General features: G+C 69.1%; 47 protein-coding genes (2 of these 47 cut by a window edge). 24 read left to right on the top strand and 23 right to left on the bottom strand.

Annotated features, from left to right (window positions below; all coding sequences use genetic code 11):
* Positions 1-1,015: the 3' portion of an MFS transporter gene (locus tag ACQPWU_RS51180; RefSeq protein WP_433433898.1), read on the top strand. The gene continues 443 nt to the left of window position 1, outside the view; 1,015 of the gene's 1,458 nt are visible here — the last part of the coding sequence; its start codon lies beyond the left edge, outside the window; its stop codon occupies positions 1,013-1,015.
* 134 nt (positions 1,016-1,149) lie between these two features.
* Here the strand turns inward: ACQPWU_RS51180 and ACQPWU_RS51175 are convergent, their stop codons facing one another.
* Complete coding sequence (locus tag ACQPWU_RS51175) at positions 1,150-2,091, bottom strand: NADP-dependent oxidoreductase (RefSeq protein ID WP_433445511.1); 942 nt, start codon at positions 2,089-2,091, stop codon at positions 1,150-1,152.
* A gap of 78 nt (positions 2,092-2,169) precedes the next feature.
* Between ACQPWU_RS51175 and ACQPWU_RS51170 the strand changes: the two genes are divergently transcribed.
* Positions 2,170-3,132: a GlxA family transcriptional regulator gene (locus ACQPWU_RS51170; protein ID WP_433433896.1), complete on the top strand. Its 963-nt coding sequence runs from the start codon at positions 2,170-2,172 to the stop codon at positions 3,130-3,132.
* A gap of 207 nt (positions 3,133-3,339) precedes the next feature.
* On the opposite strand, the gene ACQPWU_RS51165 is transcribed toward ACQPWU_RS51170, so the two are convergent.
* The gene (locus ACQPWU_RS51165; protein WP_433445510.1) at positions 3,340-3,936 is read right to left on the bottom strand and encodes a TetR family transcriptional regulator; all 597 of its coding nucleotides are present in this window, start codon (positions 3,934-3,936) and stop codon (positions 3,340-3,342) included.
* Between the two features lie 243 nt (positions 3,937-4,179).
* On the opposite strand from ACQPWU_RS51165, the gene ACQPWU_RS51160 reads away from it, so the two are divergent.
* From ACQPWU_RS51160 to ACQPWU_RS51135, 6 genes are read left to right on the top strand one after another with little or no spacing between them, the layout of a single operon-like run.
* Positions 4,180-5,775: an AMP-binding protein gene (locus ACQPWU_RS51160; protein ID WP_433433894.1), complete on the top strand. Its 1,596-nt coding sequence runs from the start codon at positions 4,180-4,182 to the stop codon at positions 5,773-5,775.
* A complete protein-coding gene (locus ACQPWU_RS51155; RefSeq protein WP_433433893.1) occupies positions 5,776-6,753 on the top strand; it encodes an acyl-CoA dehydrogenase family protein in 978 nt (325 codons plus the stop codon).
* Positions 6,753-7,907 (top strand): acyl-CoA dehydrogenase family protein, encoded by a 1,155-nt coding sequence (locus ACQPWU_RS51150; RefSeq protein ID WP_433433891.1) that lies wholly within the window; start codon positions 6,753-6,755, stop codon positions 7,905-7,907. Before ACQPWU_RS51155 ends, ACQPWU_RS51150 begins: the two co-directional genes overlap by 1 nt.
* An 8-nt stretch (positions 7,908-7,915) precedes the next feature.
* Positions 7,916-8,833, top strand: a complete 918-nt coding sequence (locus tag ACQPWU_RS51145) for a bifunctional MaoC family dehydratase N-terminal/OB-fold nucleic acid binding domain-containing protein (RefSeq protein ID WP_433433889.1) — start codon at positions 7,916-7,918, stop codon at positions 8,831-8,833.
* Complete coding sequence (locus ACQPWU_RS51140; RefSeq protein WP_433433887.1) at positions 8,833-9,222, top strand: MaoC family dehydratase; 390 nt, start codon at positions 8,833-8,835, stop codon at positions 9,220-9,222. The genes ACQPWU_RS51145 and ACQPWU_RS51140 overlap by 1 nt, the downstream gene beginning before the upstream one ends.
* Positions 9,219-10,382, top strand: coding sequence for a lipid-transfer protein (locus ACQPWU_RS51135; protein WP_433433885.1), 1,164 nt, complete (start codon positions 9,219-9,221; stop codon positions 10,380-10,382). The genes ACQPWU_RS51140 and ACQPWU_RS51135 overlap by 4 nt, the downstream gene beginning before the upstream one ends.
* Positions 10,383-10,528: 146 nt before the next feature.
* On the opposite strand, the gene ACQPWU_RS51130 is transcribed toward ACQPWU_RS51135, so the two are convergent.
* On the bottom strand, positions 10,529-11,911 hold the full coding sequence (locus tag ACQPWU_RS51130; RefSeq protein WP_433433883.1) for a hypothetical protein: 1,383 nt from the start codon (positions 11,909-11,911) through the stop codon (positions 10,529-10,531).
* On the opposite strand from ACQPWU_RS51130, the gene ACQPWU_RS51125 reads away from it, so the two are divergent.
* A complete protein-coding gene (locus tag ACQPWU_RS51125; protein WP_433433881.1) occupies positions 11,898-12,089 on the top strand; it encodes a hypothetical protein in 192 nt (63 codons plus the stop codon). The two genes, ACQPWU_RS51130 and ACQPWU_RS51125, sit on opposite strands and share 14 nt — an antisense overlap.
* A 112-nt stretch (positions 12,090-12,201) precedes the next feature.
* Here ACQPWU_RS51125 and ACQPWU_RS51120 read toward each other — a convergent pair whose 3' ends face one another.
* From ACQPWU_RS51120 to ACQPWU_RS51105, 4 genes are all read right to left on the bottom strand, one after another.
* On the bottom strand, positions 12,202-12,420 hold the full coding sequence (locus ACQPWU_RS51120) for a hypothetical protein (protein ID WP_433433880.1): 219 nt from the start codon (positions 12,418-12,420) through the stop codon (positions 12,202-12,204).
* A 13-nt stretch (positions 12,421-12,433) separates the two neighbouring features.
* Positions 12,434-13,021: a Uma2 family endonuclease gene (locus ACQPWU_RS51115; RefSeq protein ID WP_433433878.1), complete on the bottom strand. Its 588-nt coding sequence runs from the start codon at positions 13,019-13,021 to the stop codon at positions 12,434-12,436.
* A gap of 870 nt (positions 13,022-13,891) precedes the next feature.
* Positions 13,892-17,029 carry a CARDB domain-containing protein gene (locus tag ACQPWU_RS51110; protein WP_433433876.1) on the bottom strand — a complete coding sequence of 1,046 codons (3,138 nt, stop codon included), beginning with the start codon at positions 17,027-17,029 and terminating at the stop codon, positions 13,892-13,894.
* Positions 17,030-17,266: 237 nt separating this feature from the next.
* Positions 17,267-18,850, bottom strand: a complete 1,584-nt coding sequence (locus ACQPWU_RS51105) for a hypothetical protein (RefSeq protein ID WP_433433874.1) — start codon at positions 18,848-18,850, stop codon at positions 17,267-17,269.
* Positions 18,851-19,149: 299 nt separating this feature from the next.
* Here ACQPWU_RS51105 and ACQPWU_RS51100 point away from each other — a divergent pair, with 299 nt between their 5' ends.
* The 5 genes from ACQPWU_RS51100 (at position 19,150) to ACQPWU_RS51080 (ending at position 23,102) form a co-directional block, all read left to right on the top strand.
* Positions 19,150-20,190, top strand: a complete 1,041-nt coding sequence (locus ACQPWU_RS51100; RefSeq protein WP_433433872.1) for an ABC transporter ATP-binding protein — start codon at positions 19,150-19,152, stop codon at positions 20,188-20,190.
* Entirely contained in the window at positions 20,183-20,863 is a 681-nt protein-coding gene (locus ACQPWU_RS51095) for an ABC transporter permease (RefSeq protein WP_433433870.1), read from the top strand. Before ACQPWU_RS51100 ends, ACQPWU_RS51095 begins: the two co-directional genes overlap by 8 nt.
* Entirely contained in the window at positions 20,860-21,552 is a 693-nt protein-coding gene (locus tag ACQPWU_RS51090; protein WP_433433868.1) for an ABC transporter permease, read from the top strand. The genes ACQPWU_RS51095 and ACQPWU_RS51090 overlap by 4 nt, the downstream gene beginning before the upstream one ends.
* Positions 21,553-21,590: 38 nt before the next feature.
* A complete protein-coding gene (locus ACQPWU_RS51085) occupies positions 21,591-22,523 on the top strand; it encodes an ABC transporter substrate-binding protein (RefSeq protein ID WP_433433866.1) in 933 nt (310 codons plus the stop codon).
* A 96-nt stretch (positions 22,524-22,619) separates the two neighbouring features.
* Positions 22,620-23,102, top strand: coding sequence for a flavin reductase family protein (locus ACQPWU_RS51080; protein WP_433433865.1), 483 nt, complete (start codon positions 22,620-22,622; stop codon positions 23,100-23,102).
* Positions 23,103-23,127: 25 nt separating this feature from the next.
* On the opposite strand, the gene sppA is transcribed toward ACQPWU_RS51080, so the two are convergent.
* Positions 23,128-24,825, bottom strand: coding sequence for a signal peptide peptidase SppA (gene sppA, locus ACQPWU_RS51075; protein ID WP_433433863.1), 1,698 nt, complete (start codon positions 24,823-24,825; stop codon positions 23,128-23,130).
* A gap of 174 nt (positions 24,826-24,999) precedes the next feature.
* Between sppA and ACQPWU_RS51070 the strand changes: the two genes are divergently transcribed.
* Positions 25,000-26,367 (top strand): AAA family ATPase, encoded by a 1,368-nt coding sequence (locus tag ACQPWU_RS51070; protein WP_433433861.1) that lies wholly within the window; start codon positions 25,000-25,002, stop codon positions 26,365-26,367.
* A 46-nt stretch (positions 26,368-26,413) separates the two neighbouring features.
* On the opposite strand, the gene ACQPWU_RS51065 is transcribed toward ACQPWU_RS51070, so the two are convergent.
* Together ACQPWU_RS51065 and ACQPWU_RS51060 are read right to left on the bottom strand one after the other, a co-directional pair.
* Positions 26,414-27,610 carry an FAD-dependent monooxygenase gene (locus ACQPWU_RS51065; protein ID WP_433433859.1) on the bottom strand — a complete coding sequence of 399 codons (1,197 nt, stop codon included), beginning with the start codon at positions 27,608-27,610 and terminating at the stop codon, positions 26,414-26,416.
* Positions 27,611-27,702: 92 nt separating this feature from the next.
* Complete coding sequence (locus ACQPWU_RS51060; RefSeq protein ID WP_433433857.1) at positions 27,703-28,629, bottom strand: GlxA family transcriptional regulator; 927 nt, start codon at positions 28,627-28,629, stop codon at positions 27,703-27,705.
* 71 nt (positions 28,630-28,700) lie between these two features.
* Here ACQPWU_RS51060 and ACQPWU_RS51055 point away from each other — a divergent pair, with 71 nt between their 5' ends.
* The gene (locus tag ACQPWU_RS51055; protein ID WP_433433855.1) at positions 28,701-29,591 is read left to right on the top strand and encodes an NAD-dependent epimerase; all 891 of its coding nucleotides are present in this window, start codon (positions 28,701-28,703) and stop codon (positions 29,589-29,591) included.
* 48 nt (positions 29,592-29,639) lie between these two features.
* Here the strand turns inward: ACQPWU_RS51055 and ACQPWU_RS51050 are convergent, their stop codons facing one another.
* The 4 genes from ACQPWU_RS51050 to glgB all read right to left on the bottom strand — a co-directional run bounded on the left by ACQPWU_RS51050 (position 29,640) and on the right by glgB (position 36,765).
* Positions 29,640-30,995: a S8 family peptidase gene (locus ACQPWU_RS51050; protein ID WP_433433853.1), complete on the bottom strand. Its 1,356-nt coding sequence runs from the start codon at positions 30,993-30,995 to the stop codon at positions 29,640-29,642.
* Between the two features lie 70 nt (positions 30,996-31,065).
* Positions 31,066-32,505 (bottom strand): S8 family peptidase, encoded by a 1,440-nt coding sequence (locus tag ACQPWU_RS51045; protein ID WP_433433851.1) that lies wholly within the window; start codon positions 32,503-32,505, stop codon positions 31,066-31,068.
* Positions 32,506-32,635: 130 nt separating this feature from the next.
* Positions 32,636-34,504 (bottom strand): S8 family peptidase, encoded by a 1,869-nt coding sequence (locus tag ACQPWU_RS51040; RefSeq protein ID WP_433433849.1) that lies wholly within the window; start codon positions 34,502-34,504, stop codon positions 32,636-32,638.
* A 98-nt stretch (positions 34,505-34,602) separates the two neighbouring features.
* Positions 34,603-36,765, bottom strand: a complete 2,163-nt coding sequence (gene glgB, locus ACQPWU_RS51035) for a 1,4-alpha-glucan branching protein GlgB (protein WP_433433847.1) — start codon at positions 36,763-36,765, stop codon at positions 34,603-34,605.
* A gap of 184 nt (positions 36,766-36,949) precedes the next feature.
* Between glgB and ACQPWU_RS51030 the strand changes: the two genes are divergently transcribed.
* Positions 36,950-37,660: a DUF4328 domain-containing protein gene (locus tag ACQPWU_RS51030; protein ID WP_433433845.1), complete on the top strand. Its 711-nt coding sequence runs from the start codon at positions 36,950-36,952 to the stop codon at positions 37,658-37,660.
* Here ACQPWU_RS51030 and ACQPWU_RS51025 read toward each other — a convergent pair.
* Positions 37,657-37,833, bottom strand: coding sequence for a hypothetical protein (locus ACQPWU_RS51025; RefSeq protein ID WP_433433843.1), 177 nt, complete (start codon positions 37,831-37,833; stop codon positions 37,657-37,659). The genes ACQPWU_RS51030 and ACQPWU_RS51025 overlap by 4 nt on opposite strands.
* A gap of 11 nt (positions 37,834-37,844) precedes the next feature.
* Positions 37,845-38,696 (bottom strand): NAD(P)-dependent oxidoreductase, encoded by an 852-nt coding sequence (locus ACQPWU_RS51020; protein WP_433433841.1) that lies wholly within the window; start codon positions 38,694-38,696, stop codon positions 37,845-37,847.
* Between the two features lie 145 nt (positions 38,697-38,841).
* Between ACQPWU_RS51020 and ACQPWU_RS51015 the strand changes: the two genes are divergently transcribed.
* On the top strand, positions 38,842-39,219 hold the full coding sequence (locus ACQPWU_RS51015; RefSeq protein ID WP_360698543.1) for a winged helix-turn-helix transcriptional regulator: 378 nt from the start codon (positions 38,842-38,844) through the stop codon (positions 39,217-39,219).
* A gap of 85 nt (positions 39,220-39,304) precedes the next feature.
* Here ACQPWU_RS51015 and ACQPWU_RS51010 read toward each other — a convergent pair whose 3' ends face one another.
* The 3 genes from ACQPWU_RS51010 to ACQPWU_RS51000 all read right to left on the bottom strand — a co-directional run bounded on the left by ACQPWU_RS51010 (position 39,305) and on the right by ACQPWU_RS51000 (position 44,472).
* Positions 39,305-40,630 carry a maltokinase N-terminal cap-like domain-containing protein gene (locus ACQPWU_RS51010; RefSeq protein WP_433433839.1) on the bottom strand — a complete coding sequence of 442 codons (1,326 nt, stop codon included), beginning with the start codon at positions 40,628-40,630 and terminating at the stop codon, positions 39,305-39,307.
* 3 nt (positions 40,631-40,633) lie between these two features.
* Positions 40,634-42,337: a maltose alpha-D-glucosyltransferase gene (gene treS, locus ACQPWU_RS51005; RefSeq protein WP_433433837.1), complete on the bottom strand. Its 1,704-nt coding sequence runs from the start codon at positions 42,335-42,337 to the stop codon at positions 40,634-40,636.
* Between the two features lie 71 nt (positions 42,338-42,408).
* The gene (locus tag ACQPWU_RS51000) at positions 42,409-44,472 is read right to left on the bottom strand and encodes an alpha-1,4-glucan--maltose-1-phosphate maltosyltransferase (protein WP_433433835.1); all 2,064 of its coding nucleotides are present in this window, start codon (positions 44,470-44,472) and stop codon (positions 42,409-42,411) included.
* A gap of 290 nt (positions 44,473-44,762) precedes the next feature.
* Between ACQPWU_RS51000 and glgP the strand changes: the two genes are divergently transcribed.
* Positions 44,763-47,345 (top strand): alpha-glucan family phosphorylase, encoded by a 2,583-nt coding sequence (glgP, locus tag ACQPWU_RS50995; RefSeq protein WP_433433834.1) that lies wholly within the window; start codon positions 44,763-44,765, stop codon positions 47,343-47,345.
* A gap of 54 nt (positions 47,346-47,399) precedes the next feature.
* Complete coding sequence (locus ACQPWU_RS50990; protein ID WP_433433833.1) at positions 47,400-48,296, top strand: MurR/RpiR family transcriptional regulator; 897 nt, start codon at positions 47,400-47,402, stop codon at positions 48,294-48,296.
* Here ACQPWU_RS50990 and ACQPWU_RS50985 read toward each other — a convergent pair.
* Positions 48,259-50,175 (bottom strand): N-acetylmuramoyl-L-alanine amidase, encoded by a 1,917-nt coding sequence (locus ACQPWU_RS50985; RefSeq protein ID WP_433433831.1) that lies wholly within the window; start codon positions 50,173-50,175, stop codon positions 48,259-48,261. The two genes, ACQPWU_RS50990 and ACQPWU_RS50985, sit on opposite strands and share 38 nt — an antisense overlap.
* Positions 50,176-50,412: 237 nt before the next feature.
* On the opposite strand from ACQPWU_RS50985, the gene ACQPWU_RS50980 reads away from it, so the two are divergent.
* Positions 50,413-51,195: a class I SAM-dependent methyltransferase gene (locus ACQPWU_RS50980; protein WP_433433829.1), complete on the top strand. Its 783-nt coding sequence runs from the start codon at positions 50,413-50,415 to the stop codon at positions 51,193-51,195.
* On the opposite strand, the gene ACQPWU_RS50975 is transcribed toward ACQPWU_RS50980, so the two are convergent.
* Both ACQPWU_RS50975 and ACQPWU_RS50970 read right to left on the bottom strand, forming a co-directional pair.
* Positions 51,192-52,163, bottom strand: coding sequence for a zinc-binding dehydrogenase (locus tag ACQPWU_RS50975; RefSeq protein ID WP_433433827.1), 972 nt, complete (start codon positions 52,161-52,163; stop codon positions 51,192-51,194). The two genes, ACQPWU_RS50980 and ACQPWU_RS50975, sit on opposite strands and share 4 nt — an antisense overlap.
* Before the next feature lie 75 nt (positions 52,164-52,238).
* Entirely contained in the window at positions 52,239-53,375 is a 1,137-nt protein-coding gene (locus ACQPWU_RS50970) for an amidohydrolase family protein (protein ID WP_433433825.1), read from the bottom strand.
* A 240-nt stretch (positions 53,376-53,615) separates the two neighbouring features.
* Here ACQPWU_RS50970 and ACQPWU_RS50965 point away from each other — a divergent pair, with 240 nt between their 5' ends.
* A complete protein-coding gene (locus ACQPWU_RS50965) occupies positions 53,616-54,482 on the top strand; it encodes an oxidoreductase (protein WP_433433823.1) in 867 nt (288 codons plus the stop codon).
* 167 nt (positions 54,483-54,649) lie between these two features.
* Positions 54,650-55,087, top strand: a complete 438-nt coding sequence (locus ACQPWU_RS50960) for a PaaI family thioesterase (protein ID WP_433433821.1) — start codon at positions 54,650-54,652, stop codon at positions 55,085-55,087.
* Here the strand turns inward: ACQPWU_RS50960 and ACQPWU_RS50955 are convergent.
* Positions 55,077-57,089 (bottom strand): CehA/McbA family metallohydrolase, encoded by a 2,013-nt coding sequence (locus tag ACQPWU_RS50955; RefSeq protein WP_433433820.1) that lies wholly within the window; start codon positions 57,087-57,089, stop codon positions 55,077-55,079. The two genes, ACQPWU_RS50960 and ACQPWU_RS50955, sit on opposite strands and share 11 nt — an antisense overlap.
* 33 nt (positions 57,090-57,122) lie before the next feature.
* Here ACQPWU_RS50955 and ACQPWU_RS50950 point away from each other — a divergent pair, with 33 nt between their 5' ends.
* A protein-coding gene (locus tag ACQPWU_RS50950) for a rhodanese-like domain-containing protein (protein ID WP_433433818.1) crosses the window boundary here: on the top strand, positions 57,123-57,671 show its 5' portion. 177 nt of this gene lie beyond the right edge of the window; 549 of the gene's 726 nt are visible here — the first part of the coding sequence; it begins with the start codon at positions 57,123-57,125; its stop codon lies off the right edge, out of view.

Below are 57,671 nucleotides of genomic sequence, written 5' to 3'. Positions count from 1 at the left end.
GATCGGGCTGCTGGCCGGCGGCGTGCTGACGCAGGGCATCAACTGGCACTGGATCTTCTTCATCAACATCCCCATCGGGCTGGCCACCGGGGTGGCGTCCGTGCGGCTGCTGCCCAGGGACCGGGGTACCGGCCTCGGCCGGGGCGCCGACCTGCTGGGCGCCGTACTGATCACCGCGGCCCTGATGCTGGGGGTCTACACGATCGTCAAGCCCGCCGCCGAGCTGGGCTGGGGCTCGGCGCAGACGCTGTCGCTCGGGGGTGCTTCCGTTCTGCTGCTCCTGCTGTTCGTGCTGCGCCAGGCCAAGGCCCGCGACCCGCTGGTCCCGCTGCGGATCTTCCGCTCGGCGAACGTCTCCGGTGCGAACGCCATCCAGGCACTGACCGTGGCCGGCATGTTCGGGATGTTCTTCCTGGGGACGCTGTATCTGCAGCAGGTGCTCGGGTACGACTCGCTCACCACGGGTCTGGCGTTCCTGCCGCACAGTGTCCTGATGGGGGCGCTGTCGCTGCGTTACTCCGAGCGGCTGGTCACCCGGTTCGGCGCCAGAGCCACCCTGCTGGGCGGGCTGGTGCTGATCGCCGCCGGGCTGGCGCTGTTCGCCCGGGTCCCGGTGGGCGGGAGCTACCTGGTGGACGTGCTGCCTGCGACGCTGTTGCTCGCTGTGGGGATCAGCGGCGCGTTCCCGGCGCTGGCCGCGCTGGCCATGTCGGGCGCCACGCGGGAGGACGCCGGGCTGGCCTCGGGCCTGGTGAACACGACCACGCAGGTGGGCGCGGCGATGGGGCTGGCGGTGCTGGCCACGCTGTCGGCCACGCGAACCGGCCAACTCGCCGCCGAGGGCCGTCCCGAGGCGGAGGCGCTGACCGGGGGCTACCAGCTCGCGTTCCTGATCGGGACCGCCCTCGTCGCGGTGTCCATCGCCATCGCGCTCACGGTGCTCAAGCCGGAACGCCCTGAGCCGGCTGAGGACTCGGAGGCCCACGACGAGCTCCCCCTCTCCGTGGGCCACTGACCCACCACCCCACGAACCGCCCGCCTCGGACCGCGGTTCTTGGGGTGGGACCTACATCGAGCTGGTCCTCACCTCCCACCTGCGAGTCCGCGCGGCCAGGGGGTGGTGGGCCGTGACGGCTCTGGTGCGGCGGGTCAGTGCGGGACGGTGAGGACGATCTTGCCGGTGGTACGGTTCGTCTCGCCGAGCTCGTGGGCCTTGGCCGCCTCCGCCAGCGGAAGGGTCGCGGCGATCTCCACCCGCATCCTGCCCGCCTCGACCAGGGCTGAGATCGCGCGCATCGCGGCCTGGTCCGGCTCCACCAGCATGGCCTCCGAGCGGATGCCCAGCTCGGCGGCCTTCGCTTGGGCGTCCGGGTCGAGCACACTGAGCACGAGCGAGATGATCGTGCCGCCCTCGCGCATGGTACGCAGAGAGCGCGCGCCGTAGTCCCCGCCGATCGTGTCCAGCATCACGTCCACGTCCCGCACGACCTCGGCGAAGTCCTCGTTCCGGTAGTCGACCAGTTCGTCGGCACCCAGACCGCGCAGGAACTCGTGCTTGGCCGCGCTGGCCGTCCCTATCACATACGCCCCGCGCGCCTTGGCGATCTGCACTGCGAGGTGTCCGACCCCGCCCGCGGCGGCGTGAACCAGCACGCGCTGGCCGCCCTTCAGACCGGCGACGTCCACGAGCGCCTGCCAGGCGGTCAGTGCGGCGAGCGGGATCCCGGCCGCGTGGACGTGGTCGATGTTGGCGGGCTTGCGTACGAAGTGCCGGGACGGCGCGGTCACGTACTCGGCGAAGGCGCCGTGCTTGTCCGGGTACTTCAGCATGCCGAACACCTCGTCGCCCGGCTTGTAGAGCGCCTGCCCGACACCGGACTCCTCGACCACGCCCGAGACGTCCCACCCGAGGACGAACGGTGGCCCATCCTTCAGGAAGCCGCCTCTCTCGCGGGTCTTCCAGTCGGTCGGGTTCAGCCCGGCCGCCTCCACCCGCACCAGCACCTCGGTCGGGCCGGGCACCGGCTTGTCCACCTCGACCATCTTCAGCACTTCCGGGCCGCCCAGGGTGTCCTGGCTGATCGCTTTCATCTTCATGGAACCCAGCCTGCTAAGAGAGGCACCAAACTCGCGAGTGGCCCAAAGGCCATGATGTGTAAAGATCGGGCCATGCATCGCGTTGCCGTCCTTGCCGTTGACGGGGTCATCCCGTTCGAGTTGAGCGTTCCGTCCCGGATCTTCTGCGTTGCACATGGGGCCGGCGGCGAGCCGCTCTATGAGGTGGTCACCTGCACGCTCGACGGCAGGCCCGTCGCCACCGCCGCCGACTACTCCGTCGCGGTAGATCACGACGCGAGTGTGCTGGAGAGCGCCGACACGGTGGTGGTGCCCGCCGCGGAGTGGTTCTCCGAGATCACGGGCAAGGACTCGTTGCCGGCAGGACTGGCCGGGGCGCTGGCCCGGATCCGTCCCGGCGCCCGGGTCGTGTCCATCTGCGTCGGCACGTTCGTGCTGGCGGCCGCGGGCCTGCTCGACGGCCGCCCGGCGACCACGCACTGGCGGGACGCCAAGCGGTTCGCGGCCCTGTTCCCAGAGGTGCGGGTGGACGCGGACGTGCTCTTCGTGGACGACGGCGACGTGCTGACCTCGGCGGGCGCGTCTGCCGGGGTTGATCTCTTCCTCCACCTCGTCCGCCGAGACCACGGCAGCCGGGTCGCCAACCAGGTCGCCAGGGCGTGCGTGGTGCCGCCGTGGCGGGACGGCGGCCAGGCACAGTACATCGAGCACCCGGTGCCCGAGCCGTCCAGCGTCGGCACCGCCCCCACCAGGGCCTGGGCCATGGAACGGCTGGGCGCCCCGCTCCGGCTGGACGACCTGGCGGCTCACGCGGGGATGAGCAGGCGCACGTTCACCCGGCATTTCCGGCAGGAGGTGGGGATGAGCCCGGGCCAGTGGCTGACGCAGCAGCGCGTCGCCCTGGCCAGGCATCTGCTGGAGACCAGCGACCTCCCGGTGGACCGCATCGCGGACCGCGCAGGCTTCGGAACGCCGGTCTCCCTCAGGCAACACCTGCAGGCGGCGGTGGGGGTCTCACCGCACGCGTACCGCCGCACGTTCCACATGACGAACTAGGCGACCGGCTCACCGGGCACCACCCAGGCGGCCCACTGTGCGCTCCGTAACGGCGGCACGCCACTGAAGGGTCACAGGCCGTTTCCTGGAGGGCCGTCAGCCGAAGTGCGGCGGGTGGCTTGCCCGTGCGGAGCCGTAACGTATGGGTTTCTTGCCGGGTCGGGGGCCGTTTCCTGGAGGGCCGTCAGCCGAAGCGCGGTGATGCTCTTAGAAGTCGGCGAAGAGTCTGGCGGCGGCGGTTTCGATGCGGCGCTGGATCTGATCGTAGGTGCGGCGGCCGCGGAGCATTTCGAGGAGCTCCTGCACCCACACGCTGGCCAGCGACCCCGCCAGGTCGAGCTGCTCCTCGCTCGCGGCTTCGAGGCTCAGGCCGTCGGCCGAGACGCGCAGCAGCAGCCCCGTCATGCGCTCGCCGAACGGCGTCTGCACCTCCGCCATGATCAGCGAGCGGATGAGCGCGTCGGCCAGCTCCGGCTCGCGCATCAGCCCGCGCGTCGCTCTCATCAGTACGTCCACCGCGCGGCTCGCCGGGGTGGTGGCTCCGGGCGGCCTGCGCTCGATGCTGCTTTCCAGGAGGTCGATCTCCTCGCCCACCACCGCCACCACCAGGTCCATCTTGGACGGGAAGTAGCGGTAGAGCGTGCCGAGCGCCACGCCCGCGCGCTCGGCCACCGTGCGCATCTGCATGGCCTCGACCCCGCCGCGTGAGGCGAGGGCGGCCGCCGCCTGGACGATGCGCTTGCGGCGTTGGTGCTGGCTGCGCGTACGGACGCTGTGCCCGCCCGTCGTGGGGTGGCTCTCCATGGTCCCCTCGGTGTCGCTGGAGGGCGCGGCGATTGACGCGTGCGTGGTACGCATAAGAACACGTTATCTGATTTCTTGATATCGCGGCTTGTTACTCGCGGGTCACAAAGTGGCCGTATAGCCCCATGTCTACGGCGTTACAGGCATATGTCCCGACTTATCGACACAGCGGGACACTGGACAGATATTAGAATCTGTTCTAGTTTGCGATTCGGTTGACCGAGCGCTTGGTGGAGGCCCTGGATGACCGCGGACACGCTGGCGGCCCTGCTCCTCGCACGGGCCGGGGACGATCGACCTGGGCTGATGTTCGAGGACCTGGTGTGGTCGTGGCGCGAGCACGTGGCCGCCTGCCGTGCCTCCGGCGCCTGGTTGTCCGGGCGCGGTGCCCGGTTGCATGTCGGGGTGCTCAGCGAGAACGTCCCGGAGCTGGTGTTCCTGGTGGGTGGGGCGGCGCTGTCCGGGCACGTGGTCGTCGCGCTGAACCCGACCCGCTCGGTCGACGAGCTGGTCCGCGACGCCCGTGCCACCGATGTGGACCTGCTCCTGGCCGACAGCCCATACGTGACGACGGCCGGGCAGGTGTCCGCGGCGCTGGGAGTGGACGCGATGCCTCTGTCCGCCGTCGGGCTCGAGCCTCCTGCCACACCGCAGGACGCGCCCGGGGAACTCGTGATGCTGATCTTCACCTCCGGCACCTCGGGCCGCCCCCGCGCCGTGCGGATCACACAGCGCAAGCTCGCCCTGCCCGGCATGAGCCTGGCGGCGATGCTCGCGCCTTCCGACGTCGTGTACTGCTCGATGCCGCTGTTCCACTCTGGCGCGCTGATGGCCGCCTACGCCCCGGCCGTGGCGTCCGGGGCGGCGCTGGTGCTGCGGCGGCGGTTCTCGGCGTCCGGCCTGCTACCGGACATCAGGCGGTACGGCTGCACGTACCTGCACTATGTGGGCAAAGCGCTCTCCTATGTCCTGGCCACCCCGGAACGCGCGGACGACGCCGGCAACCCGCTGCGGATCGCGTTCGGGAACGAGGGGAGCGCGGTGGCGACCAGGAGGTTCGGGGAGCGGTTCGGGTGCCGGGTGATCGACGCCTTCGGGTCCACGGAGACGGCCATCTCGCTCAGCCCCGACCCGTCCGGCCCGCCCGGATGCCTCGGGAGGCTGCCGGAGGGCGTTCAGATCCTCAACCCCGTGACCGCGCGCCCCTGCCCGCCGGGCCGCATCGAGAACGGCCGCCTGCTCAACGCGGAGGAGGCCGTCGGCGAACTGGTCAACGTCACCGGGCTGGGGCTGTTCGAGGGCTACTACAACGACCCGGAGGCGGACGCCGAGCGCATCAAGGACGGCGCGTTCTGGTCGGGCGACCTGGCGTATGCGGACGGGGACGGCTACGTGTTCTTCGCCGGGCGCGGCACCGAACGCCTGCGCGTGGACGGCGAGAACTTGGCAGTGGCGCCCATCGAGGCGGCGCTGAGGGAGTTCGCCGGGGTGATCGAGGCGGCCGTCTACCCGGTGCCCGATCCGGCGGCCGGCGACCAGGTCATGGCGGCGCTCGTGCTGGAGGGCGGCTTCGACCCGGACGCGTTCGCGGCGTTCCTCGCTTCGCGCCGCGATCTGGGCGCCAAGTCCTTACCCCGATATATCCGCCTTTCTGATGATCTTCCCCAGACCTCCTCGCACAAGGTCCTCAAACGGGTCCTCGCCCGCGAGGCCTGGCGCACCGCCGACCCGGTCTGGTGGCGCACGGGTTCCGGGCTCCGCCCGCTGACCGACGCGGACGTCAAGGGCATCGAGGAAGAGTTCGTACGGCACGGCAGGCAACATCTCTTGGAGGCGTGAATGGACTTCAACCTGGACGAAACCCAGCAGGACCTGCGGAAGCTGGCGGCCGAGGTGCTGGCCAAAGAGGACGGCGAGCGGTTATGGCAGGCCGGGCTCATGAGCGTGTGCGTGCCGGAGGAGGCGGGCGGAGCCGGGCTCGGGCCGGTTGAGATGGCCGTGGTGCTGCGGGAGGTGGGTGCGCGTGCGGCCCCGGTGCCAGCGCTGCCCACGCTGGTGAGCACGCTGACCCTGGCCCACTACGGCACCCTTGACCAGCAGCGCCGCTTGAGCAGCCAGGCCGGGGCCACCATGGCGCTCCGCGAGCCCGGGAGGGCGCCGGCCGACCCGCCCCTGACGACCGCCGGGCCCGTTGGCGGCGGCTGGGCTCTGACGGGCCGCAAGGTCTCGGTGCCCTACCCCGAGGCCCCGGTGCTGATCGCCGCCGACGAGGGCTTGTTCCTGGTCGAGTCGCCCCCGACCACCCCCGAGTACACGTCCACCGGCGAGCCCGCCGCCACGGTCGTGCTGGACGGCACCCCGGCCGAGCGGGTCGCGGGTCCAGAGGCGGTCACCGGAGCCAGGCGGCTGTTCATGGCGGCCGTGGCCGCGCAGGCCAGTGGTGTGCTGGCCGGCGCCCTGGAGCTGACCACCGGCTACATCAGGACGAGGAAGCAGTTCGGCCGGGCACTTGCCGAGTTCCAGGCCGTGACCATGCAGATCGCCGACGTCTACATCGCGGCGCGAGCCCTCGACGTGGCCATGTGGTCGGCGGTCTGGCGCCTTGGGGAGGGCCTGCCGGCCGACCAGGACCTGGCGCTGGCCGCGTACCACGTCGGTGAGGCGGTCAAGGCCCTCTACACCTGCCAGCACCTGCACGGCGGCCTGGGACTGGACGTCACGTATCCGCTGCACCGCTACTTCGCCCAGGCCAAGCACCTGTCCCACCTGCTCGGCGGCGCCGACGCCCAGCTCGACCTGATCGGAGCGCTCGTCTGATGCTGATCGACCTGACCCCCGCCCAGCGCGCCCTCCGAGACGAGCTCCGCGAGTACTTCCAGGAGTGCCTCACCGCCGATGACCGCAGGAAGATCGCCGAGGACCCGTTCGGCGAGGCGTACATGGAGCACTGCCGCCGCCTCGGACGCGACGGCAAGCTGGGCCTCGGCTGGCCCAAGGAGTACGGGGGAGGCGGCTACGGCCCGCTCGAGCAGCAGATCTTCGCCAACGAGATAGCCCGGGCGGGCGTCCCGTACCCGATCATCACGGTGCAGACCGTGGGGCCGACGCTCATGCAGTACGGCACGCAGGAGCAGAAGGACCTCTTCCTGCCGCGCATCCTCGCGGGCGAGTGCCACTTCGCCATCGGCTACAGCGAGCCCGAGGCCGGCACCGACCTGGCCTCCCTGCGCACCACGGCGGTGCTCGACGGCGACCACTACGTCGTCAACGGCCAGAAGGTCTTCACCAGCGGCGCGCACTACGCCCAGTACATCTGGCTGGCCGCCCGCACGGACCCCGAGGCCAAGAAGCACAAGGGCATCACCATGATGATCGCCTCCACGGACGACCCCGGCTTCTCGTGGACGCCGATCGTCACCATGGACGGCCGCCACCACACGAACGCCACCTACTACAGCGACGTACGCGTCCCCGTGAACATGGTGGTCGGCGAGGTGGACCGGGGCTGGGACCTGATCGTCAACCAGCTCAACCACGAACGCGTCACCCTCGGCCCGGCCGGGAACCTCGGCCAGACCTATGACCGTTTCCTCGCCTGGGCCCGCCGCACGGGACAGGAGGCGAACCCGGACGTACGGCGGGCGCTGGCCAGGGTGTGGGCGGCCTTCCGCACCAACGAACTGCTGAACTGGCAGGTCGCCGCGAACATGGACCTCGGCTGGCTGGGCGCCCCCGACGCCTCGGCCACCAAGATCTACGGCTCCGAACGCATGCAGGAGGTCGGCAGGCTCGTCGGCGACATCCTGTCCAGGTACGGAGACCCGTCCGACCCGGAGACGGCCGAGCTGCTCGAACGCATCGACCACGGGGTGAAGGGGGCGGTGGTGCTGACGTTCGGCGGCGGGGTGAACGAGGTGCAGCGCGAGCTGATCGCCATGCTCGGCCTGAGCCTGCCGAGGCCGCCGCGATGACTCTTCCCATGAACGATGAGGAGCTGCACGAGCTGGCGGCAAAGCAGGCGGCGCTGGGGGAGGTACGCGGCACCCCGGCGCGCGACCCCGTGAACGCCCCCATGATCAGGCACTGGCTGGACGCCATGGGGGACGAGAACCCTGCGTATCTGGAGAAAGGGGTCGCTCCGCCCGCGATGGCGCAGGTGTGGACGATGCCGGGCGTGCGGCGGTCGGCCAAGGACCGTTCGCCGGTGGACGACATGATGGCCACGCTCGACGCGAGCGGTTACACGGGCGTGGTGGCGACGAACTGCGAGCAGACCTATCACCGGCACGCGCGGATCGGCGAGCGGCTGACCCCGGCCACCCGGTTCACGGACCTGGCCGGGCCAAAGAAGACGGCTCTGGGCGTGGGGTTCTTCGCCACCTGGAAGGTCACCTGGTACAGCGAGGACGACGAGCCGGTCGCCGAGATGCTCTTCCGGGTCCTGAAATTTCGCCCACGCGCCAGGGAAAGCCGCCCTCCGGATAAGGAACAGGCGGCCGCGTACCCGCTCCAACCCGCGATCAACCAGGACACCGCGTTCTTCTGGGAAGGCGTGAAGCAGGGCGAGCTCCGCATCCAGACCTGCGCCGACTGCGGCGAGCTCCGCCACCCGCCCGGCCCTCTGTGCCCACACTGCCGCTCGGCCAACCTCGCCTATGCGGTCGCGAGCGGCCGGGGAACTCTCTACAGCTACGTCGTCCACCATCACCCCCCGGTGCCGGGCAGGCAGACGCCGTTCGTGGTGGGCGTGGTGGAGCTGCCGGAAGGCGTACGGATCATCGGAAACGTCGTGGACTGCCCGATCGAGGAGGTGTCGGTCGGTATGCCGTTGCGTGTGACGTACCGGCGGATGGACGACCAGCTCGTCCTGCCGATGTGGATGCCAGGGGAGGCGTGATGGAGATCGGAGCGACGCTGCCGGAGCTGGCCATCGACCTCACCCCCACCGTGGTCGTCTCCACGGCCCTGGCCACCATGGACTTCACGCCGGTCCACCACGACGTCGAGGTAGCCCGCGCCCAGGGCTCGAAGGACATCTTCCTCAACATCCTGACCACCATGGGCCTGGTCGAGCGGTACGTCACCGACTGGGCGGGCCCGGAGGCCGTCATCGAGCGCATCGCGGTCAAGCTGGGCGTACCGGCGTACGCGGGGGACCGCCTGTCCTTCAACGGGACGGTCGTGTCACGCGAGGACGGCCGGCTCACGGTCGAGGTACGAGGCAAGGTGAGCCTGGGTGACCACGCCACAGGAACCGTCACCCTGGTCGAGGAGGGAAATTGTTGAGCGGCCGTACTGCCATAGCCGGCATCGGCGCCACGGAGTTCAGCAAGCAGTCGGGCCGTTCCGAGCTGCGGCTCGCCGCGGAGGCCGTGCTGTCGGCCCTGGACGACGCGGGCCTGTCCCCTGGCGACGTGGACGGCATGGTGACCTACACCCAGGACTCCAACCAGGAGATCGCCGTGGCGAGGGAGACGGGGATCGGGGACCTGACGTTCTTCTCGCGGGTCGAGTACGGCGGCGGCGCGGCCTGCGGCACCGTGGCACACGCGGCCATGGCCGTGGCCACGGGAATGGCCCGTACGGTCGTGTGCTACCGCGCCTTCAACGAACGCTCGGGCCGCCGCTTCGGCCAGCCCAACAGCCGCCTGACCGGCGAGCCCACCTCGCAGGGCCTGGAGATGAGCTGGCACGTGCCGTTCGGCCTGATGACGCCGGCGGCGTGGGTGGCGATGTTCGCGCGCCGCTACATGCATACGTACCACGCCACCTCGGAGGATTTCGGCCGGGTGGCGGTGGCCATGCGCCGGCACGCGGCCACCAACCGGGCCGCCTGGTTCTACCAGCGCCCCATCACGCTGGAGGAGCACCAGGCGTCCAGATGGATCGTGGAGCCGCTGCACCTGCTCGACTGCTGCCAGGAGAGCGACGGCGCGGTGGCCCTGGTCGTCACGTCGGCAGAACGAGCCCGCGACCTCCGCAGATCACCCGCCCTGATCACGGCGGCCGCCCAGGGCTCGGGCACGGGCCAGATGATGATGACCAGCTACTACCGAGACGACATGACAGGCCTCCCCGAAATGTCACTGGTGGGCCGCCAACTCTGGAACATGTCAGGCTTATCTCCCAAAGACATCCAAACGGCCATCCTGTACGACCACTTCACCCCGTTCGTCCTGGCCCAACTCGAGGAGCTGGGCTTCTGCGGCCGAGGAGAGGCCCCGGAGTTCCTCAGGGACGGGAGCATAGAGCTGGACGGCAGGCTGCCGGTCAACCCGCATGGGGGCCAGTTGGGGGAGGCCTACATTCACGGCATGAACGGCATAGCGGAGGCGGTACGCCAGATCAGGGGAACGGCGGCCAACCAGCTCACAGACGTTAGGAACGTACTGGTCACGGCGGGAACAGGCGTACCGACAAGCGGCCTGATCCTCTCAGCCGAGTAACCAACGGGTAGGTGGGCCAGGGCTCGCCCAACCGTTGCCCGTCTGGGTGGTTGGCCCGCTGGAGCCCACCCGAAACCCTGCTCGCTGCTCCCTGCTCCGGCCGCTGAATTCGTCGGGGTTGTTCCCGGCCGAGCCAAAGTGGAGAGTCAGCCGATGGCGATTGTTCCGGGGAAGCCGTAGTAGACCTCCCAGATGTCGGTGAAGAACTCGTGGCAGGGGTCGAACGCGCCACCGTAGGAATCGGTGCCACCGCCGCCGGTGCCGCTGTGGATGCCCTTGGCGAGCACCTTGCCCTCCGAGTTCACCGTGTAGACGGGGCCGCCGGAGTCGCCGCCTCGAGTGCACTTGCCCTGCTTGGAGCCACGGGTCATGTTGCGAGCCACCGTCCCGTCGCTGTAACGATGGTTGAACCGCACCGTGTCGACCCTCCAACCACACAGTTCGCCCGTCGTGGCGCCGCCGGTACAGTACTTGTCGCCGTAAGCGGGGCTGCGGTAGTACATGCCGGCCACGGCGCGACTGGCGGCGGAGGTGCTGGAACCGACATAGATGCGCGGGGCGCTCGACTTGCCGGGGTCGATCTTGATCATGGAGGCGTCGCCGTGATAGGCGCTCTGCCCGTCGATGTGCCCGGTGCCGGAGTTGTTCGCCCAGGTGTCCTTCACCACGTGGCCCATGTCCTCCCTCGGAGTGAACATGGTCCAGCCGAGCCCCGTGCAGTGCCCGGCCGTGAGCATGGCGTGGTATCCGCTGTAGCGCCAGGAGAACCCGTCGCTGCAGCTGCCGACGGTGGGGCTGTAATTGCCGATCAAAGAACCGCCGTAGAAGCCGCCCGAACTGCTGTCACTCGGCCGGGAGTCCAGAGCCGATGTGGAGGAGTCGGTCAGAAGCCTGATGACGACGGCATCCGGGCCGTAACGGGTGGCCAGAGCGGTGCGGAACTCGTCGGAGGCCTCGCTGGCCTCCACAACGACGCGGTCCTTCTCGGCCTGAATGTAGCTGCCTGTGATCTTGTCGGCGCCGGGCAGGACAACGGGAGTGAGGGCGATGACCTCGTCCTTGATGGTGTCGAGCTGGCTCAGGCTGTACTTGACCAGCCCTACCTTGGGGGCGATGGGCACGCCGCCGACAATGACGGACTGCGGCTTGATCGCTTCGGCGAGCTTCTGCGCCACGGTGAGATCCGGCTGGCCGGATGGCTCAGCCGTCGGCGTGGCGGAGGTCGCGGACTGGGCCGCGACCGTCTCCTTGTCCTGCGGTGGCGGCACCGACGTCACATCGTCCGTGCCCTCGTCAGGAGGCGTGAGGTCCGGCGGCAAGAGGATCACCTGGGCGGCCCTGGTCCGCACGTCGGTCGTGGCCGCGGCCGCGATGGTGACGGGTGCGTAGAGGGCTCCGGAGCTGATGTAAGGCTGGGCATAGGAGGTGGGGTCGGCCTGAGCACGCTTGTCGGCCACATTGAAGGCGTAGCTCAGTTTGTAGTCGGGAGGGACCGCGTCGGCGTAGGGATCCGCAGTGATCACCTCCACCGGCGTCACGGTGTCGGCGCCGGCGGATGGAGAGGAGAGGGCAACGACTGCCGGCGCGAGTAAGAGACTCGTGGCCAGCACATGCCTGACAAAGGCGAGGTTCATGGTGCTCCAGACTGAGAACATCGCGACGATCACGCTGTCAGGCGTGAGAGAAGCAAAGGGGTGCGAAGCGTGACGCGAAACGAGGGGAGGTGATGCATATCACCCACTCGGCAGCCTGCCGTACCCCTCCCCGGCACCCGCGGCGAGTTCCTTGCCATGGGGTGCGTTGGACTGACCACCGCCTCTCACGGGTGGACGAACATGGGCACCGAGAAGAAGACGATCATCGCGATCGCCACGCAGATCAGGAACCCGACGGCCTCCCAGGCCCAGTCGAAATGCCGGTCCTTACGGCGTCGTACCTTCGTGGGCCGGGCCCGGTACTCCAGTCGCTTCTTGGGCGTCGGCCGGGCGAGAACGGGGCGAGGGGCCAGGAGCGAGGGTTCCGAAGCTGGAGGGGCCACACGAGGCAACGTTTCAGGGAGCGGTCAGTACGAGAAACGGGATAGTCACCCTGATAGGGAGTTCCAGCTCGAGGTCTGCCTGGTGAACCCGATGGAGCCTGTATTCGGAGGCTACGGCATCGAGGTGGAACTCCTTGACCTCGAGGATCTCGTACTTCTCGTCGAGCAGGATGAGCAGGTAGAGCGGGATGCCGGCGGCGGCGTACTGCGTGCGTTTGTCGGTGAGGTCTTCGCGGACGGTCCCAGGTGAGGAGACCTCGACGACGGCCAGGGTCTGGGACGCATCCGGCTTCTGGCCAGGGTCGTCCAAACATTTGCAGACCACCACGTCCGGACGCCGGAAGGTGAACTTGGGAACCCGCCAGAGCACCACGTCGATGTCGGTCTCAACGCTCAGACACGGCCCGCTGATCGGACGAGCGGCTTCCAGTGAGCCGGCCAGACGACGGGCTATGCGGTAGTGCTGCGGAGCGGGTGACTCGCATTTGATCACGTGTCCGTGGACTACCTCGATGCTCCCGGCGATGTCCTCTGGCAACGCTTGATACTCTGCTTCGCTCATGACTTCGGGAAGAGACTCGTACCAGGGAGGGGTTGCCATGCCGGTCTCCCTCACTTGGGGCTGACATCGAAGATCGGCTAACTGGAAGGTGTCGAGCGGGTACGGGAATCGACCGCGCTGTCAGTTTGGGAACCGCACCGATCACGGCCACCGTACCATCGGCGGCCTGGCCAGCGGCGACATCGGCCCGGGAGTCAGTGGCCCCTCGTTGTGGACGGCAATCAGCCTGCGGAAGATCGAGGACGTGCAGACAAACCCCGGTAGGAAATCAACCCCTGACCTGGCTGTTCGCTCTGAGAGCGGGCGACGGGGCATCGAACCCGCGTTGCCGCCTGAAGCGGGCCATGTGAGAGGCGAGGCACCAGCACGACGTAGGAATTCTGCCAAAGGCTCGCCCAATGCCGTCCTTCACGCGGGTCGCGCACGAACCCGACGAATGCCCTCCAGCCCACAAAGCCTGCTGAGCCGGGAAAACTACGGGGAGCTACTGACAGAACCTGCCGCCGCCCACTGTCATCTTCCTGACGCTCAACACTGTCAGCCCGCAAGGGCACCGTCATCGTCCGGAACGGAAAAATGCCAGACGCTACGCCAGGTGCCGCTGACCGAGCCCGTCGTCCGCGACGCGCTCACCGCCGGCGTGAGTGCGCCGCGTGGCCCGGCGCCGAGAAGAGCGCGCTGTTCCTCAACGGCCGCGGCGGCCGCCTGTCGACCAGCGCCTCAACGAGCTCGCCGAAGACGCCGACCTTGTCGGCGTCTTCGGCCGGCCGACCGTCTCGGCCCCTCTGAGCTAGGAGCGAGGGGCCAGCGTGACGTGCGGCGGGAACTACGGTGAGCTACTGACGGAACTTGTCGCTGACCACGGTCAACCTCCCGACGCTCAACGACGAGCCCCGGCCCCCTCTGTACTCAGTACACCTCGCTCTTGTTGTTGACGATCTCGTCGAGCAGGGTGATGGCGTCGGAGTACCGCTGGGCCGTCGAGCTGTTGACCGGCAGGGCCAGGGTGGCGAAGCCGTACCTGACTGCTTCTCCGATCGTGCGTGTCCCGAGCCTGCGGGTGAGTCCGCTGTCGATCCGCGTGGAGGCGTTGATCTGCCGCGCGGCAAGGTCGAACAAGGTCGCCAGCAGCTGGAACTTGGCGGGACCCGGCTGCGGACCGCCCGCCGAGAGCACGGCCCCGGCCTCGGAGTTGTCCAGTGCCCCGTTTCCCGAGCCGTCGAACTGCTGGTAGGTGGCCTGAACCCGGGCCAGCAGCTCGGCTGTGCGGGCCTCCGGGTGGGTCTTCCAGTAGCCGTGCGAGCGCGGGTCGCGGGTCGGCGTGACCTCGGTGATCGTCGTCGTGGCGGTCGCGGTCACCGGCTCGTAGGTGCAGCCGTTGGTGTTGCCGTACGTCACGGAAGCCTGATCGGTCAACTTGTCCCCGGCGGTGAACAGCAGGCTGGGCCTGGCCGTGAACTGCACGGACTGGTCGGCGCTCGCGGTCGTTTCGCCCAGCGACCACGTCAGCGTCGTTGTCCCGTCGGCGTTGCGGGTGACCTCGGTCGGATGAGGGCCGGTGCCTTGGTCGAGGGCCTGGCTGTAGTAGACCTCCTTCGGGAGCGTGTCGGTCAGGACGACACCGGTGGCCTTGGCGCTGCCGACGTTTGCGACCTTCAGATCGACTGTGATCGGCTCACCGGCGTTGACCGTGGCGGTCGCGCGCTTTTCGAGGGTGAGCTTGGGGGCGTGGGCCTTGGTTGAGGCGGTAGCGGTGTTGTTGTCCGTTTTGGCCTCCGCTCCGCCCGCGAGGTCCTTCGCGGTCACCTCGGCCTTGTTGGTCAACGCGGCGCCGTCTTCGGTATCGCAGGGGATTACGTAGGTGAACGTCTCTGTGCTCGTACCACCTGCGCCCAGTTGTCCGACCTGGCGCGTTTGAGCGTCCCCGGTCGGCGGGGTGTCCTTCAGGACGATCGCGGTTGCTTGGCCAGTGCCGATGTTGTCCAGCTTGACCTGGTAGGTGAGGGTGTCGCCGGGCTCGGCGTCGGCCTTGTCGACGGTCTTCTTCGTGGCGATATCGGGGTCATAGAAGTTGAAGAACGAGATCTCCTGACGGATCACGGCGGCGAAGTCCAGTTCCTTCTCCACGGTGCCACCGGCGCCCGCGCAGGTGGGCGAGGACGCGGGCCAGCTGCTGCACGCCCAGCCCAGGCGGTCGGGAGACTGCGCCCGGAACCTGATCGCGGGCCAGTCGTCGTGATCCCTGAGGGTGGTCAGGCCCTTCTCGGCGTTGATGTCCACCTTCACATCGCCGGTGTCGATGATCGGGACGTTGGTGCCGGTCGTGCGGTTGTCGTTCCAGTTGAGCGGCCCGTTCCCGGCGCCCGCCCGGAGCGGACGGAATCCGCTGGCCGGGTTGGCGATGTTGTCGGTCCACCAGAACGTCCAGTCCGTGCCATCGCTGATACCCGCAGACTCGTTCAGCCCCCCTCCCAGCTCCCCTTCGTTCAGCGGGGGCAGCTTGCCGTTGGACAGGCCCAGGCGGACCGCGCCCACCTTCCAGTCGCGCAGCTGGTTGACCAGCAGCGGCGGCGGGCTGTTCGGGATGCCCGTCTGGAAGAAGTAGTTCATGAAGCTGAGGTAGTTGGGCTTGTAGTTGTCGTTGTTGTCGCCGCCGTGGCGCAGGGCCAGGGCGTGGAAGAGCTCGTGCAGGATGGTGCCGGCCTGGTCCTGATCGGTGCCGACCCTGGCGTCGGCGTCGCCCGTGCCGGGGGTGAGCACCTGGATGTCGGTGGGGTGGGCACTGGTCGTGTCGCACCGGCCGTTGTCACCGACGTGGATCTGGGTGCCGATGGTGACGTCGTCACCACTTGCCATGGTTTGCAGGGTGTCATCGCCGCCGTAGTCGCGGGTGAAGTCGGCCACGCACATGGTCCGCCACGAGCCGAGGGTGACGATGAAGTCCTTGTTGTTGTCCCGGTTGGGTTCGCAGCACTGGCCCGAGGTGCCCGGGTCGCCGAGGAGGTCGTGGGCGAAGATCCCGTAGTGGGCGTAGCGGGCCAGCTCGACAGGGAAGTTGGTGTTTCGTGCGTTCCGGTAGTCGTTGCTGTTCAGACCCATTTGCGCCTGTTCGGTGAGTTGTGCTCCTTGAAGGTAGATGAAGTCGATGCCGTCACGGTGTGTCCCCGGGTAGGGACATGGATTCGTGGCCGGCAACGGGGCAGCGTCGAGGGTGTTGCGGACCAAGGTGATCGCGCCGGGCTTGGGCTGGTGGGAGTGCCGGGTGACGGGGTTGGTGTCGGCCATGTAGTCGAGCTGCAGGATGATCGTCTTGCGGCACGGGTCGGCGCCGAGCGCGGGCAGGTCGGCGATGACGCCGCCGCTGCGGTTCCTGATGCCGGAGAGTTCGACGATGTCCGAGATGCCGTCGCCGTCGGTGTCGGGCATCTCGGCGGTGGCGGTGATGCCGATTCTGGTGATCCGGCCGTCGTTGTTCCGGGGGTAGCCGTGGTCGCCGTCGCCTTCCACGCAGGTCTCGCCCTTGGCGGTCTGCCCGTCGGACTTGACGCAGGGCGTGCCGAAGACGATGTCGTCGCCCGATAGCGCGCCGGAGCGCACGTCGTAGACCAGGTTCAGCTCCAGGTCCTGGTCCCGGGGGCTGATGTCCATCCGGTCGTCGTTGGTGTTGAGCCCGCCGTCCCAGTCCCACAGCGTGACTGTGATGTCCACGGTTGGTTTGTCGCCTGGGAGGTCTTCTTTCGTAAAGGTCCAGCCGTTGGGGGCTTCCGGCAGGCCGAAGGGTTCGAACTCGTCGTCCTCGATTCTCGGGCCGATCTCCAGGGGGCCGTCGGCGATTTGGACCTTGGGGTAGTAGTCGCCTTCGCCCACGCCGCCGCTGTCGGGATCTTCGATCTGGCGGAGATACTCGATCTTGAAGGTGAGTTTGAAGCCGGGGGTGGCCGCGGATGCGGGGGCGGCAAGGGCCGGGATAGAGGCCAGGAGCAGCGCCAGGATCGCGGCTAACGTTAAAGATGTTCTCGTTTTACGCCTGAAGCGACTGAAGCCCATGATGTCCTCCTTGAGAGCGCAGCCACAAGGAATCGTCCGCCGTGGGCGGGGCCCGGCGCCTGAGTATCCCGTACCTAAGTGGGGGGCGTTGGTGTTCGAGCGGCGTCGGATGAGCTCTGGGACTGGGTACATGCACTCATGCCCCTCTTCGTCATCGCGCCATTCGACGATGCGCACACCCTCGAACCGGAAGGCCGCCACACTGGGGCCCACCGGGCTAGGCGAGTTCAGGCATCTTCACGGATGCACGAACATGGGCACCGAGAAGAAGACGATCATCGCGATCGCCACGCAGATCAGGAACCCGACGGCCTCCCAGGCCCAGTCGAAATGCCGGTCCTTGCGGCGTCGTACCTTCTCGGGCCGGGCCCGGTACTCCGGGCGCTTCTTGGGTGCGGGCCGGGCGCGTACGGGGCGAGGAGCCAGGAGGGAGGGCTCCGGAGCAGGGGGAGCGGGGGTCGTCGAAGGCGCCTTCTTGGGCGCGGCGAGAGTGCTCGACCGAGAGGGCTCCTGCGCGACAGGAGCGCTCGAAGGGGCCTCCTGCGGCGCGGGGAGCCGGTAGATCGGCTCGGCGCGCTTGGTCGAGGCGGTCGGTTCGGCGGGGCCGGCTGAGTCGGTGGGCCTGGTGCCTCTGGAGGACTTCGAGCGAGGGCGGAACAGCGGAGCCGCCTCGCGGGCCGGCTCCTCAGCCGCCGACGGTTGCGGCAGGGGGCGGGCCGGGCCCTTGTGTACGAGGACGTCTCTGGGGGCGAGGATGTCGCCGTCCGCCGCCGACGGCCTCGGGGGAAGGAGCACGTCGCCGGTCGCGAAGGGCTCTCGGGTGTCTCTGGGTAAGATCACGTCGCCTGTGGCGAAAGGCTCCAGGCCGCCCATGTGCTCGGGGGCCAGGAAGAACGGGCGCTCGTCGGACGGCACAGAGGTCCTTCCTACGAAGGGCCGCGCGCCGTCCAGGGCTGCCAGGGGATCCCTGAGGGGGAAGTGCTCGGTGGAGGTCAGCGGATCCCTGCGAGGCCGGGCAGAGTCCAGCCCGTCGCGGAGCTTGGGCATCGGGGCCGTGGTGGCGTCGTGGTCGGGCACGCGTGACGACGAAGGGGGCGTCAGCAGCTCCGCCGGGAAGATGACCGTGCTGGTCGCCGGGTCCGCGTCCGCCAGCGGCTGGGGCCAGATCGGGGGGCTGGGCCAGCGGGGCTTCACGAACAGCGGTCCGGGGGCGGCCGTACGGGAGCCGGCGAAGTGGATGCGGAGCGCGCCCGGTGCCTGGGGCCAGGGGAGGCGGCCGAGGACGTCGCGGAGCGGGGCGACCGCCAGCGCGCCGTACACGTCGGCCACCGGCTTGGGGATGCGGACCCCCGTCGAGGCCAGCGCCGACCCCAAGGCCTGCCTGAAGCGGTGGCCGGCGCCCACCGCCAGCTCCTCGGCGGTGTCCGGCGCGACGTCGAGCACCCACGCCAGCTCCGCCTTGCTCAGCCCGGCGACCGCGCACAACACCAGCACCTCGCGCTGGTGCGGGCGCAGCTCGCGCAGGGTGCGCTCGACGAGCGCGGTGGCAGGGTCGATCAGCGGGTCCACGGCGGGCGGCGCGTAGACGATGTCCCGCCGGTGGATCTCGCGGCGGGCGAACGCGTAGAGAGCGGCGCGGGGCGGCTCCGCGGGGGAAGGGAACGCGGCGACGCTGGAGAACAGGGACACCAGGACGTCGGACGCGGAGCCGAGGTCGCCGAGCTGGTCGGCGCAGTACGCGAACAGCCCGGCGGCATGGCGGTCGTAGAGCTCTGCGATCAACTCGGCGCGTTGACGCTGATCGGTGAGCGGCTGAGACACGGGCCGGATCCTCTTGCTTTGTGGACGCTGAGGGTGAGGGAGGTGAGAGGTGCGCGTCAGGGCTTTGTGGAGGTGTGCGTCAGAAGTTCGTGGAGGTAATCATGCCAACACACCATGGTCCGGCGCACTACCAGATACGGATTTGGGGTAAATATCCAGGTCAACTGAAACGCTTCAGGAGGTACTGGGGAGGACAGGGCGGTTCAGACGGCCGTAGTCTGTGCTGTCAAGAGATCATGCGGCGGTCGTGGCAGGGGGCTGCGACCCCTGCCCCAGAAGCCTGAAGCGAGAGTTCGCGCGTGATCACATTCGACGCTGTCACCAAACGCTATCCGGACGGAACGGTCGCCGTGGACCGCCTCGACCTCGAGGCGCCCACGGGTGAGATCACCGTGCTCGTCGGCCCCTCGGGCTGCGGGAAAACGACCTCCCTCCGGATGATCAATCGTATGATCGACGCCTCGGAGGGCCAGATCCTCCTCGACGGCACGCCGGTGCAGGGCATCGACCCGCCGACGTTGCGGCGCGGCATCGGGTACGTCATCCAGCAGGCCGGACTGTTCCCGCACCGGAAGATCGTCGACAACATCGCCACCGTCCCCTACCTGCTCGGCTGGGACAGGAAGAAGGCCCGCGACAGGGCCATGGAGCTGCTCGAACGCGTCGGCCTCGACCCCGCGTTCGCCGGGCGCTACCCGTTCCAGCTCTCGGGCGGCCAGCAGCAGCGCGTGGGCGTGGCCAGGGCGTTGGCCGCGGACCCGCCCGTGCTGCTCATGGACGAGCCGTTCAGCGCGGTCGACCCGATCGTGCGCACGAGCCTGCAGGACGAGCTGCTCAGGCTCCAGTCCGAGCTGAACAAGACCATCGTCTTCGTCACCCACGACATCGACGAGGCCATCAAGCTGGGCGACCGCGTGGCGGTGCTGCGGGTGGGCGGCAGGCTGGCGCAGATCGCCGACCCCAAGACGCTGCTGTCCGACCCGGCCGACGACTTCGTGCGGGAGTTCCTCGGGCATGACAGGGGGATCAGGCGGCTGCAGTTCATCTCCACCGAGGGGTTGCGGTTGCGTACCGATCTGACTGGCGCCACGGACGAGCCGTGGCGGCTGGTCGTGGACGCGGACGGCCGGCCGACCGGGTGGGTGTCCGCGTCGCGGCCCGACGAGCTGGAGCCGTACGGGACGTTCGTGCGCGGGCGTGACTCCATGCGAACGGCGCTCGACGCGGCGCTGTTGTCGCCGTCCGGCTGTGCCGTGGCCGTGGACGAGCAGGGCAAGGTCGTCGGCGTGGCCACGAGGGAGACGCTCGACGAGGCGCTCGCGGAGGCGGCGGATGGCTGACGGTCCCCCTTCCATCTGGGAGTGGATCGGGCGTAACTGGGACACCGGCCGGGTCGACAGCATCAAGAACCTGCTCATCGACCACCTGACGATGTCTCTCGTGCCGATCCTGGTCGCGCTGGTGATCGCGCTGCCGCTCGGGCTCGCCTGCGTGCGCTGGCGCTGGCTCTACCAGCCCACCTCCGGCTTCATGAACGTCGTCTACGCGCTTCCCTCGCTCCCCGTCTTCATGCTGCTGATCTCGGTGACCGGGCTGTCGCAGACCACCGTGATCATCCCGCTGACCTTCTACGGCATGGCCGTGCTGATCCCGGCCGTCGTGGACGGGCTGGGCTCGGTGCCCGATCATGTGCGGCAGTCGGCCGTCGCGATGGGGTTCACGCCGCTGCGCAGGCTGGTCGCGGTGGAGCTCCCGATCGCCGTCCCCGTGGTGCTGGCGGGGCTGCGGGTGGTGGCGGTCTCCAGCATCAGCCTGGTCAGCGTGGGTGCGCTGATCGGGCAAGGAGGGCTCGGCGGGCTGTTCACGCGGGCGTACCAGAACCCGTTCATGCCGCCGGTGATCGTAGGGATCGTGCTGATCGTGGCGCTGGCGCTGATCGCCGACGGGCTGCTGGTGCTGGCGCAGCGGCTGCTCACTCCATGGGTACGGGCACGAAGGGGGACGGGTTCGTGAGCTGGCTGACAGCGTTCTTCGGCTGGCTGGCCGACTTCTTCGGGAGCGGCGAGAACTGGTCGGGCCCATCCGGCATCCCCATGCGCCTGCTGGAGCATCTGGAGTTCTCGGCGCTGGCGCTGGCGCTGGCCGTGCTGATCGCGGTGCCGCTGGGGCTGCTGATCGGCCACACGGGCCGCGGCGAGGTGATCGTCGTCGTCACCGCGAACCTGGCCAGAGCGCTGCCCACGCTCGGACTGCTGGTGATGTTCGTGCTGCTGCTGGGCACGGCCTCGATCTGGCCGGTGATCATCCCGCTGGTGCTGCTGTCGGTGCCGCCGATCCTGGTGAACACGTTCGAGGGCATCAAGGGGGTCGATCCCGAGCTGCGCGACGCCGCGTACGGGATGGGCCTGCGCGGGGGGCAGGTGCTCGGACGGGTGCTCGTGCCGGTCGCGCTGCCACTGATCCTGCTGGGCTGCCGGTTGTCGGCGATCCAGGTCGTGGCCACCACCACCGTCGCCGCGTACACGGGGCTCGGCGGCCTCGGAAGGTTCGTGATCGACGGTTTCGCGACGAAGGATTACGCGAGCGTCGTCGGGGGTTCAGTACTGATTGTGCTGTTCGCCCTAGTAGTGCAGGTACTGTTCACGCTCACCCAGAGAGTGACGGTATCCCCAGGGGTGAGCCGACGTCTGAAGATTCGGTAGTCTCCCCTATTACCTCCCGCTTAGAAGGGAAAATCGAAATGGGACGCAAGTACGGCATCGCTGCGGTGCTCATGTCAGCGATGCTCGGGCTGGCCGCCTGCGGTGGTGGCGGCGGTAGCACTGGAGGCAATCCGCTCGACACCTCGAGCGCGGCCCCCAGCGGTTCGGCTTCGAGCGGGGGCGGGGGCAAGGCTGTCATCGGGTCCTTCGACTTCGACGAGAGCGTGCTGCTCGGGTCCGTCTACGCCCAGGCGCTCGAGGCCAAGGGTGTGCAGGTGGAGGAGAAGCCGCGCATCGGCAGCCGCGAGGCCGTTTACGACCAGGTCAAGAGTGGTGGCCTGACGATCGTGCCCGAGTACAACGGCAACCTGCTGGCCTTCGTCGACCTGAAGAACACGGCCGCGACCACCGACGAGGTCAACGCCGCGCTGAAGGAGAAGCTGCCGGCCGAGCTGGAGATCCTCGACTCCTCGCCGGCCGAGGACAAGGACAGCCTGTCGATCAGCAAGGACACCCAGACCAAGCAGTCGCTGAACACCATGGAGGACCTGGCCAAGGTCTCCAAGACCTTCACCGTCGGCGGCCCGCCCGAGTTCAAGAAGCGGTGGGAGGCGCGGTTCAAGGAGGTCTACGGGGTCGAGTTCAAGGAGTGGAAGCCCACGGGCCCGACCACCGCTGACGCGATCAAGGACGGCACGATCCAGGTCGGCAACGTGTTCACCACCGACCCCAAGATGACGGCGAACAACCTCGTTCCGCTGCAGGACCCCAAGAACATCTTCCCCGCCCAGAACGTGACGCCGCTGATCTACAAGGCGGGCGCGAACGACACGATCAAGACCACGCTGAACGCCATCTCGGCGAAGCTGACGACGCAGTCTCTGCTGGACATGATGCAGAAGATCTCCGTCAACAAGGACGAGCCCGCCACGGTGGCCAAGGAATGGCTGACCTCCAACGGTCTCGCCTGACTCCGGTGAGGGTCCCCGTTGTCCGGGGGCCCTCACTTTCCGGTTCTGCTGGGAGTCCCCGGAGGTTCTGGTCGTGACTTCCCGGAGACTGTTTCCGTGAGTGAATTCACGGAGGCGATGGCGCAGCTGGCGGCCGGGGTGGCGGTGGTGACCGTACGCGATGGGCGCGACGACCTGGGCACCACGGTGTCCGCGCTCATGTCGGTCTCGCTGGAGCCCCCGCTCGTGCTGGTGAGCCTGGCCAGCCAGGGTTACCTCAACGAGGTCCTGCTCCGCCAGGACCGCTGGGCGGCCTCGCTCCTGTCGTCAGGCCAGGCGGCCATCGCCAGCCGCTTCGCCACAGCCGGCCGGCCCAGCGCTCGCCTGCTGCTGGCGGGCACTCCGCACCACCGGGGCGAGCACACGGACGCGCTGGTGGTGGAGGGCGGGGTGGCCGCCCTGGAGGCCGGGACCACCAAGGTGGTCCCGGCCGGCGACCACACGCTCTTCATCGCCGCCGTCCTCGCCGTCCCCTACGTCAGTCCCTCGCTGCAACCTCTGGTACGGCTCCGCGGCCGCTACCGCGCGGCAGGAACGTGATGCGTGGCTTGGTCCTCGGCGAGGCTCAGCGGATCATGTACCAGTCGGGCAGGAGAAGGGGCCCCGCTGCCGGGAGGCCGAGTTCGGCGGAGAGGCGGGCGAGCGGTCCCCACGCGTCGAGGCGGATCCGGGCCAGGGCGGCGGACTTGTCCTCGCTGGACTCGGGCCCGCGCAGCCGCTCGAGAGGGTTGAGCCGGGGGTAGGTGCGGACGGGGACGTCGTCGGCGAGGCCGGCACGCTTCCTGGCCAGGGCCAGCGCGTCCTCCAGGCCACCCAGCTCGTCCACGAGCCCGCTGGCGTGCGCGTCGGCGCCGGTCCACACGCGGCCGCGGGCCAGCTCGTGAGCGCGCTCCTTGGTGAGGTCGCGGCTCGCGGCCACCTTGCCCACGAAGTCGTCGTAGATCCGGTCGAGCCAGGCGTTCACGCGTTCCCACTGATCGGGGGAGAAGCCGCGGGAGGTGGAGAACATGCCGGCGTTGGTCCCCGCGGCGACCATTTCCGAATTTATCCCGATTTTTTCGAGCATTTCGGCAACGACCGGCTTGCCGCCGTACACGCCGATCGAGCCCGTCAGCGTGCCGGGCTGGGCCACGATCACGTCGGCGGCCATCGCGATGAAGTAGCCGCCGGACGCCGCCAGGTCGCCCATGGAGACGATCACCGGCTTGACCTTGCGGGTCAGGATCACCTCGCGCCACACCGTGTCGGAGGCCACGTACGAGCCGCCGGGGCTGTCCACCCGGAACACGACGGCCTTGACGTGCTCGTCCCGCCTGGCCGCGCGGAAGGCGGCGCTGATCGTGTCGGAGCCCATCGCCCCGCCGCCGCCGAGCGGGCTGCGCCCGCTGCGACCGGTCCTGATCATGCCGCTGCCGTGGATGAGCGCGATCCCGTCCGACATCGGGTGCGGCAGCTTCTTCACGGCCGCGCTCCTGGCGTAGCGGGACACGTACAGGAGGTGTGCCTCGTCACCCGCCGCCTGCTTGACCTCTTCGTACACCTCGTCCCTGTACGCCAGCCGGTCGACCAGCCCGGCCTCCTCCGCCTCGGCGGCGGTGAACGGGCCGCGGTCGATCAACTCGCGGACCTTGCCCGGGTCGAGCCTGCGCCCGTCGGCGATGCCCGTGATGAGGCTCTCGGTGACCGACTCCACGATGCGGCTCATGGACTCGCGGTGGGGTTCGGTCATGTGGTCCTGGGTGAAGGTGTTGACGGCGGTCTTGTACTCGTGCCGCTGGCCGGCCTCGTACCCCACTCCCAGCTTGGTCAGCGCGCCCTTGACGAAGCGCTGCTCCAGCGCCACCCCGGTCAGCCCGACGTCGCCGCTCGGCTGCAGGTAGACGCGTTCGAACGCGCTGGCCAGGTAGTACGGCACCGTGCCGCCGCCGAACTCCCCGAACGTCTCGGCGAACGCGACGGTCAGCTTGCCCGCGGCCCTGAAGTGGATCACAGCCTGGCGCAGCTCCTGCACCATGGCCAGGCCCAGCGGGTTGCTCCCGATCCTGACCACCAGCGCCTTGACCCTGGAGTCCTGCCTGGCCCGCTTGAGCCCGGACAGGACATCGGACAGGCGCGTCTTGCGCATGGACAGCACCGCGGCGAGCGGGTCCGTCGGGGGGCCCTCGGTGAGGCCCTCTGTGAGATCGAGCTCCAGCACCAGCGGGGCCGTGCGCCGCTGGCGAAGCTTGTCGACGGTTTCGAAGATCGCCTTGCCTGCGTCCATAAAAGCCACCCTAAGCGACACAATTCGGATGTGCTTGGGGATATGAAGCTTAGAGGTATACACCTTAGCTGTACAGTTCTAGGTATGCGCTCAGTAGCCAAGCCTCCCCATGTCTTCGACCGTGATCGCGAATGGGCCGGCCTGGTTCGGTTCGCCACGTCGCCCAGTCCGGACGTGCGGCTCGGCATCGTGAGCGGCAGACGACGGCAGGGCAAGACCTACCTGCTCGACGCCTTGATCAGGGAGCTCGGCGGGTTCTTCTTCGCCGCCACGGATGAGACGGAGAGCCAGGCGCTGGCCCGTTTCGGCCGGGCCCTGGCGGCGCAGACCGGAGGCACGGGCGGGCGATTCACTTTCGCTGATTGGGACGAGGCGTTGGAGCGGCTTTTCACCGTCGTCCCTGAGGGACTCATCGTGATCGACGAGTTTCCCTACCTGAGCAAGCACTCGCCCTCGCTGCCCTCGCTGATCCAGCACGCCCTTGATCCCAGGGGATACGCGAGGCAGGGGAAAGCGCGACTGCTGTTGTGCGGCTCGGCGCTGGGGGTGATGGGCCGCCTCCTGGCGGGCAACGCGCCCCTGCGCGGCCGGGCAAGTCTCGAGCTCGTGGTCAAACCTCTGAACTACCGGGCATCCGCCAAATTCTGGGGCATCGAGGATCCGCGCCTGGCGGTGCTGGTCCACTCCATCGTGGGGGGCACGCCTGCCTATCGACGGGAGTTCGTGGCCGGGGACACCCCCGAGTCGATGGAGGACTTCGACGCCTGGGTAACGCGTACGGTGCTCAATCCGGAGATCCCGCTGTACCGCGAGGCCCGCTACCTGCTGGCGGAAGAGGCTGACATTCGAGACACGGCCATTTACCACGCGGTGCTGGACGCCATCGCGTCGGGAAACGCCACACGCGGTGGCATCGCGAGTCACATCGGCCGGAAATCTACGGATATTGGGCACCCGCTCTCCGTCCTGGAGGATTCACAGCTGATTGCCCGCGAAGATGACGCGTTCAGAAAGGGCAGGTCCCTCTACCGCATCTGTGAACCGCTGATCGTTTTCTACGAGTCGGTGATGTGGCGCGAGTGGGATCGGTTGGAACGTCACCAGCCCGAGCTCGCCTGGCGCAATTCCCGTGCCACTTTCCTGTCTCAGGTGGTCGGACCGCACTTCGAAGCTCTCTGCAGGGAGTGGGCGATGTCCTCGGAAGAGGAGGTGTTCGGCGAACTGCCCGGCAAGGTGGCCGCGGGTGCGGTGGCTGACCCGCATAATCGCACGCAGATCCAGGTCGACGTGGTCGTTCTCGCGCAGGAGGAGCACGGGCGTCCGCAGCGCATCCTGTCCTTGGGGGAGGTCAAGTGGGACAAGATGATCACGCCTGCGCATGTGGAGCGGCTGCGGCGAGCGCGGGACCTGCTGTCGGTGAAGGGGTACGACACCAGGGATACCGTGCTCGCCTGCTACAGCGGGGCCGGGTTCCATGCGGACATTCCCGGGGGCGTCCGCCTCATCGGTCTCGAAGAGCTTTACGCGCGCAGCGCGCCCTAGCGTCCGCCGGCGTGCGACGCGCGGCACGTTACCCCGCCCACACCCGCTATCGCCTGGCGAGGTCTCTGTAGTCGCGTAGCGTGATGTTCTCGGCGGTCTTGCGGGCGATCTTGGAGGCCATGTTCTTCCCGGGCAGGTAAGGCATGAGCTTGTAGTACTGGTTGAGCAGCCCGGCCATGAAGCGGCTTCCCGGGACCATGAGGCTGGCGACGCCGTCGCCCATCTTCTGGCAGCCGGTCGCGTACGCACGCATCTCCTCCTCGTAGCGGGCGAACGCGACGCGGTGGTCGCCGTGCGCCGCGGCCAGCTCTCCGGCCAGGACGTACGCGCCGATCAGGGCGAGCCCCGAGCCCATGCCCGACAGGGAGGAGGGGCAGTAGGCGGCGTCGCCGACCAGGGCGACCCGGCCTCGCGACCAGGCGTCCATGTGGACCTGACCGACCGAATCGAAGTAGAAGTCGGGCGCGTGCCGCATTTCGTGCAGCAGCCGGTCGCTCTGCCAGCCGTTGCCGGTGAAGCTCTCGGCGAGAACGGCCTGCTGCCGGGCCACGTCGCGGCGGTCGAGGTCCAGCGCCGGCGAGGCGAAGTAGAAGACGGCCTTGGCCTCGGTGTTGTGGCGGGAGCTGTACCACGCGACCAGCTTGTTCGCGGTGCGGTAGGCGTGCCCGGTGTGGTCGAGCCCGAGGTGGTTGGGCGTGGTGAAGATCGCGCAGTAGAGGCCGAGGTGCTTGACGAACTGCTCCTCCGGCCCGAACGTCAGGCGGCGGGTGTTGGAGTGCAGCCCGTCGGCGCCGATCACCAGGTCGAACCTGCGGGGCGGGGTGCGTTCGAAGGTGACGGTCACGCCGTGCTCGTCCTCGGTGAGCGAGGTGATGGAGTCCCCGAAGATGTACTCGGTGTGGTCCTTGGTGGCGTCGTACAGGATGCGTCCCAGGTCGCCCCGGAGGATCTCGATGTCTCCGGCGAAGAGGTCGGCGGGCATCTTGGACTGTGGCTTGCCCGCGCTGTTGACGTACGACATGGAGCCCATGCCGGTGCGGGCGCGCTCGAGGTCGGGCAGGATGCCCATGCGGCGCAGGATCGACAGGTGCGCCTCGCCGCGGAAGTCGACGGCGTAGCCGCCGTCGCGGAGTGCGGGGGCGCGCTCCACGATCGTGGGGTTGAAGCCGTGGCGGCGGAGCCAGTAGGCGAGCGTGGGGCCGGCGACGGAGGCGCCGGAGATCAGGACGTTGATGTTCTTCATGAAGCAGAGCCTCCTCCGGAGGGCTCACCGCCCGCTCACCACGCGCTCACCGCAGGCCAGATCGGCAGGTGGCGGGGGCTCTGAACAACTGATCACCCCACCCGGGTGAAGCTCGCACGGTAGGCCGTGGGAGTGAGCCCGACGCGGCCGGCCAGGTGCTTGCGAAGGGAGTCCGCGCTGCCCAGACCGCTCTTCGCGGCGACCTGATCCATGGGCAGGTCGGTGGTCTCCAGCAGTTCCCTGGCCCGGTCGACGCGCCGGTGCAGCAGCCACTGGAGCGGGCTCAGGCCGGTCTCCGCGTGGAAGCGCCTGGTCAGCGTCCGCACGCTCACCTTGGCGTGACCGGCCAGGTCGGCCAGGGTGAGCGGTCGGTCGAGGCGCTCGAGTGCCCAGGCCCGGGTGGGGGCGAGCGAGGTGCCGCGCTCGGGAGGCAGCGGGGTCTCGATGAACTGGGCCTGGCCGCCCGGTCGTACGGGAGAGACGACTGCGAGCCGCGCGGCCGCGTTGGCCACCGCAGCCCCGTAGTCGAGCCTGATCAGATGCAGGCACAGGTCAATGGCGGCCGCGGCGCCCGCCGAGGTGAAGATGGGGCCGTCCTCGACGAACAGGACGTCGGGCCGGACATCGATCGACGGGAAGCGGGCGGCGAGGTCGCCGGCCAGCCCCCAGTGGGTGGTCGCGCGGCGCCCGTCGAGCAGGCCGGCCTGGGCCAGCACGAACGCGCCCGTACACAGTGAGGCGATCCGTGCCCCGCCGGCGGCGGCCTTCCTCAAGGCGTCGAGGACCTCCGCGGGAGCCTGCTCGCCGCCGCTGCCGACGGCGATCACCGTGTCGGCGCCCTGCATCGCCTCCAAGCTGTCCGCCACCACCACATCGGGGCCCCCAACGGTCGGCACCGGGCCGGGCCGTGCCGTACAGACGCGCACGTCGTAATGGGCGCTGTTGTTGAACACCATGAGCGGGATCGAGACATCGAAGCTCAGCACGGGGGGCACGATGACGGCGGTGACGCGGTGCATGGCCAGATCCTCCGGATGGTTGGCAATCCGGCCACTATGCTACGAGGTCGCAGGTCGGCACCGTTGTAATCATGAAATTTCATGTGATCGTGGGCCGCGGGGCCACCGCGTCGAAGACCGCTCTGCTGCTGGCCGAGGACGGCGAGCGGGTACGGATGATCAGCCGCACCGGCGGCGGGCCCGACCACCCGCTCGTCGAGAAGGTCGCCGCGGACGCGACCGACGCCGATCGGCTCACCGAGCTCGCTGAGGGCGCGGACACGCTGTTCACCACCGCCGCGCCGCCGTACCACGCCTGGCCCGAGCAGTTCCCGATCCTGACGACGTCGCTGCTCACCGCGGTGAAACGGACGGGCGTCGCCTACGTGATGCTCGGCAACCTGTACGCCTACGGGCCGGTGGACGGGCCGATCACGCCCGGTTTCCCGCTGGCCGCGACCGGGCGCAAGGGGCGAGTCAGGGCGCGGGCATGGGAGGAGGCCGCCGCCTCGGGAGTGAAGGTCACCGAGGTGCGGGCCGGCCAGTTCTACGGCGCCGGCGCCTTCTCGGTGTTCAGCCTCATGGTTCAGGGGCCCGTGCTGGAAGGCAGGCTCGCCCTGGTGCCGCAGGAGCTCGACGTGCCGCACAGCTACTCGGGGATCGGCGACGCCGCACGCACGCTGGTGGCCGCGAGCCGCAACGAGCAGGCGTACGGCCGGGCCTGGCACGTACCCACCTCGACCCTGTCGGTGCGCGAACTGGCCGGGCGGCTCGCGGGGCTCGCGGGGGCGCCGGAGCCGCGGATGGAGAAGATGACGGAACGCGACCTGACCCTGCTCGCGTTCACCGAGCCGTTCTGGGCGGAAATGCACGAAGTGATCACCAAGCCCGGCCACCCGTTCGTCATCGACTTCTCCGAGACCGAGAAGATCCTCGGCGTGAGCGCCACTTCGGTCGACGACGTGCTCCGGGAAGTGATCTAGCGGTCCAGGGGCAACGGGCGGGTCAACTGCCCGTTGCCCCGTTTGGGCCTAGCGGCTGTGCAAGGCCGCGTACACGTTGATGCGAGGCGTCGTGACCTCCGCACCCGCGCTCGTGTACGTGATCGGCTTGCCCGTGCGCTTCAACAGGTCGACCAGCTGGTCCACCCCCGCGTGGCGCTGCTTCTGGCGGAGCAGGGCCAGGGCGCCCGTCACGTGCGGGGTGGCCATCGAGGTGCCGCTCAGCGTCGCGTACGTGTTCCCCGCGATCGCCGCCTTGATCGTCACCCCGGGCGCGAAGACGTCCAGCAGCGCCCCCCGGTTCGAGAACGCGGCCACCGCGTCCTGCTTGTCCGTGGCGCCCACGGCGACCGTGTTCGAGACGCACGCGGGCCACGACACCGCCGTGTCCCAGCCGTTGTTGCCCGACGCGACCACCGTGGCGGTGCCCTTGGCGAGGAGCTTGTCGACCTCGGCCTTGAAGTCGGCCCCGTCGCCCTCGTCGCAGGCCTCGGTGTACTGGCCGCCGCCCAGGCTCAGGTTCACGGAGGCGATGTCGTACTGGTCGGCCACCAGGTCCGCGTACGCCATGCCGGTCAGGACCGACGAGTCGTACGCCAGGATGCAGACCGGGCGGCCGGCGCAGTACGGGGAGTTGTCGAAGCGGCTGAACACCTGCACCGGGACGATCCTGGCCTTGGGCGCCACGCCGTCGGCCGGGAAGTCAGCGGTGGCCTGGCCGGCCGTGATGCCCGCGACGTGCGTGCCGTGGTAGCACAGGCCGTACTGCGGCTGCGGGGCGCCCGTCATGCACGCGGCCGTCTCGGCGTCGGCCGCGCCGTCACCGATCTGGAACTGGCTGCCGTTCGGGCACAGCGGCGTGGAGTTGTCGTCCGGGTCGGTGGCCGAGAAGCAGGCCTGGGCGACGATGCGGTTGCCGAAGGCCGGGTGGTCGTTGTCGATGCCGGAGTCCAGGATCGCGACGGCCGTGCCCTTGCCCGTGAAGCCCTGCCGGTGGGCCCGGTCCGCACCAATCAGCGGGATGCTCTCCACCAGCGAGGGCTCGTTGAGCCTGTCCTTGCGGATGGAGACGACGTCCGACTGCTCGGCGATCTTCTCGAGCTCCGCGCGGCTGCCCCGGTAGACGAAGAAGTCCAGCTTGCCGGCCACCTCGGCAGGCGGCTCCGCGTAGACGTTTCTCCTGTCCCGCTTGACCTCCTCCGCGCTGGCCTGCGCGGACCGCACCTGGGCCGGCTGCCGCACGCGGACGATGGCGCGGTGCTCCCCAGTGGCGGTGATCGCGGGGTCGATCTTGGATTCGGGGTCGGCGAGGGCGGGTGTGGCGACCAGCGCGGCCGAGGCGGCGGCTAACGCGATGGCGCCGGCCAGCAGAGACGAGAGTCTCAACTGTTCCTCCGGGGGGATCGGGGGCGTTTGTTGCAGAAGTGTAGTTAAGAGGACAACTGATGTCAGAGCATCACGCGTGGGCGGCCGCGGTCGCTTGCTCCGCGTCGATCCTGGCCGTGGTCACGGAGGTGCCCGCGGCGGAGTACCGGATCGCCGCGCCCGTCCCCTTCAGCCGCTCCAGGCTCTGCGCCACCGTGAAGTCCGGGTACGCCTGCTTCATCAGCGCGAACATGCCCGCCACGTGCGGCGCGGCCATCGACGTGCCGCTCTGCTCCCGGTACGTGTCGTCGGGCACCGAGGACGTGATGCCCACGCCCGGCGCGAACAGGTCCAGCAGCGGCCCCCGGTTGGTGAAGCCGGCCAGGTGGTCGTGGTCGTCGGTGGCGCCCACCGCGACGGCGCTGGAGACGCAGGCGGGGGCGGCGACGCCGTTCGTGAAGCCGTTGTTGCCCGCCGCCACCACGGGCGCCACGCCCAGGCTCACCAGCGTGTCGAACTCGGGCTTGACCGCGGCGCCGGTCCCGTCCGCGTCACACGCCTGGCTGAACGGGCCACCGCCACCGAGGCTCATGTTCACCGCGGCGACGTTGTGGGCCCTGACCACCCGCGCGACGTACTCGAGCGCCAGCTTCTGGTCGGACACGTAGCTGAGGAAGCACGGCGGGGGAGTGCGGCCGACGACGCAGATCGCCGGGTTGTTCACGCGGCTGAAGACCTGGATCGGCAGGATGCCCGCCTCGGGGGCGACGCCGTTGGCGGGCGCGCCCGTGGTCATCCGGCCGGCGGCGATGCCGGCCACGTGCGTGCCGTGGGAGCAGGCATTCACCCCCTCGACGATGCACTGGGCCGTCTCGGCGTCGGCCGCGCCGGGGCCGGTCTGAGCGGGCTCGTTGTTCGGGCAGAGCGAGACGGTGCCGTCGCGTGCGTCGGAGGAGGAGAAGCACGCCTCGTCCACGATCCGGCCGGTGAGGAATGGATGGTCCCGGTCGATCCCCGTGTCCAGAATGGCGACCGTCGTGCCCTTGCCGGTCCAGCCCGCCTGGTTCGCCCGGTCCGAGTGGATGACGGCGGTGCTGGTGTCGAGGGCGGGCATGCTCAGCTCGTCCTTGTAGACGGCCTGGACCCGGTCGTCCTTCTCTAGCCTCGCGAGCGTCGCGCTGTCCACCTCGGCGACGAAGAAGTGCGGTGACGACGCGGCCTCCAGGACCCGGCTGCTCCCGGAGGCCTGCTCGATGTCCTTCGCGACGGCTTCGACGCTCTCTCCCGGCTTGAGCTGGATGATGGAGCGCACCCTGGACTTCGCCCGGACCTCCGCGACGAGCGCGGGGCTGATGATCGGCCCGTTGCCGCCCGCGGAGCCGGGCCGTGGCCCCGGGGTCGCGGTGCCGCCGGGGGCGCCCGGCCGGGTCGCCGGCACGCCGGTGTCGGCCAGGAGGGTCGGGGCCGCGCAGAGCAGGGCAGATGCCGCGGCCAGCGCCAGGGCGCCGGCCGGCAGAGATCGTAGCTTCACTTGTTCCTCCGGGCTCCCGGCTGGCGTACAGCCGCATACTTGCCCACCTGCGACAACCGTGATGTCAGTGGCGCATGTGACCGAGAGAAACGTTGGAAGCGTTTTTGCTCTCATGCGGGCTCAGGGCCCGCTACTTAACGTTTTTCGCCGCCTTCCTCAGTGTCGCCGCGGACGACTTGCTGCTCAGCCGCACCTTCTCGGCGGCGGTCAGCTTCGTGGTGCCGTTCGTGCCGTATGCCCAGTTCAGCCAGGCCGTGAGCAGCGCGCTGTCCAGCTTGGCCTTGCTGGTCTTGGTGTTCTTCAGCACCCGGTACGCCTTGCCGAGCGAGGAGGCCTTCGTCACCTCGGGGAACACCTTGCTCGACTTGCTGATCAGCTTCAGGTAGCAGGTGAGCGTGGCGTCCGGGATCGTGCCGCTGCTGCGGTGGATCTCCACGGCCCACTTCGCGGCCGACAGCTTCGTCGCGGACGTGCCCCGTGTGCAGACCTGCGCGGCGGTCTTCGGGGTCGGCGTGATCGTCACGGTGACGGTGACCGTGGGCAGCGGGACCGGCGAGGTGGAGGGCGTGGGCTCGGGTGCCTGGTCTCCCGGGTCGTCGGGCTCGGGGCTGGGGCCGCTGCTGTCCGACGGGTCCGGCTCGGGAGCGGGGTCCTCGGCCGGTGAGGACTGCGTGATGGTCGGCTGCGGCGACGCCCCGGCCAGCGCCGCCGCCAGGTCCAGGCGCGGCGTGGTGACCTGCGCGCCGTTGGCCTCGTACACGTACGGTCTGCCGGTGGTCTTCAGCGTGTTGATCAGCTCGGTCATCGGCGTGCCCGGCGAGTTCGCCTTCATCAGCGCCAGCGCGCCGGCCACGTGCGGGCTCGCCATCGAGGTGCCGCTGAACACGGCCGTCTGGTTGTCCGGGATGGACGACTCGATCTCCACGCCCGGCGCGAACAGGTCCACGATCGCCCCGCGGTTGGAGAAGTCCGCGATGACGTCGTTGTTGTCGTTCGCCCCGACGGCCACCGCGGAGGAGATGCAGGCCGGGTACGACGCTCCTTCGAAGTACTCGTTCCCCGCGGCCACCACGGTCGCGATGCCCTTGGCCAGCAGAGTGTCGATCTTCTGCTTGAAGATCACGCCTTCCTCAGTGGCGTCGCAGTCGGTCTCGGAGAGCTCACCGCCCAGGCTGAGGTTCACCGCGGCGATCGGCCGGTTCAGGGTCGCCACGTAGTCCATGGCCTGCCGCAGCGACGACTCGAACGCCAGCAGGCACGAGGGCTCGCCGCAGACGCCCTCGTCGTCGACCCGGCTGAACACCTGCACGGCCACGATGTTCGCGCCCGGCGCCACCCCTCCGGTGCCGGCCGCGATGCCCGCGACGTGGCTGCCGTGCTCGCACAGGTTCACGCCGTCCGCCAGGCACTTCGCCGTCGTGGCGTCCGCCGAGCCCGAGCCCGTCTGCGACGTCTGACCGTTCGGGCAGAGCGACTCGACGCCGGTCTCCACGGCGGAGAAGCAGGCCTCGTCCACGACCCTGTTCCCGAACCACGGGTGGTCCCGGTCGATGCCGGTGTCCAGCACGGCAACCGCCTGCCCGGCCCCGGTGTAGCCCTTGGCGTGCGCCTGGTCGGCGCCGATCAGCTTGAGGTTGGGGCCGACGTCCACCGGCGAGTACGTCCTGTCCCGGTGGATGGACGTGACCCGCGGGTCCTCGGCCAGCTTGGCCAGCTCATCCGCGGTGCCCTCCACGACCATGAACGACTGGCTCTGCGGCTGGAGCACGACATCCACGCTCTCGGCCGCCGCCTGGGTCGCCACGGGCGCGTTCTGCCCGGGGTCGGACAGTTCGACGATGGCGCGTACGGCTCCGCCGTCGACGCCTAACCCCTCCTCCACCTTTGCTTCGCTTGGCGAAGCGCTGGGGGTGGGAGTCGGGTCCTCAGCGTAGGCCGGACCAGACAACGGCAGCAGGGCCAGCGCGATCGTGCTCACGATCAGGGGGCGAAGTCGCACGCGTCCTCCGAGGGGGATGATCTCGGAGTTTATGGTGATTTACCGGACAGGCACAGACCTTATGGCCGGTTTCTCACCGAACTCTCAGCGCGCGCACCTCAAACGTTCAGGGTGTCCCCTTCGTGTGTGAGCCACACCGCGCCGAGCGGCGGCACCCGTAGGGTGGTCGAATGCGGCAGCCCATGCCACGGCTCGCCGTCGGCATCGACCCCGCCCAGGTTGCCCACGCCGCTGCCCCAGTAGTCGTAGGCGTCGGTATTGACCACCTCCGACCATTGACCCGCGTACGGGAGCCCGAGCCGGTAGTTCTCGTGCGCCGAGCCGCTGAAGTTGACCACGCACGCCACCGCTGACCCGTCGTTCGCGTAGCGGAGGAACGAGAACGTGTTACCTGAGGCGTCGTCGGCGTCGATCCACCGGAACCCCTCGGGCCTGGAGTCCTGCTCCCACAGCGCGGGGGTCTCGCGGTAGATCCTGTTCAGGTCGCGCACCATCCGCTGCACGCCCTGGTGCCCGTCGAACTCCAGCACCCACCAGTCCAGCCCGCGCTCCTCCGACCACTCGGACCCCTGGCCGAACTCACCGCCCATGAACAGCAGCTGCTTGCCCGGATGCGCCCACATGAACGCCAGCAACGCGCGCAGCTGCGCGAATCGCTGCCACTCGTCGCCCGGCATCTTGCCGAGCAGCGACCCCTTGCCGTGCACGACCTCGTCGTGGGACAGGGGCAGCATGTAGTTCTCGGAGTACGCGTACAGCAGCGAGAACGTCATCTGATGGTGGTGGTACTGGCGGAAGATCGGCTCGTGGCGCAGGTATTCGAGCGTGTCGTGCATCCAGCCCATGTTCCACTTGAACCCGAACCCGAGCCCGCCCAGGTGCACCGGACGCGAGACCCCTGGCCAGGCCGTCGACTCCTCGGCGACGGTCGAGATGCCGGGCACCTCGCGGTAGGCGACGGAGTTCATCTCCTTGAGGAACTCGACCGCGTCGAGGTTCTCCCTGCCGCCGTAGACGTTCGGCGTCCACTCGCCCTCGCGCCGCGAGTAGTCGAGGTAGAGCATCGAGGCCACCGCGTCCACCCGCAGCCCGTCGATGTGGAACTCCTTCAGCCAGTAGAGCGCGTTGGCCACCAGGAAGTTGCGCACCTCCCTGCGGCCGAAGTCGAACACGTACGTGCCCCAGTCGGGGTGCTCGCCCCTGGCCGGGTCGGCGTGCTCGTAGAGCGGGGTGCCGTCGAAGCGCGCCAGCGCCCAGTCGTCCATCGGGAAGTGCGCGGGCACCCAGTCCAGCAGCACGCCGATGCCGCGCTGGTGCATCAGGTCCACGAAGTGGCGGAACTCGTCGGGCGTGCCGAACCTGGCCGTCGGCGCGTAGTAGGACGTCACCTGGTAGCCCCACGACCCGCCGAACGGGTGCTCGGCCACGGGCAGCAGCTCCACGTGCGTGAACCCCATGTCGGCCACGTACGAGGAGAGCTGCTCGGCCAGCTCCACGTACGACAGCCCGGGCCGCCACGACCCCAGGTGCACCTCGTAGACGCTCATCGGCCCTTCCTGGGGGTGCCGCTCGCGCTGGTCGGCGAGCCAGGCGTCGTCCCCCCAGGCGTAGGCCGGCTTGTCGACCACGGACGCCGTCATAGGCGGCACCTCGGTGCGCCTGGCCATCGGGTCGGCCTTGTCGCGCCACACGCCGTCCGCGCCCAGGATCTGGAACTTGTACCGTTCGCCCGCCTCGATCCCGGGGATGAACAGCTCCCACACCCCGGAGCGGCCCAGCGACCGCATCGGGTAGGCGGTGCCGTCCCAGTGGTTGAAGTCGCCGACGACCCGGATGCCCCGCGCATTGGGCGCCCAGACGGCGAAGGACGTGCCCTCGACGTCCTCGTGCTTCATCACGCGGGCGCCGAGCGCCTCCCACAGCCGCTCGTGCCGCCCCTCGCCGATGAGATGCAGATCCACCTCGCCGAGTGTGGGCCAGTGCCGGTACGGGTCACGGACCTCGTACGCGTCGCTGCCGGCGTACTTGACGCTCAGCGTGTAGCCGGGCACCTTGTCGAGACCCGGCACCGTGACCTCGAACACCCCGTGGGCCTGGTGTTTCATGTCGTGGGCCGTACCGTCCTCCAGCACCACCCGCACCCGCTCGGCCAGCGGGCGCAGGGTACGGAAGATCACTCCGCCGGACGCGGGGTGCGCTCCCAGCACGGAGTGCGGGTCGTGGTGTGCCCCTCCCGCGAGGCGGTCGAGCTCTGTCCTCATCGGCATGCTCCCAACCTTGCCCTACGATGACCGTCCATCCCAGGCACTGCCCGCTTTCACCGAGACAATCACCGAAAGTGCGAAATCGTGGGTTTAATCTGGTGCCGCGCCGCCCATGCACCCACCGCCTGCCGCACTGTCGGTCGAGCGCGAACCGGTGAATCCCTCCAGAAAGGTCCCCGCCATGTATCCGCCACCCCCCGCTTACGGGTATGCGCCACCGCCCCCGCCGTTACGCCCGGTCCGCGGCCTCGCGATCTTCGCAGTGGTGGCGCTCGTCTGCGACTCGGTCATCGGCGTCGCCGCCGCGGTCATCGACCTCTGGTACGCGGACCTCGTCGACCGCCTGATCGTCGACCCCGACTCCGTGCCGGAATCGGAGATCGCCGCGGGCGACTCCATCTACGGGCTGTCCGGCATCGTGGAGACCGTCACGTACGTCGTCGCGATCGTGGCATTCCTGGTCTGGCTGTTCGGGGTCAGGGCGAACGCCGAGATCCTCGCGCCTGACGGGCACAGGCGCGCCAAACCCTGGCTGATCTTCGGCTGGGTCATCCCGATCATCTCGTTCTGGTTCCCGAAGCAGATCGTGGACGACATCTGGGATGCCACGCATCCGACTCCGTCGCCGCCGAAGGGCCTCTTCAACGCCTGGTGGGCGGCCTGGCTGGCAGGCAGTCTGCTCTCCAACGCAGGCTCGCGTCTGCTGTTCAACGCCGAGGAGCCGGATCAGATCGCCGCGGCGGCGCGGTTCGACGTGGTGTGCATCGGGCTGATGCTCGTGGCGGCCGTGCTGGCGATCTTCGTCATCCGGCGCATCACCGACGTCCAAGAAGAGCGCCGCTCGGCGGCCGGCGTTGCACCCGGCTTTCCCGGGGCGTATCCGGCGTACTAGCCGCACTCGGCCAGGTGGTTGTCCAGCGGCAGGGTCGCGCCCCGGGACTTGGCCGCTTCGGCCGCCTCCCGGCCCAGCGCGATCCCGGGATCACCGGCCACGTCCCTGACCCGGTCCAGCCCCTTGCGCGGCAGCGACTCGGCCTCGTCGAGACGGCCCCGCTGCCGGGCCACGAGCGCGAGACCTAGCCCGGCTGCTTGATGCTCTCGATGATTCGGGCGAAGCCTTCCGATCCGTGGCCTGCATCGATCTGGCGTTGGATGAGCCGTTGGACCATGGCGACCACCTCGGTGCTGATGCCCTGGGCGGAACTGGCGGCCAGGAGGTCACTGAGGTTGGAGAACTCGAGGCTCTGTTGCCCTTCGACGGTGTAGTCCCCACCGTCGATGACTGCGGCGAACCCTTGGAAGGCGCCGGTCATGGCGGTCAGCCAAGGTGTGGCCATAGCAGCGAACTCGCCCGCCGTCACACCGGCGGGCGCAACCATGGCGGTGCCGTGCAGGAATCCGGCGAACATGACGTACATGCCCGCAAGTAGGGCGAGGTCGTACAGGGACGCCAACCCGGCATCCTCGCCGAAGTAGGTGGAGGTTCCCCACAGATTGAGCAGCGGCTTGTAGTGGTTGAAGACATCGGCCGATCCGCTGTAGAGGATCGATGCCTCGGGCCGGCCGATCATGTGCGGTACGGCCATGATGCCGCCGTCCAGATACGCGACCCCGGCATGGGCGGCCCAGGCGGCCAACTCCCGTGACTGAGCCGGTGACGTCGTGGTTACGTTGATCAAGGTTCGTCCGGCCAGCTCATTGGAGAGCGGATCGAGCACCTCACGGACCGACGCGTGGTCCAGCAGGCATACGATCACCAGCCGGCCGGCCCGGACCGCGTCGCCGGCCGTCGCAGCGACCTTGGCGCCCTGCGCAACGAGGTCGTCCGCCTTCCCCGGTGAGCGGTTCCAGACGGTGGTCGCGTATCCGGTCTTCACCAGGGCGCCTGCGAGGGCGCCACCCATCGCCCCCAGCCCGAGAACGCTCACCTGGACGCTGTCGTTGGTTGTCATTTTTGGGCTCCCCCTCGTGTTCATCGATCGGCTGAATCCTCTCGGCTACTGGCATACTTGACCAGTACGGACAAAATAGTTGGGTACTAACTTGTGGGTAAGTACGTCTTGGAGGGGTCGTATGGCGACATCAGCACGACGTGGTCCCTACTTCTGCGGCATCGACGCGGCGATGGACGTAGTCGCCGGCAAGTGGAAGTCGCTGATCCTGTGGGAGCTGCACCACTACGGGACCCGCCGGTTCGCCGAGCTCCGACGCGGTCTGCCGGGCGTCAGCGAGAAGATGTTGATTCAACATCTACGGGAGATGGAAGAAGACGGGCTCGTGCATCGTGAGGTGTACCGCGAGGTACCACCGAAGGTCGAGTACTCCCTGACGGAGCACGGCGTCTCACTCAACGCTGCCCTGGCCCCCTTGGGAAAATGGGGCACCGAACGCATGCGGCGGATCGGGGCCGAAAAGGTCTCCGTCAACGTTGCCGCGTCAGTGCGGCGATAGCGCCTCCGGTCCCAGGGCCGCCCGCACCGCGGCCGTGATCCGGTCGACGTCGCACCCGTTCCGCGGCGGGGAGCGTCGAGGAGCTCTAGCGGGGGCGGAACGCGGCCAGGGGGATCGATATCCAGGCGGGCCGGTTGCGGGCCTCGTACACGACCTCGTACACCGCCTTGGACAGCTCGAACGCCCGCAGCAGCGCCGCGTCCCCTCGCGTGATCACGCCGCCGCCCTCCACGTATCCCTCGAGGAACGCGGCGCGGTTCCGGTCGGCCCACTCCTCGGCCCGGGGCTCCAGATGCTCGGCCTGGGTGTGGCCGGCCAGCAGGTGCCTGGCCGCGTAGTCGAACGAGCGCAGCATCCCCGCCACGTCGCGCAGCGGCGAGTACAGCGCCCTGCGTTCGGCCAGCGGCTGCCCCGGCTCGCCCTCGAAGTCCAGCACCACCCAGTCCGTCGGCGTACGCATGACCTGGCCCAGGTGGTAGTCCCCGTGAATCCGCTGCACGGGGATCTCGTGGGTGAGCAGCTCCACCTGGTGGTACGCCTCCTCGATAACGCTCACATGCGGGCGCAGCTCAGGCACCTCCGCCACCGCCCGCCCCAGCTTGCGTCTGAAGGTCTCGGCCATCCGCTTGACCTCGTGCGACTCGATGACGTCGGTGGGGAAGGCCTCGGCCAGTTCGTGGTGCACCCGCGCGGAGGCGACGCCGAGGCGCAGCGATTCGGCCGCGAAGTCCCCGCCCGCCTCGGCCGCCGGCAGCTCGGGCAGCGACGCGTACAGGTCGCGGACGCTGGTCAGGGCGAGGTCCCAGCCGTCGTTCGCGATGGACAGGTACTCCTGCATGATCGCGAGCGTGGTGTCCGTGCCGTCGAGGTCCGTCTCGATCCACCCGTACGGCTGCGCGATGTGCGGCGCGCCCCTGGCGGCCAGCGCGGTAATGATCTCCAGCTCCGGGTTGACGCCGGGGATGAGGCGGCGGAAGAGCTTGCAGATGTACAGGTCCCCGTACACGAGCGAGGTGTTGGACTGCTCGGCCCCCAGCACGAGGCTGCGCTGGGAGGTGTCGATGGTGATGCCGGGGACGCGGCGCATGCGCAGGCCGTTGTCGGTCTCGTCGCGGGCCATGCCCTCGAGGAGCCAGCTCGTGCGCTCGGGGTCGTGGACGGCGTCGTACAGGTAGACGTTGCCCAGCATGCCGATGAGCGCGTGCGTCAGGCGGTCGGGAAGCTCGGTTCGTTCGCCGAGCAGGATCTGGTAGCGGTCGCGCGAGCCGTCCTGCCATACGGCGACGACCAGGTGTCTGAGTCCGGGCGTCAGCTCGACGTCCGATTCGATCGACAGCGCGTCGATCGGGCGCCCCTTGCCGCCGAACCAACGCTGGTGTCCGATCCATGCGGCAAGGAGCTCATCAAGCACGTCCTACTCCTCCTGGATGACGGCCGGCGGGAGTGTGAACCAGTAGAACCCATGCCCAGGAAGCGTCAAAAGATACGGAAGTTCGCCAATTGCCGGGAATGGGACCCCGCCCATCGTCTCCACGGGAGAGACTCCGACGAATCTCCGCAGGTCGAGCTCGACCGGTTGCGGGAAGCGTGACAGGTTGTTCACGCAGAGCATCCGATCGTCCCCCAGCTCTCTGACGAACGCGAGCACGCTGGGGTTGGAGGAGTTGAGCTCCGCGTAGCCGCCCAGCCCGAACACCGGGTGCCGCTTGCGGATCTCGATCATGCGCTTGGTCCAGTGCAGCAGCGAACCGGCGTTCTTCTGCTGGGCCTCGACGTTGAGGCCCTGGTAGCCGTAGATCGGGTCCATGATGACCGGCAGGTAGAGCCGGCCGGGGTCGGTGTCGGAGAAACCGGCGTTGCGGTCGGGGTCCCACTGCATGGGCGTGCGCACGCCGTCGCGGTCGCCGAGCCAGATGTTGTCGCCCATGCCGATCTCGTCGCCGTAGTAGAGCACCGGGGAGCCGGGCAGCGACAGGAGCAGCGCGGTGAACAGCTCGATCTGGTTGCGGTCGTTCTCCAGCAGGGGCGCCAGGCGGCGGCGGATGCCGACGTTCGCCCGCATGCGCGGATCCTTGGCGTATTCGGTGTACATGTAGTCGCGTTCCTCGTCCGTGACCATCTCGAGCGTCAGCTCGTCGTGGTTACGGAGGAAGATTCCCCACTGGCAGTGTTCCGGAATTTTCGGCGTTTGCGCCAAAATTTCGGAAATGGGGTAGCGAGACTCCCGGCGTACTGCCATGAAAATGCGGGGCATGAGCGGGAAATGGAATGCCATGTGGCATTCGTCCCCGCCACCCACCGGATCGCCGAAGTACTCCACCACGTCCGACGGCCACTGGTTGGCCTCGGCGAGCAGCACCCGGTCGGGGTAGATCCGGTCCACCTCGGCCCTGACCCGCTTGAGGTACTGGTGGGTCCTCGGCAGGTTCTCGCAGTTGGTGCCCTCCTCCTCGAAGAGGTACGGCACCGCGTCCAGCCGGAACCCGTCGATGCCCAGGTCCAGCCAGAAGCGCAGGACCTCCAGCATGGCCTCCTGCACGTCCGGGTTCTCGTAGTTGAGGTCCGGCTGGTGGTGGAAGAAGCGGTGCCAGTAGTACTGGCCGCGCACCGGGTCGTAGGTCCAGTTGGACGTCTCGGTGTCGATGAAGATGATCCGGGCGTCCTGATATTTCTCATCGGTGTCGGACCACACGTAGAAGTCGCCGAACGGCCCCTCGGGGTCGTGACGGGACGCCTGGAACCACGGGTGGGCGTCGCTGGTGTGGTTCATGACGAGGTCGGCTATGACGCGCATGCCGCGTTTGTGCGCCTCGTCCACCAGCTTCACGAAGTCTCCCAGATCCCCGAACTCGGGCAGGATCTTCATGAAGTCCGCGATGTCGTATCCGCCGTCACGCAGCGGCGACTCGTACAGCGGCAGCAGCCAGAGGCAGTCGACCCCGAGCCACTGGAGATAGTCGAGCTTGCTGATGAGCCCTTTGATGTCGCCGGTCCCGTCGCCGTTGGAGTCGGCGAATCCTCGGATCAGGACCTCGTAGAAAACCGCGTGCTTGTACCAGTACGGGTCGCGCGGCTTTTCCTCGTCGAAGGTGTTGGGAATGGGTGTGGTGGAGCTCATGAGCCACCCCACGAGGGGCTCATGACGGAGGCGCTTTCACACACGTTGAAGACTCCCCGCTGAATTCAGTTCTACCGTGGCGCGGCTCGTACGGTGAGAATATGGGCAGGCTGGATATGGGGGTCGAGGCGTACATAGTTGCTCTGCCGCCAGCGGTACGACTCTCCCGACAACTCGTCGTCGACGACGAACTCGGCGTTCCAGTCGAGTCCGATGGCTGGTAGGTCAAGGTCAACAGTCGCCTCGTGGGTGTGGTGCGGGTCCAGGTTGATGACCGCCAGAACCACGTCGCCGAGCCCGTGCCTTCGTGTGGCCGGGTCATAGGCGCCGGGAAGCCGCTTGGAGAAGCAGACGATGTCCCCTTGGTCGACCCTGTGGAACCGTAGATTACGCAATTCCTGCAGTGCCGGATGCGCTCTTCGGAACAAATTCAGGTGGGTTATGAAGGGGCCCAGGCTCCATCCCTCACGTTCGGCCGTAACCCAATCACGAGGTTTGTACTGATATTTCTCGCTATCTAGGTATTCCTCGCTGCCGGGACGTACCGGGATGTTCTCTATGAGCTCGTACCCGGAGTAAACCCCCCAGGAGGGCGAGCCGAGCGCGGCCAGCACCGCCCTGATCTTGAAGCCGGGGACGCCGCCGTGCTGCAGGTACTCGTGCAGGATGTCCGGCGTGTTCACGAACAGGTTCGGCCGCAGGTAGGCGGAGGTCTCATGGGAGAGCTCCATGAGGTACGTCTCCACCTCCACCTTCGTGTTCCGCCACGTGAAGTACGTGTATGACTGGTGGAAGCCCACCTTGGCCAGCGCACGGAGCATCGGCGGCCGGGTGAACGCCTCGGAGAGGAAGATCACATCGGGGTCGGTCGTGTGGATGTCCGCCAGCAGCCGCTCCCAGAACCCGACCGGCTTCGTGTGCGGGTTGTCCACCCGGAAGATCCGCACGCCGTGGTGCATCCAGTGCAGCAGCACCCGCTTGACCTCGGCGTAGATGCCCTCGGGATCCTTGTCGAAGTTGATCGGGTAGATGTCCTGGTACTTCTTCGGCGGGTTCTCGGCGTACGCGATGGAGCCGTCCGCCCTGATCGTGAACCACTCGGGGTGTTCCTTCACCCACGGGTGGTCGGGCGAGCACTGGAGCGCGAAGTCGAGCGCGATCTCCATGCCCAGCTCTCTGGTGCGCCCCACGAACTCGTCGAAGTCCTCGATCGTGCCCAGGTCGGGATGTACGGCGTCGTGGCCGCCGTCCTCGGAGCCGATGGCCCAGGGCGAGCCCGGCTCGTCGGGCTCAGGGCTGAGCGTGTTGTTGCGGCCCTTGCGGAACGTCGTGCCGATCGGGTGGATGGGCGGCAGGTAGACGACGTCGAAGCCCATCTTGGCGATGGCGGGGAGCCGTTTGGCAGCGGTCTGGAAATTTCCGGACTTGGAGATGCCTAGCTCGCTGACGACCGCGCCTTCCGACCTGGGGAAGAACTCGTACCACGAGCCGTACAGCGCCCTGCGCCGGTCCACCCTGATCTTGTGGGACTTGGACCTGGTCACCAGCTCCCGGAACGGATGCGACTCCAGCAGCGCGGCCGTCTCCGGAAGCTGCGCGATCGAGAGCCGGGCCCTGGGGTCCAGTTCCTCGTCACGCAGCGTGGCGGAGACCGACAGCAGAGCCGCCCGGTGCCCGCAGGCGCTGTCGCCGTTCTGGTTCGTGGCGCCGTTCTTGGGCGTGCCGTTCGGGCAGTCGGTCGCCCGCACGGCCTTGGCGGCCCGCTCGAAGAGCCGGGCGCCTTCCTCGCACATGAGGTCGACGTCCATGCCGCGCGGGATCTTGATCTCGGCGTCGTGCAGCCACGTGGCGATCGGGTCGCTCCACGCCTCCACCCGGAACAGCCAGTCACCCTCCGCGGGCAGGCACACATCCACGCCCCAGCGGTCGGTGCCCGGGGCGAGCTCGCGCATTCGTCTCAGACGTCCACGCTGCCCATCCGGCGAGGTGAGCACCACGCCCGCGGCCACGGCGTCATGGCCCTCTCTGAAGACGGTCGCCGAGACCTGGAAGGTCTCGCCGGCGACCGCCTTGGCGGGCCACTGCCCGCAGTCGACGACGGGGGAGATGTCCGTGATGGGAATTCGTCCGATCATCGCATTCAAGGGTTTGCGGCGGCGCGCTCGGTGCCACCGGAGGCTTTCCGTGTAGGTGCGGACTGTGCATCCTCTGGTGGGTCGCTGCCGCGTCCCGCCATAGGAACGATCCTTGCATGTAAATTGTGGACAGCAGTGGATAGACCTCCCGAGTGTGCCCGCGGGAGAGCCAACAATGAGGAAAGTTGCCCCAATAGTCCCTCTTCATGCCTTGTCCCGGAAGGGGTTTGAACGGTCTTGATGAGGGTGAAGGACTCAGAGGTCCCTCCTAGCCCGTAGGGTGCAGAAACGTGAGAGCTATCCGCCGGTTTACCGTCCGCACCGTCCTGCCCGCGGAGCTGGCCGCCCTCGGCGAGCTCGTGCAGAATCTCCGATGGTCCTGGCACCCGGAGACGCTGGATCTCTTCTCGGAGGTCGACGCCGACCTCTGGGAACAGGTCGGGCACGACCCCGTGGCCCTGCTCGGCGCGGTCAGTCCCGGCCGGCTCAGCGAGCTGGCCTCCGACCGCCGCTTCCTGCGCCGCCTCGCCGACGCGGCCGACGACCTGCGCGAATACATGACCTCGCCGCGCTGGTATCAGACGTTGCCCGAGGGAGCGCGCACCATCGCGTACTTCTCCCCCGAGTTCGGCATCGCGGCCGCGCTGCCGCAGTATTCGGGCGGTCTGGGCATCCTCGCGGGAGACCACCTCAAAGCGGCCAGCGACCTGGGCGTGCCGATCCTCGCGGTCGGCCTGCTCTACCGCCACGGCTACTTCACGCAGTCGCTTTCGCCCGAGGGCTGGCAGCTGGAGCACTATCCGTCGCTCGACGCGGGCGGCCTGCCGCTCACCCTGCTGAAGGATGCCGAGGGTGAGCCGGTCAAGATCCGCATCGCCCTGCCCGACGAGCGCGAGCTGCACGCCCAGGTGTGGGTGGCGCAGGTGGGACGGGTGCCGCTGCTGCTGCTCGACTCCGACGTGGCCGACAACGACACCGCCGCCCGCGATGTCACCGACCGCCTCTACGGTGGCGGCACCGACCACCGGCTCATGCAGGAGCTGCTGCTTGGCGTGGGCGGCGTACGCGCGATCAGGGCGTACTGCAAGATCACCGGGCACGCCGAGCCCGAGGTGTTCCACACGAACGAGGGGCACGCCGGATTCCTCGGCCTCGAGCGCATCCGCGAGCTGACCGAGGCGCGGCTCTCGTTCGACGAGGCGCTGGAGGCCGTGCGGGCGGGCACGGTGTTCACCACGCACACACCCGTCCCCGCGGGCATCGACAGGTTCCCCGTCGACATGATCGAGCGCCACTTCGGCGGCTCGAACGCCTGGCCGACCGTGCCCGTCGAGCGGATCCTGGCGCTGGGCGCCGAGTCCGACCCCGGCCGCTTCAACATGGCGGTCATGGGCATGCGGCTGGCGCAGCGCGTCAACGGCGTGTCCCGGCTGCACGGCAAGGTCAGCCGGGAGATGTTCAAGGATCTCTGGCCGGGCTTCGACATCGACGAGGTGCCGATCGGGTCGATCACGAACGGCGTGCACGCGCCCACCTGGGTCGGCAGGGAGCTCATGGAGCTGGCCGGCCGGGAGGTGCCCTCGCTGCTGGAGCGGGCCCGCGGCTGGGAGGGCATCCAGAAGATCTCCGACGCCGACATCTGGCAGATCAGGGGCACGCTGCGCACGAGGCTGGTCGAGGGTGCCCGCGTGCGCCTGCGCAGGTCGTGGCGCGAGCGGGGAGCCTCCGACGCCGAGCTCGGCTGGATCGACGACGCGCTCGACCCCGATGTGCTGACCATCGGCTTCGCCCGGCGGGTGCCGTCGTACAAGCGGCTCACGCTGATGCTGCGCGACTCCAAACGACTGACCGAGCTGCTGCTCGACCCGGACAAGCCCGTGCAGATCGTGATCGCCGGCAAGGCGCACCCCGCCGACGAGGGCGGGAAGAAGCTGATCCAGCAGATCGTCAAGTTCGCCGATCAGCCGACCGTGCGCCACCGCATCGTCTTCCTGCCCGACTACGACATGGCGCTCGGCCAGCTCATGACCCAGGGTTGCGACGTCTGGCTGAACAACCCGCTGCGCCCGCTGGAGGCGTCCGGCACCTCGGGGATGAAGTCCGCGCTGAACGGCGGGCTCAACCTGTCGATCCGCGACGGCTGGTGGGACGAGTGGTACGACGGCACCAACGGCTGGTCGATCCCGACCGCCGACGGCGTGACGGACCCGGACCGGCGCGACGAGCTGGAGGCCGCCGCCCTGTACGACCTGATCGAGCACGAGGTGTCCGACAGGTTCTACGACCGCGCCTTCGACGGGATGCCGCGGCGCTGGATGGAGATGGTCAAGCACACCCTCGCCTCGCTGGGGCCGAAGGTGCTGGCCGGCCGGATGCTGCGGGACTACGTGGTCGACCTGTACAACCCGGCCGCCGCCTCGGCCCGCGCGCTGTCGGCCGACTCGTACGCGCCGGCGAAGACGTTCGCGGCCTGGAAGGTCCGGGTCACCAGGGCTTGGCCGGGGGTGCGCGTGGAGCACGTCGAAGCCTCGGGCGTGGGTGACACTCCGGAGGTGGGCGCCTCCATCGAGCTGCGCGCCACGGTCGCGCTCGGTGACCTTGAGCCCGGCGACGTGCTGGTCGAGGCGGCGTACGGCAAGGTCGGGCCGCACGACGAGCTGGTGCATCCGGTGTACGCGAAGCTCGCCGTCGCCTCGACGGACGACGACGGGCGGGCTTATTACACGGGCGAGGTCCCGCTCGACCGTACGGGAGCGTTCGGATACACCGTGCGGGTCGTGCCATACCACCCGCTGGCGGCCACCCCCGCGGAATTGGGGCTCATCGCCGTGCCGGAGGAGCCCGTGGGCATGACGAACGGCACATTGCGTTAAACGCCGGGCAGGGCGAACGGCCACGTGGCGGTAAACGGACGGCATAATCAGGACGTGGACGACAGCGGCAACGGCCTGCGGGCCGACACTCTGGTGGCCACGGTCCGAGGTGTGCTGCCGTCCCTGACGCCGGCCGCGCAGACCGTCGCCCGGCTCATCCTGGAGGATCCTGCGACGGTGGCCAGGAGCACCATCACCGAGCTCTCCGCCGCCTCGGGCACCAGCGAGGCCACGATCGTGCGCACCGCCAGGCTGCTCGGGTTCGCGGGATATCCGCAGCTCAGGCTGGCCTTAGCGGCGGCCGCCGCGCAGCCCGACCGGCTCGTGCCCGGAGACCTGGCGCCCGACGATCCGCTGTCGGAGGTCATCCAGAAGGTGGCGCGGGCCGAGTCCGAGGCGATCAACGACACCGTCGCCCAGCTGACCTCCGAGCGGCTGGGGCTGGTCGTGGACGCCATCGTGGGCGCGCGGCGGATCGACGCGTACGGGGTGGGCGCCTCAGGGCTCGTGGCCGAGGACGTCGCGCAGAAGCTGCTGCGCATCGGGCTGTCCAGTCACGCCTTCCAGGACGCGCACCTGGCGCTGACCAGCGCGGTGCTGCTCAAGGAGGGGGACGTGGCGATCGGCATCAGCACGTCGGGGGAGACGCCCGACGTGCTCGAGCCGCTGACCCGGGCCAAGGAGGCCGGGGCCACCACTGTCGCGATCACGAACAACCCGCGCTCGTCCATCGCGGAGCTGGCCGAACACGTGCTGATCTCCGCCGGGCGTGAGACGGAGTTCCGTCCCGGCGCCCTGGCCAGCAGGATCAGCCAGCTCCTCGTCGTCGACTGCGTGTTCGTCGGCGTCGCCCAGCGCACGTACGACTCCTCTCAGGAGGCGCTCGCGAGCACCAGGCGCGCCGTCAAGGAGTTCACCCGGAGAACGACACCTGCACGTCGTCAGCCTTGACGTACATCACGCGGTGGCCGAACTGGATCTCCAGGTACTTCGTCTTGCCCCGGACCACCTTGTGGTCCTGGTCCATGGTGAACGTGACCGCCCGGTAGTACTCGGCGGGCGCCGATCCGGCGAGCGTGTACTTCTCGCCGGCCGAGAACGTGTACTGCAGCGGAGTCACCGCCTGGTACGGGATGTCCGCCGGGTAGGCCTCCTGCTCGGGGTAGGCCCTGCCGTACACCGGGACCGTGGCCTTGCCCGGCTTCGGCGTGACCACGAGCCCCATGGACGGGACGGCGGTCGGGGCGCCGGCCGGGTTGTAGAACCAGGCCTTCTGCCCGAGGTACCAGATGGCCGTCCAGTCGCCCTGGCGCTCGGCCACGGCGAAGCGCTGGCCGGTGGTGGCCCGGGCGCTGTGGTCGTACACGCTGTAGAGGGAGCCGCCGGTCGGGTGCTTGCCGATGTCCTTGACCAGCGGCGCGTCCTGCCTCGGCTCGGTGCGGAGCCAGACGGTGCTCGCGGGGAGCGGCGGGCAGTCGGCGTTCGGGTTCTTGCGGTCGCACCCGTAGAAGTACGGCTTATTCGTCGCGAAGTCCGGCTTTATCATGATCGAGCCGGAGTTGGGACCGCCGAACTGGTGCAGCGGGGCGCCGATCAGCTGGAAGTAGTGCGCCCAGTCCCAGAACGGGCCCGGGTCCTCGTGCATCCCCTTCACGGTGGAGGGCAGGGTGCCGGGGACGTTGTCGTGGCCCAGGATGTGGGCGCGGTCGAGCGGGATGCCGTACCTGAGCGCCAGATAGCGGACCAGGCGGGCGCTCGACCGGTACATCGCCTCCGTGTACCAGGTGCTGCCCTCGGCCAGGAAACCCTCGTGCTCGATGCCGATGGACTTGGCGTTGATGTACCAGTTGCCGGCCTGCCAGGCGACGTCCTTGCCCTTGACGTGCTGGGCGATGTGGCCGTCGGTGGAGCGCACCGAGTACTGCCAGCTGGCGCCGTACTTGGGGTCCTGGTTGAGGCTGATGGAGGGGCCGAAATATCCCTCCATGTCGTGAATGATGATGTATTCGATTTTCTGGCTGACCGGCCGGTTCGCCAGGTCGTAGTGCCCGTAGTCGTCGGGAGGCAGCTCCTGGTACGCGGAGGGGATCCACTCACAGGAGATGGAGGCCGGGCACTCGACGCCATCGGTCCGCTCGTGACGGAGACCGAGCTTCTCGAGCCACTTCTCGATCTTCTCGAGGCCGGGCACGGCGGGCAGCGTGACCTTCTCCCCGTCGTCCGTGGTCCGCGCGGCGCCTTCCTTGATCGTCGCGAACACCTCGTCGGCGAAGAACTTGGCCGCCCCGGACTCCTCGGCCCCGGAGTACTTGGCGACGGCGCCGTACCACTCGCCCGCGTCTTCGCTCAGCGGCGCGCCGAGCGACTTCTGGTAGTCGGCGAGCAGTGCGGCGCCACCGCGGATGTTGGCGGCGTCGTCGGTACGCAGTCGCTCGTGACTCTCCCCGGTGAGCTCCGCGGCCTTCTCCATGGTGCGGAGGGAGCCGGGAATGTCGGTCTCGGTGGCGGAGGGTTCGGGACTGGGCAGCGGCCGGCTCTCATCCCCTCGGGCATCCTCGGCGCCTTCGCCGTGATGGTTGGATGTCGTGAAGGCGGCGGCGTCGGTCAGATGCATGGGGCCGAACCCGGCGCTGTTGGAGGGCTGCCCGGCATGGGCGTCCCACCGCGACTCGAGGTACGACACGCCGAGGAGGATGCTCTCGGGCACCTTGAACTCCTGGGCGGCGGCCGCGAAGGCCTCCTGGCGGTCGGCCGGCTCCTCGGCGTTTGCCGCAGGGGTGGCGGTTAAGGGCAAAAGGGCGACCACGGAGATCGCCAATAGGCGGCGCATGAACCACTCCTTGGACTGGGGGGCCACGTAGTGGAGTTCAGCGTCTCAACATTTTCCTTCGCTGGCGAGATCTTTGCGAAGATATTCTTCACCCCTTAACACCCTGACAGGCGGGCGCGGGCGACCAGCTCGCGGTCGGGGGGACAGGCGGGGAAGACGTGTGGCGAGGTTGAAGTCCGCAGTGCCAGCGGTTTACGGGGGGTGGACCGTACGCGGTGCTCGTGCGACGCTCGCCCCGTGCCCGACTACTACCGCGACCTGGCCGCCGACTACCACTGGATCTTCCCCGACGAGGTTGTGAACCATCCCGGCGTGATCGGGGGCACCTCCACCGACAGCCGGGAGCTCATCGAGGCCGTCGTCGAGGCCCTGCCGCCCGGCGCCACCGTGCTGGACTGCGCCTGCGGCATCGGGACGGACGCCATGGCTCTGGGGCACGCCGGGTTCCAGGTGACCGCCACGGACGGCAGCCCCGCGATGGCGGCGGAGGCGCGTCGTCGCCTGCCCGCCGAATTGGAGGTGCTCACCTGCAGGTGGGAGGACCTGCCCGCGGTCGTGACCGGGCGGTTCGAGCTGGTTCTGTGCCTGGGCAACTCCCTGGTCCACACGGGGTCGCACAAGGCCATGGTGACCGCTCTGGCGGGGATGCGTCAGATGTTGTCCCCCACGGGCACGCTGATCGTCGACTCCCGCAACTGGGAGCTGCTCTACCGGGAACGGCCCCGGATCGTGGCCGCCGACCGGGTGCGCCGGCGGGACGGCATGCGGGCCACGTGCGTGTACGTCTGGACCATCCCCGAGAGCTTCGGCGAGCCGTGCCAGGCGGAGCTCCTGTTCCTGATGGAGCACCCGGACGGCGGCCTCACCCACCGGCGCCACCCCCTCGAGTTCCAGCCGTTCAAGCCCGCCGATCTGGAGGCGCGGCTCGTCGAGGCCGGGTTCGCCGTCGCCGGCTCCTCCTACCGCCAGGACGCCCAGCGGTACGCCATCGCGGCGACCAGGGCCGAGCACCTGAGCTAAGGGACGAGCACGACCTTGCCGGTTGTCGCCCTGGTCTCGAGGGCGGCGTGGGCGGCCGCGGCCTGCGCGAGCGGGAACGTCCGCACGGCGGGCACCAGCGTGCCCTCGGCGGCCGCCGCCAGCGCGCGGACCTCGTACTCCGGCCTCGTGTTCGGGCCGCTGAGCAGCAGCATCAGGGCGTTGGTGACCGTGATGTCCCGCTCCTCGACCGTCTGGGGGGCCGGCCGGAAGTCCTGCTGCGAGGCGTTGCCGATGGTCACGTACCGGCCGCCGTCGGCCAGCAGCTCGAACGCGGCCCGCGCCTTGTCGCCTCCGACCCCGTCGAGCAGGGCCGTGACCGCGCGGCCACCCAGCTCCTTGGCGACGCTCTCCTCCCAGGAGGGCTGTTCGTAGTCGACGGCGATGTCCGCGCCCAGCTCCCGTACGGCCGCCGCCTTGGCGGGGCCGCCGGCCGCGCCGATGACCTTGGCGCCGAGGCCGTGGGCGTACTGGACGAGCAGACGCCCGATGCCGCCGGCCGCCGAGGTCACCAGTACGACGTCGGACGAGGTGAGCTTGGCCACGTCCAGGAACTGCAGCGCCGTCACCCCGGTGACGATCATGGCCACCGCCGTCTCGTAGCTGATGGTGATCGGGTGGACGGACGCCACGTCCGCCACCACCAGCTCGGCGTAGCCGCCGGGCTTGCCGTACGCGGTCACCACATCGCGCCCGATCCAGGACGGATCGACTCCTGGACCCACCTCATCCACGCGTCCCGCCACCTCGCCGCCGAAGATCGTCGGCAGCTCGGGCTGTGGCGGCAGCGACTCACTGGCCCGCCCCGACCGCAAGATCGTCTCGACCAGGTGTACACCGGCCGCTTTTACCGCGATGCGCACCTGGCCGGGGCCTGGCACGGGATCAGGGACGGTTTCGTAGCGCAGGTTCTCGGCGGGGCCGAAGGTGTGCAGGACGACGGCATGCATGGTGCTCTCCCGAAGGCAGGGGTCAACTCGTGCTTCGAGCCTGCAACCTCAACCATGCTTGATGTCAAACCACGCCTAGCCGGTTGTTCCTTGGGCGCGGCGGCCCATCCGGAAGACGGCCAGTGGGCGCCGCAGTGCGGTGATGTCGGAGAGCGGGTCGCCCGCCACGGCTAACAGGTCCGCGTCGAACCCGGGCGCGATCCTGCCCTTGCGCTCTCCCACCCGGCAGACGCCGGCCGCGACCGAAGTGATCGACCGCAGCACGTCGATGGGCGCGTACCCCTGCTCGACCAGCATCTCGGCCCCGTACGGCAGCACTCCGTGCGGCTTGGGCGGCCCGATCCCCGCGTCCGTCCCGATGACGAAGTCCGCCCCGGCGGCGCGGATCGCCCGCAGCGCCTCCGCTATGCCCGCGATCCGCTGCTGGATGCGCGGTGGCGGCGGCACCGGGCTCGGCGCCAGTCCCGCCGTGAGGGACACGACGACGTCGGAGGCGGCCAGCCGCGCGATGAGCCCGTAGTCCACCACATAGGAGTCCTCGGTGAAGAACGAGCAGTGCTCGATCGAGTCGAACCCGGCCTCCATGGCGTGCGCGATCCCCTCCGCGCAGTGGGCGTGCCCGGTGATCGGCAGGCCGTGGGCGTGCGCCTCGTCGGCCGCCGCCTTCAGCTCGGCGGGGCCGTACTGGACCAGGTGAGAGTGCGTGCCGGGCGTCATCTCGCCGCCCGTCACCATCATCTTGATCACGTGGACGCCGCGTGCCGCCCGTTCCCGTACGGCCTCGCGCACCCCCTGCTCGCCCGCCGCCTCGCCGCCCAGGAACCAGCAGTGCCCCTTGGGCGTGGTGATCGGCGGCCCGGCGGAGAGGATCTCCGGCCCCTCGGGCCCGAGCCCGAGTCCGAGCGCCAGATAGTCCCGGTCGCCCAGGTCGCGTACCGTCGTCACCCCGGCCGCGAGGTGCTGCCGGGCGGCCGACCGCATCCGGTCGGCGAGCCCCGGCAGCTCCAGCGTCCCCACGACGTCGTGGCCGGCGTCGAAGGCCAGGTGGACGTGACAGTCGATGAGCCCGGGCAGGAGCGTGGCATCGCCCAGGTCGACCGTGGCGGGCACGTCGGCGGTGACGCCGGTGATGCGCCCGTCCTCGACGATCACCACCTGGTCATGGTGCATTTCCCGGCCGTCGAAGAGACGGCGAGTGCGTATCGCCAGCATGCCGCCACCGTCGCAAACCTGCGCCGGGATCGCCTGAGTATGCCCTACCTAATCCGAGGCGGTGAGGCAGGCCCAGCAGCTCAGCGCTCCGGTTGCCGGGTTCGGCTTGGAAGACGACCAGGGTGAGGCCGTCGGCGCCCGCTGATGGCGAGCTTGTTCGCGCCATCCACCCCGAGGAACAGCGGGGTACTGCTACCGGGAACGTGTACGCCCGACACTGTCCATATGGAAAGAAGTGAAATGTCGAACAACATCCCCGGCGGGGATCTCACGCTTGCCGACGGCCTCACCCTCAACCGCATGGGGTACGGCGCCATGCAACTCGCCGGCCCCGGCGTCTTCGGGCCGCCCGAAGACCGCGGCCAGGCCATCGCCGTGCTCCGCGAAGCCGTCGATCTGGGCATCAACCACATCGACACCAGCGACTTCTACGGGCCGACCGTGGTCAACGAGCTCATCAAGGAGGCCCTGCACCCGTACCCGGAGGATCTGCACATCGTCACCAAGGTCGGCGCGCGTCGTGGCGAGGACGCGAGCTGGATCCCCTCGCTCGACCCCGAGGACCTCAAGGCCCAGGTGCACGAGAACCTCCAGCACCTCGGCGTGGACGTTCTCGACGTCGTCAACCTGCGCTTGGGCTCGCACGAGGGAAGCACCGACGAGTCCATCGCCGAGCAGTTCGGCGCTCTGGCCGAACTGCGGCAGAAAGGCCTGATCCGCCACCTCGGCCTCAGCGGCGCCTCCACGGTCCAGCTCACCGAGGCGCAGGGCATCGCGCCCGTCGTCACCGTGCAGAACCTCTACAACCTGGCCAAGCGGCAGGACGACGCCCTCGTCGACCGGTGCGCGGCCGAGAACATCGCCTTCGCCGCGTTCTTCCCTCTCGGCGGGTTCAGTCCGCTCCAGTCGGAGACGCTCTCCAACGTGGCCGCCCGCCTGGGCGCCTCACCGCAGCAGGTCGCCCTGGCCTGGCTGCTGCAGCGCTCGGCAACCACCGTCCTCATCCCGGGGACCTCGTCCGTGGCCCATCTGCGCGAGAACGTCGCCGCGGCGGACCTGGTCCTGCCCGCGGACGCGGTCGCGGAGCTCGACACCATCGGCGGGTAACCGGTCCCGTGACGTCAAAGGGGTGTGCGGGTTTCGCCCCTGATCCCGTCGCCGGAAGGCGTTCGCGCTGCTGTCCGCCCTAGAGATCGTGCTCGCCTGCGACAGCCCGTTCGTCGTCTCGATGCCGTGCGAGAAAAGTGTCGGTGGCGTGGTGTTGAATCGCCGGCATGGAAACGCACGCGCGTCGAGGGCTGTTCTGGGAGCTGGTCGCGGGGCGGACGGCGCCTTCGCCGGCGGCGGAGACGCTGGGCTGGGAGCTGCTGAGCGTCGACCCCGAGCAGGGCACCATCGAGGTGGCCTTCCACGCGAGCGAGCGCTTCGTCAACCCCGTGGGCGTGGTCCAGGGCGGGTTCCTGGCCGCGATGCTCGACGACACCCTGGGCCCGGCGCTGGTCGCGACGCTGCCGGAGGGGGAGTTCGCGCCGACGCTCGACTTACACGTCCAGTTCCTGCGCCCCGCCCGGCCGGGCCGGCTCGTGGGCAGGGGCCGGGTCGTGCGGCGCGGCAGCCAGGTGTGCTTCATGTCCGGCGAGCTCCTCGGGCCCGACGGCGAGCCCGTGGCCGTGGCGACCGCGACCGCGCAGATCCGGGCGATCAGGGCCTAGGGAGCCGCTCGCGGTAGACGTTCCTGGCGCGCTCGTAGAGGTCCAGGTGGTCGTCCAGCTGCGCGGCGCCCTCGAACGTGCCGTGCTCCGGCAGCAGCACCTCCAGCCGGTCCAGCCAGGCCAGGCACCAGCGCACGTCCGGCTCCCTGGCCACGTGCCCGCCCGCGACGTCCACATAGACCGGGCTGGTGTGCGCGTATGCGCCGGCCCCGTGCAGGGTGCGCGGATGCGCGCCGCCTGAGGCGATCGCGACCACGTACGTCGGCTCGCTCACCACCGTCGTGGCGACCAGCCGCCCGGGCGGCCCCTGCGCGAGCACGCCCTCCGCGGTGCGGATCTCCAGCGACTCCACCTCGGGTCCGATCGAGGAGACCACGATCTCCACCCGCTGCCCCGGCGCCAGCTCCAGCGTGTCGCCGGGCCCGTGGCCGTTCACGGTGAGCTCGAGCCACGGTCCGGTGGTGGCGAAGGTGCGGCCGAGCAGGATCGCCTCGGCGTAGGACTCGGCGGTGAGCGGGCCCGCGACGTTGGCGTACACGCGCTCCCATCCCGGGGGGCTGGAGGCGGTGCCGCGGCGGCAGAAGGAGAGCACGGCGTCGGTGCCCGCGGTGACCGCGAGCCGGTTGCCCGCGCCGATCAGGCGGCGGTAGACGCCGGCGGTGGCGTGGACCGAGGAGTGGTTGAGCACGTCGAGGGTGTCGATCAGGCCGAGCGCGGCGTCCGCGACGATCTCCCTGGCCGCGCAGTTGCGCCCATCGCTGAGCACCACGTCCGGCGGGTCACCGTCGGAGAACGCGGTGTGGAACGGGTGTCCGTATCCCGTCAGCCCGCCGAGCGCTCTCAGCTCCTCCAAGGCGACCGCGTTGGGCGGCCAGTCGGCTGTGCCCTGGAACCCGGTGTGGTAGTGCCGCGGCGGCTCCCGCAGGCCGAACGCGGTGAGGTGGCCCACGACGTCGTTGCGGTACTCGACGCCGATCCTTGCCAGGTGCCTGTCGTCGGACCACGGCAGGTCCTCGCCCGCCCAGTGCGCCAGCGCCTCGACGTCGTAGACGCGTTCGCTCGCGACGTTGCCCGCCACGAGGTTGAGCACGTGCAGGTCCTCGCCGTGCTGTGCCGCCGCGGCCAGCGCGGGCGCGGCCGGCTCCTCGCCCATCCAGTTGAGGTGTACGTGCAGGTCGCCGCCGTACCAGCCGCGGGCCGCAGCGTCGTACAGGCGCTCGGGTGCCAGCTCGACGAGGGTCTCCGCGCCCGCTTCCGGGGTGAGGACGACCTCGGAGGTGGTGTACTCCATGCCCCTCGCCACCGTCACCGTGATCGGCTCGGCGGGCACCGCGACCACGAGATCGTCGCCGTGGAAGTACGGCCTGCGCCGGGCGTCCTTCTTGGGCGGGGCGCCGTCCGGATACCAGCCCTGCCCGTTCGCGCCCGCCACGCTCCACCGGCACGGGAAACCCGCCCGCACCCTGATCGTGGCCGCCTCCGCCCGCCTGCACAGCGGCGACAGATCGACGGGCTGCCCGCCCACGCTGACGTCCCGCTCCAGCCCCACCACTCTGGCGCCGTGGGGCGCCACCTCGTACGGCATGCCGTCCACCACGACCGTGACGGGCTTGTCCGTACTGGAGTCCAGCAACAGCGACGTGCGGAAGGGCCGGTCGCCCAGCACCACCTGCGTGTCGGCCTCCAGCGCGAACCCCTCGGGCGTCAGGCGCAGCGCGGCCAGGTTGTCCAGCACGTCGCCGGCGAGGGAGTCGCGCACGGCCCGCTCCGGATCCACCTCGTCGAGGTGGTCCTCGATCTGCTCCGGGGGATAGCGCTCGGTCAGCTGCCGCCGCGCCGCGTTCCAGTAGTTGTAGCGGGGGTCGAGGAAGACGGTGGCCCAGGCCTGGGCGACGTACGTGATGGGCGGCTCGCCCCAGCAGGGGCCGTGGGCGTCACGCAGCTCGCGGTAGTCGGCCAGCGCACGAGCCACGGGGCCGGGTAGCAGCGGATCGTCACTCATCGGACACCCCCTGGATTCGGACGTGTCGTCATCGTGACACGAATCGCCATCTGGGGGTACGGGGACGCCATGACGAACATCATCGATCGCGAAGCCGTACAGGACCTGATCGCCACCGGGCAGGCCCAGCTCGTCGAGGTGCTGCCGGCGGAGGAGTACGCGTGGGCGCACCTGCCCAAGGCTGTCAACCTGCCGCTGGCCGCGATGGACACGAGGGCCGGCGAGCTCGACCGGGAGCGGCCCGTCATCGTCTACTGCCACGACTGGCTCTGCGACCTGAGCCCGCGGGCCGCCCACCGGCTCGACCGCCTCGGGTTCCGCGAGGTGTGCGACTACCGGCTGGGCAAGATGGACTGGCTCGCGGCGGACCTGCCGTACGAGGGCAGCGCCGAGCTGGTGTCGCGGAACCTGCGCCGCGACCCCGTGACGGCGGCGCTCGACGACCCGCTGGACGAGCTCACCGAGCGCATCATCGCCGACCCGGCCGGGCTCGCCGTCGTGGTGGACGAGGACGACGTGGTCCAGGGCGTGGTCGGGTCCCGCGAGCTCAAGGGCGCCGACCTGGACAGCACCGCCGAACGG

This window comes from Nonomuraea sp. CA-141351 (assembly GCF_050944675.1).
Lineage (GTDB): Bacteria > Actinomycetota > Actinomycetes > Streptosporangiales > Streptosporangiaceae > Nonomuraea.
The sequence above is the reverse complement of the archived record's forward strand: the minus strand, read 5'-3'. Positions and strand labels throughout refer to the sequence as shown.

Coding starts and splice junctions, on each gene's coding strand:
- ACQPWU_RS51175 (WP_433445511.1), bottom strand. CDS start 2,091: ATGAAAGCGATCAGCCAGGACACCCTGGGCGGCCCGGAAGTGCTGAAG.
- ACQPWU_RS51170 (WP_433433896.1), top strand. CDS start 2,170: ATGCATCGCGTTGCCGTCCTTGCCGTTGACGGGGTCATCCCGTTCGAG.
- ACQPWU_RS51165 (WP_433445510.1), bottom strand. CDS start 3,936: ATGGAGAGCCACCCCACGACGGGCGGGCACAGCGTCCGTACGCGCAGC.
- ACQPWU_RS51160 (WP_433433894.1), top strand. CDS start 4,180: ATGACCGCGGACACGCTGGCGGCCCTGCTCCTCGCACGGGCCGGGGAC.
- ACQPWU_RS51155 (WP_433433893.1), top strand. CDS start 5,776: ATGGACTTCAACCTGGACGAAACCCAGCAGGACCTGCGGAAGCTGGCG.
- ACQPWU_RS51150 (WP_433433891.1), top strand. CDS start 6,753: ATGCTGATCGACCTGACCCCCGCCCAGCGCGCCCTCCGAGACGAGCTC.
- ACQPWU_RS51145 (WP_433433889.1), top strand. CDS start 7,916: ATGAACGATGAGGAGCTGCACGAGCTGGCGGCAAAGCAGGCGGCGCTG.
- ACQPWU_RS51140 (WP_433433887.1), top strand. CDS start 8,833: ATGGAGATCGGAGCGACGCTGCCGGAGCTGGCCATCGACCTCACCCCC.
- ACQPWU_RS51115 (WP_433433878.1), bottom strand. CDS start 13,021: ATGGCAACCCCTCCCTGGTACGAGTCTCTTCCCGAAGTCATGAGCGAA.
- ACQPWU_RS51110 (WP_433433876.1), bottom strand. CDS start 17,029: ATGGGCTTCAGTCGCTTCAGGCGTAAAACGAGAACATCTTTAACGTTA.
- ACQPWU_RS51095 (WP_433433870.1), top strand. CDS start 20,183: ATGGCTGACGGTCCCCCTTCCATCTGGGAGTGGATCGGGCGTAACTGG.
- ACQPWU_RS51085 (WP_433433866.1), top strand. CDS start 21,591: ATGGGACGCAAGTACGGCATCGCTGCGGTGCTCATGTCAGCGATGCTC.
- sppA (WP_433433863.1), bottom strand. CDS start 24,825: ATGGACGCAGGCAAGGCGATCTTCGAAACCGTCGACAAGCTTCGCCAG.
- ACQPWU_RS51065 (WP_433433859.1), bottom strand. CDS start 27,610: ATGAAGAACATCAACGTCCTGATCTCCGGCGCCTCCGTCGCCGGCCCC.
- ACQPWU_RS51060 (WP_433433857.1), bottom strand. CDS start 28,629: ATGCACCGCGTCACCGCCGTCATCGTGCCCCCCGTGCTGAGCTTCGAT.
- ACQPWU_RS51055 (WP_433433855.1), top strand. CDS start 28,701: ATGAAATTTCATGTGATCGTGGGCCGCGGGGCCACCGCGTCGAAGACC.
- glgB (WP_433433847.1), bottom strand. CDS start 36,765: ATGAGGACAGAGCTCGACCGCCTCGCGGGAGGGGCACACCACGACCCG.
- ACQPWU_RS51030 (WP_433433845.1), top strand. CDS start 36,950: ATGTATCCGCCACCCCCCGCTTACGGGTATGCGCCACCGCCCCCGCCG.
- ACQPWU_RS51015 (WP_360698543.1), top strand. CDS start 38,842: ATGGCGACATCAGCACGACGTGGTCCCTACTTCTGCGGCATCGACGCG.
- treS (WP_433433837.1), bottom strand. CDS start 42,337: ATGAGCTCCACCACACCCATTCCCAACACCTTCGACGAGGAAAAGCCG.
- ACQPWU_RS51000 (WP_433433835.1), bottom strand. CDS start 44,472: ATGATCGGACGAATTCCCATCACGGACATCTCCCCCGTCGTCGACTGC.
- ACQPWU_RS50985 (WP_433433831.1), bottom strand. CDS start 50,175: ATGCGCCGCCTATTGGCGATCTCCGTGGTCGCCCTTTTGCCCTTAACC.
- ACQPWU_RS50975 (WP_433433827.1), bottom strand. CDS start 52,163: ATGCATGCCGTCGTCCTGCACACCTTCGGCCCCGCCGAGAACCTGCGC.
- ACQPWU_RS50970 (WP_433433825.1), bottom strand. CDS start 53,375: ATGCTGGCGATACGCACTCGCCGTCTCTTCGACGGCCGGGAAATGCAC.
- ACQPWU_RS50965 (WP_433433823.1), top strand. CDS start 53,616: ATGTCGAACAACATCCCCGGCGGGGATCTCACGCTTGCCGACGGCCTC.
- ACQPWU_RS50960 (WP_433433821.1), top strand. CDS start 54,650: ATGGAAACGCACGCGCGTCGAGGGCTGTTCTGGGAGCTGGTCGCGGGG.
- ACQPWU_RS50955 (WP_433433820.1), bottom strand. CDS start 57,089: ATGAGTGACGATCCGCTGCTACCCGGCCCCGTGGCTCGTGCGCTGGCC.